The 54,764-nt window shown below is 69.2% G+C and carries 59 protein-coding genes (1 of these 59 running past the window's edge); 41 read left to right on the top strand and 18 right to left on the bottom strand.

Features of this window, described 5'->3' with window-relative positions; genetic code table 11:
• Both Q8S40_RS18680 and Q8S40_RS18675 read left to right on the top strand, forming a co-directional pair.
• Positions 1-1,266, top strand: partial view of an MmgE/PrpD family protein gene (locus Q8S40_RS18680; RefSeq protein ID WP_305671599.1) — the 3' portion only. The gene continues 63 nt to the left of window position 1, outside the view; the window shows 1,266 of its 1,329 coding nt (coding positions 64-1,329); its start codon lies beyond the left edge, outside the window; its stop codon occupies positions 1,264-1,266.
• A complete protein-coding gene (locus tag Q8S40_RS18675; protein ID WP_305671598.1) occupies positions 1,263-2,378 on the top strand; it encodes a M20 family metallopeptidase in 1,116 nt (371 codons plus the stop codon). Before Q8S40_RS18680 ends, Q8S40_RS18675 begins: the two co-directional genes overlap by 4 nt.
• A gap of 216 nt (positions 2,379-2,594) precedes the next feature.
• On the opposite strand, the gene urtE is transcribed toward Q8S40_RS18675, so the two are convergent.
• Genes urtE through urtA form a run of 5 tightly spaced genes read right to left on the bottom strand, consistent with a single transcriptional unit; the run spans position 2,595 to position 7,976 of the window.
• Complete coding sequence (gene urtE / locus Q8S40_RS18670; protein ID WP_305671597.1) at positions 2,595-3,287, bottom strand: urea ABC transporter ATP-binding subunit UrtE; 693 nt, start codon at positions 3,285-3,287, stop codon at positions 2,595-2,597.
• Position 3,288: 1 nt separating this feature from the next.
• Entirely contained in the window at positions 3,289-4,029 is a 741-nt protein-coding gene (gene urtD, locus Q8S40_RS18665) for an urea ABC transporter ATP-binding protein UrtD (protein WP_305671596.1), read from the bottom strand.
• Entirely contained in the window at positions 4,026-5,120 is a 1,095-nt protein-coding gene (gene urtC / locus Q8S40_RS18660; RefSeq protein WP_305671595.1) for an urea ABC transporter permease subunit UrtC, read from the bottom strand. The genes urtD and urtC overlap by 4 nt, the downstream gene beginning before the upstream one ends.
• Positions 5,117-6,685 (bottom strand): urea ABC transporter permease subunit UrtB, encoded by a 1,569-nt coding sequence (gene urtB, locus Q8S40_RS18655; protein WP_305671594.1) that lies wholly within the window; start codon positions 6,683-6,685, stop codon positions 5,117-5,119. The genes urtC and urtB overlap by 4 nt, the downstream gene beginning before the upstream one ends.
• A 46-nt stretch (positions 6,686-6,731) precedes the next feature.
• Positions 6,732-7,976 carry an urea ABC transporter substrate-binding protein gene (gene urtA, locus Q8S40_RS18650; RefSeq protein ID WP_305671593.1) on the bottom strand — a complete coding sequence of 415 codons (1,245 nt, stop codon included), beginning with the start codon at positions 7,974-7,976 and terminating at the stop codon, positions 6,732-6,734.
• A 253-nt stretch (positions 7,977-8,229) separates the two neighbouring features.
• On the opposite strand from urtA, the gene Q8S40_RS18645 reads away from it, so the two are divergent.
• From Q8S40_RS18645 to Q8S40_RS18605, 9 genes are read left to right on the top strand one after another with little or no spacing between them, the layout of a single operon-like run.
• Complete coding sequence (locus Q8S40_RS18645) at positions 8,230-9,057, top strand: urease accessory protein UreD (RefSeq protein ID WP_305671592.1); 828 nt, start codon at positions 8,230-8,232, stop codon at positions 9,055-9,057.
• 40 nt (positions 9,058-9,097) lie between these two features.
• On the top strand, positions 9,098-9,400 hold the full coding sequence (locus tag Q8S40_RS18640) for an urease subunit gamma (RefSeq protein ID WP_305671591.1): 303 nt from the start codon (positions 9,098-9,100) through the stop codon (positions 9,398-9,400).
• The gene (locus Q8S40_RS18635) at positions 9,397-9,702 is read left to right on the top strand and encodes an urease subunit beta (RefSeq protein WP_305671590.1); all 306 of its coding nucleotides are present in this window, start codon (positions 9,397-9,399) and stop codon (positions 9,700-9,702) included. The genes Q8S40_RS18640 and Q8S40_RS18635 overlap by 4 nt, the downstream gene beginning before the upstream one ends.
• Positions 9,702-11,411: an urease subunit alpha gene (gene ureC, locus Q8S40_RS18630; protein ID WP_305671589.1), complete on the top strand. Its 1,710-nt coding sequence runs from the start codon at positions 9,702-9,704 to the stop codon at positions 11,409-11,411. Before Q8S40_RS18635 ends, ureC begins: the two co-directional genes overlap by 1 nt.
• Positions 11,412-11,420: 9 nt before the next feature.
• A complete protein-coding gene (locus Q8S40_RS18625) occupies positions 11,421-11,921 on the top strand; it encodes an urease accessory protein UreE (RefSeq protein WP_305671588.1) in 501 nt (166 codons plus the stop codon).
• Positions 11,905-12,600: an urease accessory protein UreF gene (locus Q8S40_RS18620; protein WP_305671587.1), complete on the top strand. Its 696-nt coding sequence runs from the start codon at positions 11,905-11,907 to the stop codon at positions 12,598-12,600. The genes Q8S40_RS18625 and Q8S40_RS18620 overlap by 17 nt, the downstream gene beginning before the upstream one ends.
• Complete coding sequence (ureG, locus tag Q8S40_RS18615) at positions 12,597-13,205, top strand: urease accessory protein UreG (RefSeq protein ID WP_305671586.1); 609 nt, start codon at positions 12,597-12,599, stop codon at positions 13,203-13,205. Before Q8S40_RS18620 ends, ureG begins: the two co-directional genes overlap by 4 nt.
• Positions 13,205-13,765 carry a HupE/UreJ family protein gene (locus Q8S40_RS18610; RefSeq protein ID WP_305671585.1) on the top strand — a complete coding sequence of 187 codons (561 nt, stop codon included), beginning with the start codon at positions 13,205-13,207 and terminating at the stop codon, positions 13,763-13,765. The genes ureG and Q8S40_RS18610 overlap by 1 nt, the downstream gene beginning before the upstream one ends.
• Entirely contained in the window at positions 13,765-14,226 is a 462-nt protein-coding gene (locus Q8S40_RS18605; protein WP_305671584.1) for a VOC family protein, read from the top strand. The genes Q8S40_RS18610 and Q8S40_RS18605 overlap by 1 nt, the downstream gene beginning before the upstream one ends.
• On the opposite strand, the gene Q8S40_RS18600 is transcribed toward Q8S40_RS18605, so the two are convergent.
• From Q8S40_RS18600 to Q8S40_RS18590, 3 genes are read right to left on the bottom strand one after another with little or no spacing between them, the layout of a single operon-like run.
• On the bottom strand, positions 14,181-15,356 hold the full coding sequence (locus Q8S40_RS18600; RefSeq protein WP_305671583.1) for an NAD(P)/FAD-dependent oxidoreductase: 1,176 nt from the start codon (positions 15,354-15,356) through the stop codon (positions 14,181-14,183). The genes Q8S40_RS18605 and Q8S40_RS18600 overlap by 46 nt on opposite strands.
• Positions 15,353-16,996 (bottom strand): NAD(P)/FAD-dependent oxidoreductase, encoded by a 1,644-nt coding sequence (locus Q8S40_RS18595; protein WP_305671582.1) that lies wholly within the window; start codon positions 16,994-16,996, stop codon positions 15,353-15,355. The genes Q8S40_RS18600 and Q8S40_RS18595 overlap by 4 nt, the downstream gene beginning before the upstream one ends.
• Before the next feature lie 7 nt (positions 16,997-17,003).
• A complete protein-coding gene (locus Q8S40_RS18590; protein WP_305671581.1) occupies positions 17,004-18,116 on the bottom strand; it encodes an S-(hydroxymethyl)glutathione dehydrogenase/class III alcohol dehydrogenase in 1,113 nt (370 codons plus the stop codon).
• 312 nt (positions 18,117-18,428) lie between these two features.
• Here Q8S40_RS18590 and Q8S40_RS18585 point away from each other — a divergent pair, with 312 nt between their 5' ends.
• The 10 genes from Q8S40_RS18585 to Q8S40_RS18540 all read left to right on the top strand — a co-directional run bounded on the left by Q8S40_RS18585 (position 18,429) and on the right by Q8S40_RS18540 (position 27,118).
• The gene (locus Q8S40_RS18585) at positions 18,429-19,280 is read left to right on the top strand and encodes a DUF4189 domain-containing protein (protein WP_305671580.1); all 852 of its coding nucleotides are present in this window, start codon (positions 18,429-18,431) and stop codon (positions 19,278-19,280) included.
• Positions 19,281-19,285: 5 nt separating this feature from the next.
• Positions 19,286-20,341, top strand: coding sequence for a transporter substrate-binding domain-containing protein (locus Q8S40_RS18580; RefSeq protein WP_305671579.1), 1,056 nt, complete (start codon positions 19,286-19,288; stop codon positions 20,339-20,341).
• 26 nt (positions 20,342-20,367) lie between these two features.
• Positions 20,368-21,066, top strand: a complete 699-nt coding sequence (locus Q8S40_RS18575) for a GntR family transcriptional regulator (RefSeq protein WP_305671578.1) — start codon at positions 20,368-20,370, stop codon at positions 21,064-21,066.
• A 132-nt stretch (positions 21,067-21,198) separates the two neighbouring features.
• Complete coding sequence (gene atzF / locus Q8S40_RS18570; protein ID WP_305671577.1) at positions 21,199-22,530, top strand: allophanate hydrolase; 1,332 nt, start codon at positions 21,199-21,201, stop codon at positions 22,528-22,530.
• Entirely contained in the window at positions 22,527-22,916 is a 390-nt protein-coding gene (locus Q8S40_RS18565) for an amidase (protein ID WP_305671576.1), read from the top strand. Before atzF ends, Q8S40_RS18565 begins: the two co-directional genes overlap by 4 nt.
• A 17-nt stretch (positions 22,917-22,933) precedes the next feature.
• On the top strand, positions 22,934-23,884 hold the full coding sequence (locus Q8S40_RS18560; protein WP_305671575.1) for an ABC transporter substrate-binding protein: 951 nt from the start codon (positions 22,934-22,936) through the stop codon (positions 23,882-23,884).
• 17 nt (positions 23,885-23,901) lie between these two features.
• On the top strand, positions 23,902-24,744 hold the full coding sequence (locus Q8S40_RS18555) for an ABC transporter permease (protein WP_305671574.1): 843 nt from the start codon (positions 23,902-23,904) through the stop codon (positions 24,742-24,744).
• Complete coding sequence (locus Q8S40_RS18550) at positions 24,737-25,510, top strand: ABC transporter ATP-binding protein (protein ID WP_304811505.1); 774 nt, start codon at positions 24,737-24,739, stop codon at positions 25,508-25,510. Before Q8S40_RS18555 ends, Q8S40_RS18550 begins: the two co-directional genes overlap by 8 nt.
• A complete protein-coding gene (locus Q8S40_RS18545) occupies positions 25,510-26,385 on the top strand; it encodes a polysaccharide deacetylase family protein (protein WP_305671573.1) in 876 nt (291 codons plus the stop codon). The genes Q8S40_RS18550 and Q8S40_RS18545 overlap by 1 nt, the downstream gene beginning before the upstream one ends.
• A gap of 7 nt (positions 26,386-26,392) precedes the next feature.
• Positions 26,393-27,118, top strand: coding sequence for an aspartate/glutamate racemase family protein (locus Q8S40_RS18540; RefSeq protein ID WP_305671572.1), 726 nt, complete (start codon positions 26,393-26,395; stop codon positions 27,116-27,118).
• Here Q8S40_RS18540 and Q8S40_RS18535 read toward each other — a convergent pair.
• Positions 27,096-28,187 (bottom strand): FAD-dependent oxidoreductase, encoded by a 1,092-nt coding sequence (locus tag Q8S40_RS18535; RefSeq protein WP_305671571.1) that lies wholly within the window; start codon positions 28,185-28,187, stop codon positions 27,096-27,098. The two genes, Q8S40_RS18540 and Q8S40_RS18535, sit on opposite strands and share 23 nt — an antisense overlap.
• Before the next feature lie 28 nt (positions 28,188-28,215).
• Here Q8S40_RS18535 and Q8S40_RS18530 point away from each other — a divergent pair, with 28 nt between their 5' ends.
• From Q8S40_RS18530 to Q8S40_RS18505, 6 genes are all read left to right on the top strand, one after another.
• Positions 28,216-29,766, top strand: coding sequence for an amidohydrolase family protein (locus tag Q8S40_RS18530; protein ID WP_305671570.1), 1,551 nt, complete (start codon positions 28,216-28,218; stop codon positions 29,764-29,766).
• A 30-nt stretch (positions 29,767-29,796) separates the two neighbouring features.
• Positions 29,797-30,180, top strand: a complete 384-nt coding sequence (locus Q8S40_RS18525) for a VOC family protein (RefSeq protein ID WP_305671569.1) — start codon at positions 29,797-29,799, stop codon at positions 30,178-30,180.
• Positions 30,181-30,193: 13 nt separating this feature from the next.
• Entirely contained in the window at positions 30,194-31,339 is a 1,146-nt protein-coding gene (locus Q8S40_RS18520) for an MFS transporter (protein ID WP_305671568.1), read from the top strand.
• Between the two features lie 119 nt (positions 31,340-31,458).
• Positions 31,459-32,280 (top strand): transporter substrate-binding domain-containing protein, encoded by an 822-nt coding sequence (locus Q8S40_RS18515; protein WP_304811493.1) that lies wholly within the window; start codon positions 31,459-31,461, stop codon positions 32,278-32,280.
• Between the two features lie 10 nt (positions 32,281-32,290).
• Complete coding sequence (locus tag Q8S40_RS18510; RefSeq protein ID WP_305671567.1) at positions 32,291-32,959, top strand: amino acid ABC transporter permease; 669 nt, start codon at positions 32,291-32,293, stop codon at positions 32,957-32,959.
• A gap of 130 nt (positions 32,960-33,089) precedes the next feature.
• Entirely contained in the window at positions 33,090-33,794 is a 705-nt protein-coding gene (locus Q8S40_RS18505) for an amino acid ABC transporter permease (RefSeq protein WP_305671566.1), read from the top strand.
• Here the strand turns inward: Q8S40_RS18505 and Q8S40_RS18500 are convergent.
• Genes Q8S40_RS18500 through Q8S40_RS18485 form a run of 4 tightly spaced genes read right to left on the bottom strand, consistent with a single transcriptional unit; the run spans position 33,775 to position 37,479 of the window.
• Positions 33,775-34,698 (bottom strand): dihydrodipicolinate synthase family protein, encoded by a 924-nt coding sequence (locus tag Q8S40_RS18500; RefSeq protein WP_305671565.1) that lies wholly within the window; start codon positions 34,696-34,698, stop codon positions 33,775-33,777. The two genes, Q8S40_RS18505 and Q8S40_RS18500, sit on opposite strands and share 20 nt — an antisense overlap.
• Positions 34,695-35,795, bottom strand: coding sequence for an FAD-binding oxidoreductase (locus Q8S40_RS18495; RefSeq protein WP_305671564.1), 1,101 nt, complete (start codon positions 35,793-35,795; stop codon positions 34,695-34,697). Before Q8S40_RS18495 ends, Q8S40_RS18500 begins: the two co-directional genes overlap by 4 nt.
• Complete coding sequence (locus Q8S40_RS18490; protein WP_305671563.1) at positions 35,795-37,204, bottom strand: NAD(P)/FAD-dependent oxidoreductase; 1,410 nt, start codon at positions 37,202-37,204, stop codon at positions 35,795-35,797. The genes Q8S40_RS18495 and Q8S40_RS18490 overlap by 1 nt, the downstream gene beginning before the upstream one ends.
• The gene (locus tag Q8S40_RS18485) at positions 37,201-37,479 is read right to left on the bottom strand and encodes a 2Fe-2S iron-sulfur cluster-binding protein (protein WP_305671562.1); all 279 of its coding nucleotides are present in this window, start codon (positions 37,477-37,479) and stop codon (positions 37,201-37,203) included. The genes Q8S40_RS18490 and Q8S40_RS18485 overlap by 4 nt, the downstream gene beginning before the upstream one ends.
• Before the next feature lie 100 nt (positions 37,480-37,579).
• Here Q8S40_RS18485 and Q8S40_RS18480 point away from each other — a divergent pair, with 100 nt between their 5' ends.
• Genes Q8S40_RS18480 through Q8S40_RS18460 form a run of 5 tightly spaced genes read left to right on the top strand, consistent with a single transcriptional unit; the run spans position 37,580 to position 41,453 of the window.
• Positions 37,580-38,332 carry an amino acid ABC transporter ATP-binding protein gene (locus tag Q8S40_RS18480; RefSeq protein WP_305671561.1) on the top strand — a complete coding sequence of 251 codons (753 nt, stop codon included), beginning with the start codon at positions 37,580-37,582 and terminating at the stop codon, positions 38,330-38,332.
• 14 nt (positions 38,333-38,346) lie between these two features.
• On the top strand, positions 38,347-39,171 hold the full coding sequence (locus Q8S40_RS18475) for a transporter substrate-binding domain-containing protein (RefSeq protein WP_304811479.1): 825 nt from the start codon (positions 38,347-38,349) through the stop codon (positions 39,169-39,171).
• Between the two features lie 3 nt (positions 39,172-39,174).
• The gene (locus tag Q8S40_RS18470; protein WP_305671560.1) at positions 39,175-39,849 is read left to right on the top strand and encodes an amino acid ABC transporter permease; all 675 of its coding nucleotides are present in this window, start codon (positions 39,175-39,177) and stop codon (positions 39,847-39,849) included.
• Positions 39,850-39,852: 3 nt separating this feature from the next.
• Complete coding sequence (locus Q8S40_RS18465; protein WP_305671559.1) at positions 39,853-40,533, top strand: amino acid ABC transporter permease; 681 nt, start codon at positions 39,853-39,855, stop codon at positions 40,531-40,533.
• An 11-nt stretch (positions 40,534-40,544) separates the two neighbouring features.
• Positions 40,545-41,453 (top strand): DUF6282 family protein, encoded by a 909-nt coding sequence (locus Q8S40_RS18460; RefSeq protein WP_305671558.1) that lies wholly within the window; start codon positions 40,545-40,547, stop codon positions 41,451-41,453.
• Between the two features lie 25 nt (positions 41,454-41,478).
• Here the strand turns inward: Q8S40_RS18460 and Q8S40_RS18455 are convergent, their stop codons facing one another.
• Positions 41,479-42,324 carry a universal stress protein gene (locus Q8S40_RS18455; RefSeq protein ID WP_305671557.1) on the bottom strand — a complete coding sequence of 282 codons (846 nt, stop codon included), beginning with the start codon at positions 42,322-42,324 and terminating at the stop codon, positions 41,479-41,481.
• Positions 42,325-42,484: 160 nt separating this feature from the next.
• Between Q8S40_RS18455 and hpxZ the strand changes: the two genes are divergently transcribed.
• From hpxZ to Q8S40_RS18420, 7 genes are all read left to right on the top strand, one after another.
• A complete protein-coding gene (gene hpxZ, locus Q8S40_RS18450; protein WP_305671556.1) occupies positions 42,485-42,862 on the top strand; it encodes an oxalurate catabolism protein HpxZ in 378 nt (125 codons plus the stop codon).
• 224 nt (positions 42,863-43,086) lie between these two features.
• Positions 43,087-44,547 carry a sensor histidine kinase gene (locus Q8S40_RS18445; RefSeq protein ID WP_305671555.1) on the top strand — a complete coding sequence of 487 codons (1,461 nt, stop codon included), beginning with the start codon at positions 43,087-43,089 and terminating at the stop codon, positions 44,545-44,547.
• The gene (locus Q8S40_RS18440; protein WP_305671554.1) at positions 44,547-44,918 is read left to right on the top strand and encodes a response regulator; all 372 of its coding nucleotides are present in this window, start codon (positions 44,547-44,549) and stop codon (positions 44,916-44,918) included. The genes Q8S40_RS18445 and Q8S40_RS18440 overlap by 1 nt, the downstream gene beginning before the upstream one ends.
• 30 nt (positions 44,919-44,948) lie before the next feature.
• Complete coding sequence (locus Q8S40_RS18435; protein WP_305671553.1) at positions 44,949-45,701, top strand: SDR family NAD(P)-dependent oxidoreductase; 753 nt, start codon at positions 44,949-44,951, stop codon at positions 45,699-45,701.
• A gap of 12 nt (positions 45,702-45,713) precedes the next feature.
• A complete protein-coding gene (locus Q8S40_RS18430) occupies positions 45,714-46,916 on the top strand; it encodes an acyl-CoA dehydrogenase family protein (protein WP_305671552.1) in 1,203 nt (400 codons plus the stop codon).
• Positions 46,909-47,889, top strand: coding sequence for a phosphotransferase family protein (locus Q8S40_RS18425; protein ID WP_305671551.1), 981 nt, complete (start codon positions 46,909-46,911; stop codon positions 47,887-47,889). The genes Q8S40_RS18430 and Q8S40_RS18425 overlap by 8 nt, the downstream gene beginning before the upstream one ends.
• Positions 47,889-48,197: a hypothetical protein gene (locus tag Q8S40_RS18420; RefSeq protein WP_305671550.1), complete on the top strand. Its 309-nt coding sequence runs from the start codon at positions 47,889-47,891 to the stop codon at positions 48,195-48,197. Before Q8S40_RS18425 ends, Q8S40_RS18420 begins: the two co-directional genes overlap by 1 nt.
• On the opposite strand, the gene Q8S40_RS18415 is transcribed toward Q8S40_RS18420, so the two are convergent.
• The 4 genes from Q8S40_RS18415 to hmgA are packed head-to-tail and all read right to left on the bottom strand — an operon-like array spanning position 48,172 to position 52,888.
• Entirely contained in the window at positions 48,172-49,311 is a 1,140-nt protein-coding gene (locus Q8S40_RS18415; protein ID WP_305671549.1) for a CaiB/BaiF CoA-transferase family protein, read from the bottom strand. The genes Q8S40_RS18420 and Q8S40_RS18415 overlap by 26 nt on opposite strands.
• Complete coding sequence (locus Q8S40_RS18410) at positions 49,308-50,279, bottom strand: hydroxymethylglutaryl-CoA lyase (protein ID WP_305671548.1); 972 nt, start codon at positions 50,277-50,279, stop codon at positions 49,308-49,310. The genes Q8S40_RS18415 and Q8S40_RS18410 overlap by 4 nt, the downstream gene beginning before the upstream one ends.
• A 15-nt stretch (positions 50,280-50,294) precedes the next feature.
• Positions 50,295-51,542, bottom strand: a complete 1,248-nt coding sequence (gene fahA / locus Q8S40_RS18405; RefSeq protein WP_305671547.1) for a fumarylacetoacetase — start codon at positions 51,540-51,542, stop codon at positions 50,295-50,297.
• Between the two features lie 5 nt (positions 51,543-51,547).
• Positions 51,548-52,888, bottom strand: coding sequence for a homogentisate 1,2-dioxygenase (gene hmgA / locus Q8S40_RS18400; RefSeq protein ID WP_305671546.1), 1,341 nt, complete (start codon positions 52,886-52,888; stop codon positions 51,548-51,550).
• A gap of 115 nt (positions 52,889-53,003) precedes the next feature.
• Here hmgA and Q8S40_RS18395 point away from each other — a divergent pair, with 115 nt between their 5' ends.
• Both Q8S40_RS18395 and Q8S40_RS18390 read left to right on the top strand, forming a co-directional pair.
• On the top strand, positions 53,004-54,176 hold the full coding sequence (locus Q8S40_RS18395; protein ID WP_305671545.1) for a thiolase domain-containing protein: 1,173 nt from the start codon (positions 53,004-53,006) through the stop codon (positions 54,174-54,176).
• Between the two features lie 5 nt (positions 54,177-54,181).
• Positions 54,182-54,580 (top strand): Zn-ribbon domain-containing OB-fold protein, encoded by a 399-nt coding sequence (locus Q8S40_RS18390; RefSeq protein WP_305671544.1) that lies wholly within the window; start codon positions 54,182-54,184, stop codon positions 54,578-54,580.
• Positions 54,581-54,764: the final 184 nt, after the last annotated feature.

Below are 54,764 nucleotides of genomic sequence, written 5' to 3'. Positions count from 1 at the left end.
GTGGCACCGCTGGCCATGCAGGGGCTGCGCGATGCCATCGGCGTGATGCTGGCCGGATCGGTCGAGGAAACGCCGCGCCGGACCGCAGCCGCCGTGGCGCGCTGGGGTGGTGGCGTGTCGCGCGTGGTCGGCACGGGGCAGGCGCTCGCCGCACCCTGGGCGGCGCTGGTGAATGGCGCGGCGGCGCATGTGCTGGATTATGACGACACCTTCGATCCGCTCGCCGGCCACGCCACCGCCGTGCTGGTGCCCGCCATTCTGGCGCTGGGTGAGGAACGCGGCGCCGATGGCGCGGGGCTGCTGGATGCGCTGGTGGTCGGGCTGGAGGTGATGGCCTGCATTGGCCGCGGCGTTAATCCGCGTCACTACGCGCTCGGTTGGCACGCCACCTCCACCATCGGCGCCATCGGTGCGGCCGCCGCTTGCGCACGCCTGTTGCGGCTGGATGCGGTGCAGGCGCGGGATGCGCTGAGCCTCGCCACCAGCATGGCGAGCGGCAGCCGCATGCAACTCGGCGCCATGGCGAAATCCGTGCATGCTGGCCTGGCGGCGAAAAGCGGTCTGCTGGCGGCGAGCCTGGCGGAACAGGGCGTCGGCGGCACGGATGAGGCGCTGGAGGGTCGCTGGCGTTTCGCCGAGATGTTCGCCGGTGGCGCCACCCCGGAGGGGACGATGGAGCCGCCCGGCGAGACGGCGCCGCTGGCCATCGAAGCCGTGGGCATCAGCTACAAGGCCTATCCTACCTGCGCCGCCACGCATCTCTCGCTGGATGCGCTGCTGGCTTTGCGCATACCGGCGGACCGCATCGCGCGGATCGAGACGGCGCTGCCCGCAGTGCTTGCCGGCAACCTGGTGCATGAGAATCCGCGCAGCGGCATGGAGGCGCGGTTCAGCATGCAATACTGTCTGGCCGCCGCGGCGCTGCAGGGCCAGGTGGCGCTGGCGGATTTCGAGGGTGAGGCAATCCATCGCCCCGACATCCGCGCGCTGATGCCGCGCATCACCATGCTGGCCCTGCCCGATGCGATGCCGCGGCCCGCCACCCGCGTGACCCTGCATCTGACAGATGGCAGCAGCCGTACCGAAATCCGCAGCCTTCGCCGTGGTGCCCCGGGCAACCCGATGAGCGAGGCGGAACATGAACAGAAATTCCGCGACTGCGCGGCGCGCGTGCTGAGCACGCCCGGGACGGATGCCGCCCTGGCCGCCATCGCGCAGGCCGCCGATGCCCCAACCCTTGTCTCCAGACTGGTGCCCTCCGCATGAAATTCACCACCGAAACCCTGCTCGCCGGCATCCGCCCCTGGGTGGAACATGAGACACCGACCGATGCGCCGGAGGCGATTTCCGCGCTGATGGCGAAGGTGGCGGCGGAAGCGGGTGAGGCCGGGGCGCGGACCGAGATCATTCCGGGCCGCGACGGCATGGGCGATCATCTGCTGCTGCGCTCACCCTGGGGTGGCGATGCGCCGGGCATTCTCGTCCTGTCGCATCTGGATACGGTGCACCCGATGGGCATGCTGGCGCGCATGCCCTTCCGGGTGCAGGACCGCATCGCCCATGGTCCCGGCATCTATGACATGAAGGCCGGCGCGCGCCTCGCCTTCGAGGCGTTCCTGACCTTCCTGCGCGCCAACACGCCGACGCCGCTGCCCATTACCTATCTGTTCAATTCGGATGAGGAGGTCGGCAGCCCCACCAGCAAGGATTTGATTCGCGAGCTTGGTGGTCGCGCGAAGTACGTGCTGGTGACGGAGCCGGCGCGGGAGGGCGGCAAGATCGTCACGGCACGCAAGGGCGCCGCGCGGTTCGACCTGATGATGAAGGGCCGCGCCGCGCATTCCGGCAGCCGCCATCAGGATGGGCGTTCCGCCATCGGCGAACTGGCGCATCAGATCATAGCGCTGCACGGCATGACCGATTACGAACGCGGCATCACGGTGAATGTCGGCACGATCACCGGCGGAACGCGGGCGAATGTGGTGGCGGAAGAAGCCCGCGCCGCCATCGACATGCGTCTGCCGACCCCGGCCATTGCGGCGGAGATGCTGGCCAAAGTGCGAGCACTGGCGCCGCACGGCCCCGATGTGACAATGACCATCACCGGTGGCCTCAATCGCCCGCCCTATGAGAAGACGCCGGAGATCGCCGCGCTGTTCGACCATGCGCGGAAGCTGGCAGCGGAAATCGGCTTCGATCTGCAGGACCTGAAGACCGGCGGTGGAAGCGACGGCAATTTCTGCGCTGATCTGGCGCCGGTGCTCGATGGGCTGGGCGCCGACGGCAAGGGTGGGCATACGGATTTCGAACAGATCTACCTGGACAGCCTGGTACCGCGCGCGGAACTGCTTCGCCGGTTGATGGAGACGCTTAGCTGATCTGCCGCGGACGGCGGCGGGTCGATCTCCACCTGCACCATTCCGTAGGCGCGCAGCGAACCATGCCGGCGCGGCAGGCCGCTTGCGAACAGGTTACGCGTGGTGGCGGCCAGGTCGAAGGACATGGTTTCAACCGGCTGCGGACGGGCCGGGATTTCGGCAGTGCCAGCCGGTGCGGTTTCCGTTGTGCCCGTGACTGCAGGGGGCTTCTGGCGCTCAGACGGTGAGCAGCTTCCGCACGGCGCCCTCATCGAGCGTGCCGGCCGCGCCGGCCAGTGCCACCTCGCCGCGCACCATCACCGCAATCGAATCAGCCAGCTCCCGGGCGAAATCGTAGTATTGCTCCACCAGGATCACGGCCATGCCACGATCCTTCGCCAAATGGCGGATGACGCGGGCGATATCCTTGATGACGGAGGGCTGGATCCCCTCCGTCGGCTCATCGAGGATCAGCAGCCGCGGCCGGGCACACAGCGCGCGGCCGATCGCCAGTTGCTGCTGCTGCCCGCCCGAGAGATCGCCGCCGCGCCGGCGCAGGAACTGGCGCAGGATGGGGAACAGGTCGAACACTTCCGAATCCACGCCGGACCCGCGCGGTGCCGCGGCGAGCGCGGTTTCGAGATTCTCCTGCACGGTGAGGAATGGAAAAATCTCGCGCCCCTGCGGCACATAACCGATGCCGGCGCGGGCGCGTTCCGCTGGTGCGAGCCGTGTCACGTCACGGCCTTCCCAGGTGATGGTCCCCACGCGCACCTTCTCCAGCCCCATGATGGCACGCAGCAGCGAGGATTTGCCGACGCCGTTGCGCCCCAGCACCGCTGTGACCTTGCCCGGCGCCGCCTCCAGCGACACGCCGCGCAGGCACAGGCTGGCGCCGGAGGACAGGTCGATCGCGGATACGGTCAGCATCTCATCGCCCCAGATACACTTCGATCACGCGCTGGTCGTTCTGCACATGGTCGATCGAGCCCTCCGACAGCACGCTGCCGTCGCACAGCACGGTGACGCGGCGGCCGAGGGCGCGGACGAATTCCAGGTCGTGCTCCACCACCACCACGCTGCGGCGGCCGGCGATGCGGACCAGTAGGGCAGCGGTGTGCTCGGTTTCCGAATCGGTCATGCCGGCCACGGGTTCATCCACCAGCAGCAGTTCCGGGTCCTGCATCAGCAGCATGCCGATCTCCAGCCATTGCCGTTGGCCGTGGCTGAGGATGCCGGCCAGGTCCTGCGCGCGTTCGGTCAGCCCGATCTCGGCCATGGTGGTCTCGATCCGGGTCCGCGCCTCGCCCGTCAGCTTCCAGCGCAGGCAGGCGATGGGGCCGCGCGGCGCCTTCAGGGCGAGTTCCAGATTCTCGAACACCGTCAGCGCATCGAACATGGTGGGTTTCTGGAACTTGCGGCCGATGCCGAGATTGGCGATGCCGGCCTCATCCATGCGCGTCAGGTCGGTCTCGCCGAACAGCACCTTGCCGCCAGTGGGGCGGGTCTTGCCGGTGATGACGTCCATCATCGTCGTCTTGCCGGCGCCGTTGGGGCCGATGACGGAGCGAAGTTCGCCCGGCTCCACAATCAGCGAAAGATTGTTCAGCGCCCGGAAGCCGTCGAAGACGACCGAGACGCCGTCGAGGTAAAGGCGGCGGCCCTTGCTCATCGGCCGCGACCCTTCATCAGCCCGATCAGTCCCTTCGGCAGGAACAGTGTCACCGCGACGAACAACCCGCCCAGCACGAACAGCCACAGGTCTGGCGCCGCGCTGGTCAGCCAGGTCTTCAGCCCGTTGACAGTGAAGGCGCCAAGCACCGCGCCCACCAGCGTGCCGCGCCCACCCACTGCCACCCAGATCACCGCCTCGATCGAATTGGCCGGGCTGAACTCGCCCGGGTTAATGATGCCGACCTGTGGCACGTACAGCGCGCCGGCCACGCCCGCGAGCATGGCGGAGAGCACGAAGGCGAACAGCTTATGGCTGGTGGTGTCATAGCCCAGGAAACGCACGCGGCTTTCGGCATCGCGGATCGCCGTCAGCACGCGCCCGTACTTGCTGCGTGTCAGCCGTTGGCAGATCAGGAACGACAGCACCAGCGCGATCAGCGAAGCATAGAACAGCCCGGCCCGGGCGCCGGAAGTATTCAGCGAGAAGCCCAGCAGCTCCTTGAAGTCGGTGAAGCCGTTATTGCCGCCGAGGCCCATATCATTGCGGAAGAAGGCCAGCATCAGCGCGAAGGTCATCGCCTGCGTCAGGATGGAAAGGTACACGCCGGTGATGCGGCTGCGGAAGGACAGGAAACCCACCACCAGCGCCAGCAGCCCCGGCACCAGCAGCACCATCAGCATGGCGAAGGGGAAACTGTCGAAGCCCAGCCAGTACCAGGGCAGTTCCTGGTAGCCGAGGAACACCATGAAATCCGGCAGCACCGGATGGCCATAGACACCGCGCGGCCCGATCAGCCGCATCAGATGCATGCCCATGGCATAGCCGCCCAGCGCGAAGAAGGCGCCATGGCCAAGCGAGAGAATGCCCGCATAGCCCCAGGCCAGGTCCAGCGACAGCGCCAGGATGGCGTAGCAGATCCATTTGCCGGTGATGGAGACGAGGAAGTCGGAAACATGCAGCGGGTGGCTGACCGGCAGCAGGTTCAGCAGCGGCATGATGCCGAGCAGCAGCACAAAGATCACCAGCCCCGCCCGCAGCCCAAGCCGCAGCCGCGTGGGCGAGGAGGGGGTGGATACCGCCAGGCTCATGCCTCCGCCGCCCTTCCCTTCTGCGCGAACAGGCCGCGCGGCTTGCGCTGGATGAACAGCATCACCGCCACCAGCACGAACACCTTGGCCAGCACGGCACCGGCCCAGGGCTCAAGCACCTTGTTGATGATGCCGAGCCCGAAGGCCCCCACCAGCGTGCCCGCCAACGACCCCACGCCGCCAAAGACCACAACGAGAAAGCTGTCGATGATGTAGCCGGTGCCGAGATTGGGGGAGACATTGTCGATCTGGCTCAGCGCCACGCCTGCGATGCCGGCGATGCCCGAGCCGAAGGCGAAGGTCAGCGCATCCACCCGCCCGGTGCGAATGCCCATGGACGCCGCGATGGCGCGCTTCTGGGTTACCGCGCGCATCTCCAGCCCGAAGCGGGTGAAACGAATGGCGGCAACCGTCAGGGCGAGCACGACCAGCGAGAAGGCCAGGATCCACAGCCGGTTCTGCGTCACCGCGATATCCCCCGGCAGCATCAGCGTGCCCTGCATCCAGGACGGGCTGATGATCTCGCGGTTCTGCGCGCCGAAGGCCAGGCGCACCGCCTGCTGGATCATCATGCCGACGCCGAAGGTCATCAGCAGCGTCTCCAGCGGCCGACCGTAGAGGTGGCGGATCAGCCCGCGTTCCATCGCCGCGCCGCAGGCCGCGGTGATCAGGAAGGCGGCCGGCACCGCCAGCGGCAGCGACCAGGGTTGCAGGGCGGGGATGTCGCGCAGCGCCTCCTGCACGACGAAGGTGGTGTAGGCGCCGAGCATGACGAACTCACCATGCGCCATGTTGATCACGCCCATCACGCCAAAGGTCACCGCGAGGCCGAGTGCTGCCAGCAGCAGCACGGAGCCGAGCGACAGCCCCTGGAACAGCGTCTCCGCCGCACGGCGCAGCGCCAGGCGCTGGTCGATCGCCACGACGGCCTCATCGATCTGCGGGGCGATATCCGGATTGGCGCTGCGGAATTCCAGCAGCACCGCGCGCGCCTCCGGCGACGCCGTGGCGCCGAGCGCGGTGACGCCGAGCAGCTTGTCCGCCGCATCGCTCGCCATCAGCCGCGACGCGGCCAGCGCCAGCGCCATGCGCGCGCGAATGGCCGGCACCGTCTCGCGCGCCAACGCGGCCTCCAGCAGCGGCACATTCTCGGCCGATCGGCTGCGGAACACGGCCTCTGCCGCCGCCTGGCGCTCGGCCTGGTCGGGCGAGAGCAGTTGCAACCGTCCCAAGGCGCCCCGCAGCGCGACGCGTACGCGGTTGTTCAGCCGCACCGGCTCCGCGCCGCCAGCCTCCGCCCTGGCGCCGCTCATGGCATCGATGGCGCCGGCCCCGTCACGGATCAACAGCGCGCCATCCGCCTGGCGCAGCAGCCTTCCATCGGCCAGCGCGCGGAGCAGGGGCAGGGCGCGCGGGTCGCCACTGGCGCCGAGCCGGTCCACCGCTTCCGCAGTCTGGTTGAAGCTGGTACCGAGCCCGGTGAGGCCGGCGGTGAAGGCGTCCTGCGCGCGCGCCGGCAGCGCCAGGGCAAGCACCATCAGGAAGATGAGGACGGAATGCTTCATGCGCGATGTGGACAGGGGCGGCACAAAGCCGCCCCGTCCCGCTCCCTCAGCCGCGGCGCCGGTTGGCGTTCTCCGGGATGAAGGGTGACCAGTTCTCGGCCGGGATTGCGTTCGGCGTCTTCCAGACGATGTTGAACTGCCCGTTCGCCTCGATCTCACCGATCATCACCGGCTTCGACAGATGGTGGTTGGCGTGCATTTCCAGCGTGTAGCCGCAGGGCGCGTCCACCTTCTGGCCGATGATCGCCGTGCGCACCGGATCCACCGCGGTGGTGCCGGCCTTGGCGACGGCCTGCGCCCACATCTTGAAGCCGACGAAGGTGGCCTCCATCGGGTCATTGGTGACGCGGCGCGGGTTCTTGATGTAGCTCTGCCACATCGCCTTGAACTGCGTGTTGGCCGGGCTGTCGACGGACATGAAGTAGTTCCACGCCGCCAGATGGCCGACGAGCGGTCGCGCATCGATGCCGGCGAGCTCCTCCTCACCGACGCTGAAGGCGACGGAGGGAATGTCTTCCGCCTTGATGCCCTGGTTGCCCAGTTCACGGTAGAACGGCACGTTGGCGTCGCCATTGATGGTGGAGACGATGGCGGTGCGCTTGCCCTCGCCGGCGAAGCGCTTCACGCGGCTGACGATGCCCTGCCAGTCGCTGTGTCCGAAAGGGGTATATTCCTCCATGATGTCGGCATCGGCGATGCCCTTGCTGTTCAGGAAGGCGCGCAGGATGCGGTTGGTGGTACGCGGATACACATAATCCGTGCCGAGCAGCGCGATGCGCTTGGCCTCGCCGCCATCGGCGCTCATCAGGTATTCGACGGCCGGGATCGCCTGCTGGTTCGGCGCGGCGCCAGTGTAGAAGATGTTTTTGCTCTCTTCCTCACCCTCATATTGCACGGGATAGAACAGCAGGCCGTTCAGCTCCTCGAACACCGGCAGCACGGATTTGCGGGACACGCTGGTCCAGCAGCCGAAGGTGACATCGACGCGGGAGACGGCGAGCAGTTCCCGCGCCTTCTCCGCAAACAGCGGCCAGTTGGAGGCCGGGTCCACCACCACGGCCTCAAGCCGGCGGCCGAGGATGCCGCCTGCGGCGTTCTGCGCTTCCACCATCATCAGCACGGTGTCGCGCAGCGCGGTTTCGCTGATCGCCATGGTGCCGGACAGCGAGTGCAGCACGCCGACGCGAATCGGGGCGGCCTGCGCGAAGGATGGGCGGATGGCGGGCGCGGCAAGCACGCTGCCGAGGCCGGCGAGCGCGGCGCGCCGCGTGATGGGCATGCGATGGATCATGTTTTGAAGCCTCCACGGGATTCAGCGCCTCGGCGACAGCGCCGCCGTCGCCTCCCGAAGCCCTGGCTTTGCGAGATGCGTGCCACAGCCATCGCATACGATCCTGCCGCGCCCATCTGTCACTTCCGAGTAACGAATTCCGCGCCGATGCCGCCGAAATGGGCGATCACTGCATTCGTGGCGCGTACGACGCTTGCGAATTGGGCAGCTGCGCCGTCTCTGGTCGTTCTGTGTTCACCATGGCATGCTCGGCATGATGTGCAGCGAAGCGGCGCCCGCGCCCCACCACCAGCGCGCCCATGGGCGTGCCGAACTCGGCCTGGTTGCCGCGCCAGGTGGCGCGCGAATCGCGCATCTCTTCCAATCCGCGCCGCTGCGCGTGCTGTTCCCGGACGCTGACCCGGATGAGCCGAAGCAGGCGGCGCTGGTCAATGTCGCGGGTGGGCTGGCGGGCGGCGATGCGCTGCAATCCGTCATCACACTCGGCGCCGCGGCGCGCTTCGCCGCAACTACGCCGGCCGCCGAGAAGATCTATCGCAGCCTGGGGCCGGAGACGGAAATCTCCGCGCATATCACGCTTGGCGCGAATTCCACCTGCGAGTGGCTGCCGCAGGAGACGATCCTGTTCGATGGCGCGAGGCTGCGCCGGCGCCTGGATATCGCGCTGGCGCCGGATGCGCGGCTACTGGCGGCGGAGATGCTGGTATTCGGCCGCGCCGCGCGGGGCGAGGTCTTCGCCCATGGCGCGCTGCAGGACCGCTGGCGCATCACCCGCGACGGCCGCCTGCGGTGGGTGGATGCGCTACGGCTGGACCCGGACGCCCTAAACCACCGCTTCACGCTGGATGGCGCAGGCGCCATGGCCACGCTGGTGCTCGCCCTGCCGGAGGCCGCCGCGCATCGCGACCTGGCGCGGGAGTTGGCGCAGGGCGGGGCCGGGCTGGTCGCGCCGGGGCTTCTGCTGGCACGCTGGCTGGGGGAGGCCGGGGCGGTGCGCGCCGGGCTCGGCGCGGCCATCATGGCGTTGCGCGAGGCCGCGCTGGGCCTGCCGCCGAAGCTGCCGCGGCTCTGGCGCGGATGAGGTGGCATGCGCCATGCTTGGCTCGATCCGGAGGTGACGCATGAACCTGATGCCGCGTGAGAAGGACAAGCTGCTGGTCGCCATGGCGGCCATCGTCGCCCGCCGGCGGCTGGAGCGTGGTGTGAAGCTGAACCATCCGGAGGCGGTGGCCCTGATCACCGATTACGTGGTGGAAGGTGCCCGCGACGGCCGCAGCGTGGCGGAGCTGATGCGCGACGGCGCCACGGTGGTCACCCGCGAGCAGGTGATGGAGGGCATTGCCGAGATGATCCACGAGATCCAGGTCGAAGCGACCTTCCCGGACGGCACCAAGCTCGTCACCGTGCATGAGCCGATCCGATGATCCCGGGCGAGCTGTTTCCCGCCGCGGGTGAGATCGAGTTGAATGTCGGCCGCCCGGTGACGGAGATCGAGGTGGCGAATACCGGCGACCGGCCGATCCAGGTCGGCAGCCACTACCATTTCGCCGAGACCAATCCGGCGCTGCGCTTCGACCGTGCGGCCGCGCATGGCCAGCGCCTGGATATCCCCGCCGGCACCGCCGTGCGGTTCGAGCCGGGGCAGGCGCGCAGCGTGCGGCTGGTGCCCTATGCCGGCGCCCGCATCGTGCACGGTTTCCGCGGCGAGACGGAGGGGAAGCTCTGATGCCCGCAAAACTCTCCCGCCGCGCCTATGCGGGCATGTACGGCCCGACCACCGGCGACCGCCTGCGCCTGGCGGATACCGACCTGATCATCGAGGTCGAGCGCGACCTGACCATCTATGGCGAGGAGGTGAAGTTCGGCGGCGGCAAGGTGATCCGTGACGGCATGGGTCAGTCGCAGGTCACGCGCGCCAATGGCGCGGTGGATACCGTCATCACCAATGCGCTGATCGTGGATCACAGCGGCATCTACAAGGCGGATGTCGGCCTGAAGGACGGGCTGATCCACAGCATCGGCAAGGCCGGCAATCCGGATACGCAGCCGGGTGTCACCATCATCATCGGCCCGGGCACCGAAGTGCTGGCCGGCGAGGGGCGCATCCTGACGGCGGGCGGCATCGATCCGCATATCCATTTCATCTGCCCGCAGCAGATCGAGGAAGCGCTGGTCTCAGGCATCACAACCATGTTCGGCGGCGGCACCGGCCCCGCGCATGGCACGCTGGCCACCACCGCCACGCCAGGCCCCTGGCACCTGGCGCGGATGCTGCAGGCGGCGGAAGCCTTTCCGATGAATCTCGGCTTCCTCGGCAAGGGCAATGCCGCGCTGCCGGCGGCGCTGGAGGAACAGATTCGCGCCGGTGCCTGTGGCCTCAAGCTGCATGAGGATTGGGGCACCACGCCGAAGGCGATCGATACCTGCCTGAAGGTGGCGGACGCGTTCGACATCCAGGTGGCGATCCACTCGGATACGCTGAATGAAAGCGGCTTCGTCGAGGACACGATCCGCGCCATCGGCGGCCGCGCAATCCAGGCCTTCCACACGGAAGGCGCAGGTGGCGGTCATGCGCCGGATATTCTGCGCGTGATCGGCGAGCCGAACTTCCTGCCGTCTTCCACCAACCCCACCATGCCCTATACGCGCAACACGGTGGATGAGCATCTCGACATGCTCATGGTGTGCCATCACCTCGACCCGCGCATTCCGGAAGACGTCGCCTTCGCCGAATCCCGCATCCGCAAGGAGACGATCGCGGCAGAGGATATCCTGCACGATCTCGGCGCCATCTCCATGATGTCCTCCGACAGCCAGGCGATGGGTAGGGTGGGGGAGGTGATTCTCCGCACCTGGCAGACCGCGCATAAGATGAAACAGCAGCGCGGAAGGCTGCCGGGCGAGACGGGCGACAACGACAATCTGCGCGTGCGACGCTACATCGCGAAATACACCATCAACCCGGCCATCTCGCAGGGTATCGCCACGCATGTCGGCAGCGTCGCGGTGGGGCAATTGGCGGATCTGGTGCTGTGGTCGCCGGCCTTCTTCGGCGTGAAGCCGGACTACGTGCTGAAATGCGGCAGCATCGCCATGGCACCGATGGGTGATCCGAACGCCTCCATCCCCACGCCGCAGCCCATCCATTACCGGCCGATGTTCGGCGCCTATGGTCGCGCCAATACGCTCTCCTCCGTCACCTTCACCAGCCAGGCGGCGCTTGAGGGCGGCATCGCCGAACGCCTCGGCCTGCAACGCCCGATGCTGGCGGTGGCGAATACGCGCAACATCGGCAAGCGCGACATGGTGCTGAACGACGCCTTGCCGAAGATCGAGGTGAATGCCGAGACCTACGAAGTCCGCGCCGATGGCGAGCTTCTGATCTGCGAACCTGCCACCGTGCTGCCGATGGCGCAGCGCTATTTCCTGTTCTGAGAGAGCCCAATGCCACAAGCCCGCGCCATCGCCGTCCACCCCGCCGGAAGCTGGCCGGAGGATGCGGCCAAGGACATCGTGACGGTCGATTTCGACGACCGCTTCCGCCGCCGCAAGGTCTACCTGACCGATGGCGGCGGCAGCTTCCTGCTCGATCTGCCGGAAGCCACGGTGATGCGGGATGGCGATGGGCTGGAGCTGGAAGCCGGCGGCTTCATCCGCCTGCGCGCGGCGGCGGAGGATCTGGTCTCCGTCACCGCGGACAGCCCGGCGAAGTTGCTGCGGCTCGCCTGGCATCTCGGCAATCGTCACCTGCCCACGGAACTCGATGGCGACCGAATCCTGATCCGGCACGACCACGTCATCATCCGCATGCTGGAGGGCCTCGGCGCCACGCTCGCCAAGGTGCGCGCGCCCTTCAATCCGGAGGGTGGGGCCTATGGCGAGCACAACCGCCTGCCGGGGCACCCACATGGGCATCCGCACCACGACCATGACCACCAGCATTGATCTGGCCGACCTCGCCCGGCTGCTGGCCTGGCTTTCCCCCGCCTATCCGACCGGCGCCTTCAGCTACAGCCATGGGCTGGAGATGGCGGTGGAGGAGGGCGCGGTGACGAATCGCGCCGGCCTGGTCGCCTATGCCGAGGCAGCGCTCGCGCATGGCGCGGGTGCGGTGGATGGCGGGCTGCTGGCGCTGTCCTGGCGCGCGGCCACGGCGCGTGACCATGCCGCGCTGGACGGGCTGGTGGAATTGGCGGCCGCCATGCGCGGCACGGCGGAACTGGCGCTGGAGGCCATCCAGCCCGGCGGCGCCTTCGCGCTGGCGACCAACGCCGCCTGGCCGCAGCCAGAATTCGCTGGCTTCACCGCGCGCCATCCCGGGCGGCTGACCCATGCCGTGGCCTTCGGTGCGGCTGCGGGCTTCCACGCCATGCAGCTGCGGGAATCCTGCTTCGCCTGGCTCGCCGCCTTCGCCGCCAATCTGGTCTCTGCCGGCGTGCGCGTGGTGCCGCTCGGCCAGACCGATGGCCAGATCGCCACCGCCGCCCTGCTGCCCGCCATCCAGCAAGCGACGGATGCCGCGCTAGCGATTCGCGATGCGGATGAGATCGGTGGCGCCGCGCCGATCATCGACCTGTTCTCCCTGCGCCACGAGACGCAATACACGAGGCTTTTCCGCTCATGAGTAACGGCCCCTTCCGCGTCGGCATCGGCGGCCCCGTCGGTTCCGGCAAGACCGCGCTGGTCGACCGGTTGTGCAAGGCGATGCGCGATACGCACGACATCGCCGCCATCACCAACGACATCTACACGCGCGAGGATGCCGAATTCCTCACCCGCAGCGGCGCCCTGGCCGCGGAGCGCATCATGGGGGTGGAGACCGGCGGCTGCCCGCACACGGCGATCCGGGAGGATGCCTCGATCAATCTCGCCGCCGTGGCGGAAATGTCCGCGCGCTTTCCGGCGCTGGAAATCCTGTTCATCGAATCCGGTGGCGACAATCTGGCCGCGACCTTCAGCCCGGAACTGGCCGATCTGACGATCTACGTCATCGATGTCTCGGCCGGGGACAAGATTCCGCGCAAGGGTGGGCCTGGCATCACGCGGTCCGACCTGCTGGTCATCAACAAGACCGATCTGGCACCGCTGGTCGGTGCCGATCTGTCCGTCATGGATCGCGACGCGAAGAAGATGCGCGGTGCGCGGCCTTTCATCTTCACCAATCTCAAGGAAGACAAGGGCGTTTCCGAAATCGCGTCCTTCATTCTGAAATCCGGAGGTATTGCCTGATGCGCCGTCTTCTCACCCTGGCCGCACTGCTCGCGCCGATGCCTGCCCTCGCGCATGAGGGCGGCGCGCATGTGCATGGCTTCCTGACCGGCTTCCTGCACCCGATCGGCGGGCTGGACCATGTGCTGGCGATGGTCGCCGTCGGCCTCTGGGCCGGGCTGCTGGCAGGGCGTGCCAGCTGGGCGCTGGCGGCGGGCTTTCTCGGCGCCATGGTGCTGGGCTTCGGCCTCGGCGCGGGCGGCGTCGGGCTGCCGATGGTGGAGGCCGGCATCCTGGCATCCGTCATCATCCTCGGCGCACTGGTTGCCGCCGCGGCGCGCTTCCCGCTGGCTGTCGCGGTACCGCTGGTGGCGGTCTTCGGGCTGCTGCACGGGCACGCGCATGGCACGGAAATGGCCGGGGCAGGTGCGCTCGGCTACGTGGCGGGCTTCATCCTTGCCACTGCGGCGCTGCATGCGGCGGGGCTGTTCGGTGCGCGTGCCATCGCCAGCCAGATGGTCGTCCGGGTCGCCGGTGGCGCCATGGCGGCGCTGATGCTGGTGGTCGCGGCCATCGCCTGATGCACCGGGCCATCCTGGTTCCGGAGCTGCTGGTCGCCGAACTGGCGGCCAGCCTGCGCTTCTGGTGCGATCTCTGCGGTTTCCGCATCGCCTATGACCGCCCGGAGGATCGCTTCGCCTATCTCGACCGCGACGGCGCCCAGGTGATGCTGGAGGAAGCCGCCGGCCCCGGCCGCCGCTGGATCACCGGCAAGCTGGAACGCCCCTTCGGCCGAGGCATGAATTTGCAGATTTCCGTGGCGGATTGCGCGCCGATCCTGGCGAGGCTGGAGGCGGCAGGTTGGCCGCTATATCTGGACGTCGAGGAGAAATGGTACCGCGTGGCCGAGGGCGAGACCGGCGTGCGGCAATTCATCGTGCAGGACCCGGATGGCTACCTGTTGCGTTTCTCCCAGGCGCTTCAGACCCCGGCGCTTCAGGCGGATTCGCCCGCGACCCAGCCGCTCGACCAGGCCCATTGAAAATTATAGCCGCCGAGCCAGCCGGTCACGTCCACCGCCTCCCCCACGACGTACAGGCCGGGCACGTCCTTCGCCATCATGGTCTGCGATGACAGTCCGGCGGTGTCGATGCCGCCCAGCGTCACCTCCGCCTTCGCATAGCCCTCGCTGCCCGAGGGCTCCAGCCGCCAGGCCTTGAGCAGAGCGCCGAGCGCCTTCAGCGGCGCATCGCCCACTTCGCCGATCACGCGCGGCGGCAGATGCAGTGCCGCCATGGCCTGCGCCAGGCGGGACGGCAGGAATTCGCCGAGGATCGTCTTGGGTTCCGCCTTCGGCCGCGCCCGCTTGCCGGCCAGCAGCAGGGCGGTGGCGTCGCGTTCCGGCAGCAGATCCAGCGTGATCGCCTGGCCCTCCTGCCAGTAGGAGGAGGCCTGGAGGATGGCGGGGCCGGACAGGCCGCGATGGGTGAACAGCAGCGCCTCCCGAAACGCCGCCTTGCCAGCCTTGGCGATGGCCTCCAGCGCGACGCCGGACAGCGGCTGCATCAGCGCCAGCAGGTCACCGCCGAAGGTCAGCGGCACCAGGCCGGGGCGTGGCACCACCAGCTTCAGCCCGAAGCGGCGCGCCACATCATGCGCGAAGCCGGTGGCGCCCATCTTCGGGATGGACAGGCCGCCGGTGGCCAGCACCAGGCTGTCCGCCGTGAAGCCGCCGCGGTCGGTCGCGATGCGGAAGCGGTCGTCGCGGGTGAGTTCGGTGATGCGGTGCGACAGGCGAAGATCCACGCTCGCCGCGGAACACTCCGCCAGCAGCATCGCGACAATGGCGCGCGCGGAGCCATCGCAGAACAACTGCCCCAGTGTCTTCTCGTGGAAGGGGATGCCGTGCTTGCGAACCAGCGCGATGAAATCGTGTTGCGTGTAGCGCGCCAGCGCCGAACGCGCGAAATGCGGATTGGCCGAGAGGAAGCGATCCGGCATGCAGCCCGTATTGGTGAAATTGCAGCGCCCGCCGCCGGAGATGAGAATCTTCTTCCCCGCCGCCTCCGCATGGTCCAGCAGCAGCACGCGCCGCCCGCGCTGCCCGGCGCGCATTGCGGCGAACAGCCCGGCCGCCCCGGCACCCAGCACCACCACATCGAAATGGGTCACGCCGCTTGCGCCAGCCCGGCCATATCGCGCCCCACTGCCTCCGCCACGCGGATGCCATCCACGCCGGCGGAAAAGATGCCACCCGCATAGCCCGCGCCTTCGCCCGCCGGGTACAGGCCGAGCGTGTTCACGCTGCGGAAGCTGGCATCGCGGCGGATGCGGATGGGGGAGGAGGTGCGCGTCTCGACCCCCGTCATCAACGCCTCCGCCATGTCGAAGCCACGGATCTGCTTGCCGAAGGCGGGCAGGGCTTCGCGCATCGCGGCGACGGCGAAATCCGGCAGGCAGGTGGCGAGGTCGGTCGGCGTCACGCCCGGCTTGTAGCTGGGCACCACCGCGCCGAGCCCGGTGGAGGCGCGGCCCGCCAGGAAGTCGCCGACAAGCTGCGCGGGTGCGCAGTAATTGCTGCCGCCGGCGACGAAGGCGCGTTCCTCCCAATGCCGTTGCAGGGCGATGCCGGCCAGCGGGTCGCCGGGGTAGTCCACCTCTGGCGTGATGCCAACGACGATGCCGGCATTGGCGTTGCGCTCGGCCCGCGAATACTGGCTCATCCCATTGGTCACCAGCCGCCCCGGCTCGCTCGCCGCCGCCACCACGGTGCCGCCCGGGCACATGCAGAATGAATAGACGGAGCGGCCATTGGCGCAGTGATGCACCAGCTTGTAGTCCGCCGCGCCGAGGATCGGGTTGCCCGCGAAGCCGCCAAAGCGGGCACGGTCGATGATGGATTGCGGATGTTCGATCCGCACGCCGATGGAGAAGGGCTTGGCCTCCACAAAAACGCCGGCCGCCTGCAACTGGAAAAACGTGTCGCGCGCGGAGTGGCCGATGGCGAGCACCACATGGTTCGTCTCGATCGTCTCGCCCGCTTCCGTCACCACGCCGCACATGCGGCGCTGGCCGTCGCGCCCGGTCTCCACGAGGAAGTCCACCACCTTGGTGCCGAAGCGGTATTCGCCACCCAGCGCTTCGATCTTGGCGCGCAGGCTTTCCACCATCGTCACCAGCCGGAAGGTGCCGATGTGGGGCTTGGCAACGTAGAGGATTTCCTCCGGCGCGCCGGCGGCCACGAATTCGGTCAGCACCTTGCGGCCCAGATGCTGGGGATCCTTGATGCCGGACCAGAGCTTGCCATCCGAAAAAGTGCCGGCGCCGCCCTCGCCGAACTGCACATTGCTCTCCGGCACCAGCTGGTTGCGGCGCCACAGGCCCCAGGTGTCCTTGGTGCGTTCCCGCACCACCTTGCCGCGGTCCAGGATGATCGGCCGGAAGCCCATCTCGGCCAGGATCAGCGCGGCGAAGATGCCGCACGGCCCGGTGCCGATGACCACGGGGCGGGCCGGCAGGAGGGCAGGGGCCTGGGCCACCGGGCGGTAGCTGGTATCCGGCGTGCGGATCAGCGTGCGGGCCAGCACCTTGTCCGCCGCCGCGCGCTGCAGCAGTGCCGCTTCGTCGTCCACGGTAAAATCGACCGAATAGACCAGCAGGATGGCCGACCGCTTGCGCGCATCCCAGGCGCGGCGGGCGATGGTGATGTCGCGCACCGCCTCCGCCCGCAGCCCGAGTGCTGCGCAAAGTGCCTGCTGCACCGCCCCTTCCGGGTGGTCCAGCGGCAGCTTCAATTCGGTCAGCCGCAGCATGGTGCCCTCAGTAGACGACGACGGAGCGGATGGATTCACCGCGCTCCATCAGCTCGAAGCCATGGTTGATCTCATCGAGTGGCATCACATGGGTGATCAGGCTGTCGATGTCGATCTTCCCCTGCATGTACCAGTCGACGATTTTCGGCACATCGGTCCGCCCGCGGGCGCCACCGAAGGCCGTGCCGCGCCAGGACCGGCCGGTGACCAGCTGGAACGGCCGCGTGCTGATCTCCTGCCCTGCGCCGGCCACGCCGATGATGATGGACTCGCCCCAGCCGCGATGCGTGCATTCCAGCGCCTGGCGCATCACCTTCACATTGCCGATGCATTCGAAGGAGAAGTCGGCGCCACCGCCGGTCAGGTCCATGATGGCCTGCACCACATGGTCGTGGCCGACCTTGTTCGGGTTGATGAAGTCCGTCATGCCGAACTTCCGGGCCATCTCCTCCCGCCCGTCATTCAGGTCGATGCCGATGATCCTGTCGGCACCCACCATGCGGGCGCCCTGGATCACGTTCAGCCCGATGCCGCCCAGCCCGAACACCGCCACATTGGCGCCGGGCCAGACCTTGGCGGTGTTGATGACGGCGCCGATGCCGGTGGTCACGCCGCAGCCGATGTAGCAGATCTTCTCGAAGGGTGCGTCTTGCCGCACCTTCGCCACGGCGATCTCGGGCAGGATGGTGTAGTTCGCGAAGGTGGAGCAGCCCATGTAGTGCATCACCGGCGCGCCCTCGCAGGAGAAGCGGCTGGTGCCGTCCGGCATCACGCCTTTGCCCTGGGTGCCGCGGCTGGCGGTGCAAAGGTTGGATCGCTGGCTGAGGCAGGTTTTGCACTGTCGGCATTCCGGCGTGTAGAGCGGAATCACATGGTCGCCCGGCTTCACGCTGGTCACGCCGGCGCCGACCTCCCGCACGATGCCAGCCCCCTCATGGCCCAGGATGGCGGGGAACAGCCCCTCGGGGTCCGCGCCGGACAGTGTGTAGAGGTCGGTATGGCACAGGCCGGTGGCCTTGACCTCCATCAGGACCTCCCCGGCCTTGGGGCCGCCGATTTCCACTTCCGTCACCGAAAGGGGCTTGCCAGCCGCCCAGGCCACTGCCGCGCGCGTCTTCATGCCATCCGCTCCGTCTGCATCACCCGCTGCCTATAGCATCCCGCGCCCGCGCCGGGACAGGCGGCGAGCCCGCGCGGCGGGCGTGTCACGGGCGGGGGCGGCACAACCGGGCGGGCCGGGTGCGGCGTCTCACGCGCCGCAAATTCACGACCGTGCCTCACCGAGTGCCGCAGCCGAGACATCCGGCGCAGGAGACCGCATTCCGTTCGATTTTCGGGACTTGCGCTAGGCGTAACGAAGGGCGAAAGCTTCCCGCGTGTGTGGGTTGCGAAACGGTTGGGGGTCGTTGCAATGCGATGGGCTGTGCTGGCAATGGCGGGTCTGTTCGCGCTGCTCGCGCCCCTGGTGGCATCGCCCGCCAGGGCGCAGACCGGCAACCCGAACCATGATTCCCTGATGGCGCAGAATGCGGCCGGGCAGCGGGAGGCGTTGCGCAGCCTGCTGCGGACGAACGGCCTGGCTTGCGCGGAGGTCACCAATATCTATGCCGCCGGCCTCGGCCGGGACCGCACCGCCTTCTGGGACCTGCAATGCCGGGATGGCGGGCCATGGCGTATCGCCCTGCCATCGCAGCGCTGGGGCAGCCCGCGGCTCTTCGCCTGCGGGCTGAGTTCCGGCCCCTCCGCCGGGGCGTGCTTCCAGCCGCTCGGCACCGGCGTGGCCGCGCCGGCGCGGGTCGCGGCGCGGCCGGCCAGCATTCCGGCATCCTGCCAGCGGGCCTGTGCCACACAGCCGCGCGGCCTGGTGAATGCCTGCCAGCAGCGCTGCGCCCAGGGTGGCACCATCCAGGCAGCCTCACCCATCCCGGGTGGCACCGCGGCTGCCATCCGCGGCCGCTTCGGCTTCATCTACACGGCGGAACCACCCTCCACCGCCTTCGGCTTCACCAGCGGCCAGACGGACCGGCTCGCGGCCAGCATGGCGGCGATCCGCGCCTGTGAGGCCGTGGTGGGGCGCAACCAGTGCCGGATCACGCTCGATTTCCCCAATGCCTGTGGTGCGCTGGCCCAGGCGGTCAGCGGCGCGCCGCAGCAATTGCGCCGCACCGCCGCCGGCGCCGGCCAGACCCGCGAACAGGCGGAGGCGCAGGCGCTGCAGATCTGCCGGGTGGCGGAGCGGCCTGGCTCCGGCATCGTCTGCCGCATCGCAGCCTCCGGATGCTGAAACCCATGCCGCGCCCCTTCCTGGATCGGAACACCGCCATGCGCCGCTGCCTTCTCGGTCTTCTCACGCTGGTCGTCATGGCCGGCGCGGCCGCCGCGCAGACGCGCGAGGCGGTGCAGCAGCGCGGCGCCCTGCGCTGCGGCGTGTTTGGCCAATTGCCCGGCTTTTCGGCACCCGATGCCAGTGGCGCGATGCGCGGGCTGGATGCGGATTTCTGCCGCGCCATTGCCGCCGCGGTGCTGGGCGATGCGGAAAAGGTGGAATTCGTCACCGCCGATTCCGTCGCGGCCGGCTTTGCCGGGCTGGAAGCCGGTGGGGTGGAGGTGCTGTCCAGCAACCTGACGGCCACCGCCATGCGTGATGCCGGCCGCAATGCGGTCCCCACCGGCGTGCTGCTGTATGATGGCCAGGCGGTGCTGGTGCGCGCCGATGCCGGCATCGCCAATTTCGCGCAGCTCAACGGCAAGCGCATCTGCGTCGCCGCGCCGGCGGTCGATGGCAGCCAGGCCATCCTTCGCAACGCCGCCGCCCGGGCTGGCATCACGCTGGTGCCGGTGGTGGTGGCACAAGGCGGCCCGGCGCTGCTGGAGGGTTTCAAGGCAGGCATTTGCGATGCGGTCACCGCCGATGCCGCCGCGCTGGCCACGCTGCGCGCCACCGACCTGCCCGACCCGGCCGAGACCCTGCTGCTGCCCGAGCGCCTGAGTCGCGAGCCGCTGACCCCCTTCGTCCGTGCTGGCGATGAGCGCTGGCGCGAGATCGTCGCCTGGACCCTGCATGCCCTGGTGGCGGCGGAGGAGCTGGAGGTCAGCAGCGCAACGCTGGATGCGGCGCTGGCCTCGGATGATGCGGAAACCCGCTTCCTGATCGGCCTGGACCCGGGCCTCGGCGCGGCGCTCGGCCTGCGGGATACCTGGGCGGCGGAAGCGATCCGCCAGGTGGGGAATTACGGCGAGATCTTCGACCGGAACCTGGGCGAAGGCTCCCCCATCGGCCTCGATCGCGGCCTGTCCGATCTGTGGCGACGTGGCGGGCTGATGTATCCCTTCCCCTTCCGGTAACGCCCGCCGCGCGGCACAACCGCGCCATGCCCCGCTCGCGCGCCAGCCCGACCCCGAAGCCCCGCCCGACCCGGGCGGAAGCGATTGCCGCCAAGCTGGCGGAGGATATCGTCGCCGGCCGCTTGAAGCCCGGTACGCCGCTGGACGAGGCCGGCCTGGCCCGCACCCATGGCACCAGCCGCACCCCGGTGCGGGAGGCGCTGCGCCAATTGGCGCCCACCGGGCTGGTCCAGGTTTCGCCCCGCCGCGGCGCGGTGGTCGCCATTCCCGATACGACGCAGCTGGCGGAAATGTTCCTGGTGATGGCGGAGCTGGAGGCGATGGCCGCCGCGCTGGCCGCCTTGGCGATGACGCCGGAGGAACGGCGCGGGCTGGAGCGCCAGCACGCCGCCATGGCCGTGATGGTGCGCGAGGCGGATGTCGCCGCCTATCGCGCCGCCAATGTGGCCTTTCACCATCTGCTCTATCTGGGCGCGCATAATGGCTATCTGGGCGAGCTCGCCACCGCCACGCGCCGCCGCCTGGCCCCCTTCCGCGCCGCGCAGCTGGAGGCGCCGGATCGGCTCGGGCGGTCGCATGCCGAGCATGCGGCGATCGTCACCGCCATCCAGCGCGGCGATGCGGCGGCGGCGGCGGCGATGATCCGCACGCATATCGGGCTGACGGGGCAGACCTGGGCGGCGATGGCGGAGGCGTTGCGCCGCCCAGGTTTGCCCGAAAAATAGGCTGAATTATGCCATTCAGGCATAATTGCATACACCGATGCGCCGCGCTTCCCCTGGATTGCTGAACCGCGACAGGGCTGGCGGCGGCACGCGCCTTGCTTAGGCCGGTGCGATGTCGCACCCGATTCAGCCATGACCGCGCCGAGCCTGCCCACCGGCATCGCCGCGCTGCACGCCGCCTATGCTGCCGGGCTGACGCCCTCCGCGCTGCTACAGGCCCTTTCCGCACGGCATGATGCGCTGGCCGATCCGGGCATCTTCCTGCACCGGCCGGCGCCTGCCGATCTGGACGCCGCGGTGGCCGCCCTGCCGGAATTCGACCCGGCGCGTTACCCGCTCTGGGGCGTGCCGGTGGCGGTGAAGGACAATATCGACGTCGCCGGCATGCCGACCACCGCCGCCTGCCCGGATTTCGCCCATCTGCCGGCCGGGAGCGCGCCGGCGGTGGCGCGGCTGGTGGCGGCGGGGGCGTTGGTCATCGGCAAGACCAATCTCGATCAATTCGCCACCGGCCTGGTCGGCACCCGCACGCCGCACCCCATACCGCGCAATGCCTGCGCGCCGGATCGCGTGCCGGGCGGGTCCTCCTCCGGCTCCGCCGTCGCGGTGGCGCAGGGCTTGGCGCTGCTGGCGCTGGGGACCGATACGGCCGGGTCGGGCCGGGTGCCGGCGGCGCTGAATGGGCTGGTCGGGCTGAAGCCCTCGGTGGGTGCCATCCCCTCCCGTGGCGTGGTGCCGGCCTGCCCGAGTCTGGATTGCATCTCCGTCTTCGCCAACAGCGTGGCGGATGCGTGGGCCGGCTTCGCGGTGATGGCGGGCGCCGATGATCGCGACCCCTGGTCGCGCCCCATCACCCTCGGCACGCCGGGCGCGCCGCTGACGCGCCTCGGCATCCCGCGCGCCGCCGACCTGCACCTGGATGGCGCTGAGCAGCGCGCGGCGTGGGATGCCAGCCTCGCCCGCATCGCCCCGCATGTGACGATCGACGAGATCGACCTCACCCCGTTCCTGGAAACCGCGCGGCTGCTCTATGAGGGTGCCTTCGTGGCGGAACGCGATGCCGCCTTCGGCCATCTGGTGCCGCGGGATGCGATGCACCCCGTCACGCAGCGCATCCTGGCCGGCGCCGCGCGCTTCACGGCAACGGATGCCTTCGCCGGCCTGCACCGCCTGGCCGCGCTGCGCCTGGCGACATTGCCCGCCTGGGCGCGGATGGAGGCGCTGCTGGTGCCCACCGCGCCCAATTTCCCGACGCTTGCGGAACTGGAGGCCGACCCGATCGGCCCCAATGCCCGCCTCGGCACCTATACGAATTTCGTCAATCTGCAGGACCTCGCCGCGCTAGCGGTGCCGGCGATGCGGCGGCCGGATGGGCTGCCCTTCGGCATCACGCTGATCGGCCCGCGCGGCCGCGACGCGGCGCTGGCGGCAACCGGCACGCAGTTGATGCAGGTGATGGCATGATCGAGATCTGCGTCGTCGGCGCGCATCTGTCCGGCATGGCGCTGAATCGCGAATTGCTGCGCGAGGGCGGCGAACTGCGCCGCGCCGTGGCCACCGAGCCCTTCTACCGCCTGTTCGCACTGGCCGGCGGCCCGCCGCGCCGCCCCGGCCTGCTGCGTGTGGCACAGGGCGAAGCCATTGCGACGGAGGTCTGGGCACTGCCGGAGGATGGCTTCGGCCGCTTCGTCGCCGGCATCCCGGCCCCGCTCTGCATCGGCACGCTGCGCCTGGCCGATGGCACCACGCCCAAGGGCTTCCTCGTGGAGCCGGAAGGCCTGCACGGAGCCGAGGACATCACGCGCTTCGGCGGCTGGCGCGCCTTCATCGCCAGCCTCGCCACCACATGAAACAGGGAAAGAACATCATGATCCGTCGTCGCCATCTGCTCGCCGCCTCCGCTGCCGTATTGGCCGCGCCCCACATCGCCAACGCGCAGGCCGCGCGCACGGTGAAGATGGGCTCGCTGCGGCTGATCCACTCGATGACGCCGCATTTCTACCAGCGCTTCGCGCCGGCCGGCCTGACCATCGAGATCTTCACTTTCGACAGCCCGACCGATGGCAAGAACGCCGTGGTCACCGGCTCCGTCGCCTGCGGCGGCTTCGGCATCGCCGCCGCCACGCTGGGCGCCGCGGCGGGTGAGCCCGTGGTTGTCGTCGGTGCTTTCTGCAACAAGGGCATGGGCGTGATCAGCAAGGCGGGCAGCGATGTGCGCGCCATCACGGACCTGCGTGGCAAGCGCGTCGGCATCTGGCCCGGCTCGACGCAGGAGGTGTTCATCCTGGAGCGCCTGCGTGAATCCGGCATGTCCGTGCGCGACATCACCCCGGTGCGCGTGCCCTTCGGCGAGATGCACGCCATGCTCTCCCGCGGCGATATTGATGCCTATGTGGGCGCGGAGCCTGGGCCGGGCCTGTCCATTTCGTCTGGCGTCGGGCAGTTGGTGGAATACCCCTACGGCACCGCGATGGGCGGGCTGAACATGATCTTCGGCACCAGCGAGGATCTCATCAAATCCGACCCTGCGCTGGTCCGCACCATGCTGAACATCCACCGTCAGGCCAGCGAATACATGAAGGCGAATCCGCGGGAGGTGGCGGAGGCCACGGTGCGGATTCTCGGCGCGCCGCGCGCCGCGGTGGAGCAGGCGCTGGGGGCGGACAATGTCGAATACATCTGGAAGCTGGATGAGACGGTGCTGCGCCAGTCCCGCACCTATGCCGAGCAGATGCTGCAGCTGCGCCAGATCCGCCGTCTGCCGAATTTCGACACTTTCCTGAACCCGTCCTTCTCCAACGCCATCGCCACGGCCTGATCGGGAGGCGCAGCACCATGTCGGACGTGACCCTCAACCAGGCGACCGTGGCGCCGCCCCTGCCGGCGCTGCGGCTCTGGCGGCGCGTCCGGCCGGTGCTGCTGTCCCTGATCGTGCCGCTGCTGCTGCTGTTCGGCTGGCATTGGGCGGTGGCCGCGGGGATGACGCGGCTGATCCCGTCGCCGGCCGATGTTGCAGAATACATGGTGGATTTCGCGTTCGGCGGCATCTGGGATGATGCGTTTTCCGCCACGCTGCATATCCACCTTTTGGCCTCCGCCAGCCGCGTCTATGGCGGCTTCGTGCTGGCGGCGCTGGTGGCGATTCCGCTCGGCCTGCTGATTGGCCGCAACGCCCTGGTGCGGCAGTTGCTCGACCCATTCCTGCAATTGATGCGGCCGATCCCGGTCACCGCCTGGCTGCCGCTGTCGATGATCCTGTTCGGCCTCGGCGCGCGCTCCGCTTTCTTCCTGGTCTTCCTCGGCGCCTTCTACCCGATTCTGCTCAACACCATCTTCGGCGTGAAGAATGTCGAGCCGCGGCTGTTCGAGGCCGCTTCGATGCTCGGCTGCCGCGGCAATGCGCAGTTCTTCAAGGTGGTGCTGCCCGCTGCGCTGCCCTCCATCTTCACCGGCCTGCGCCTGGGCCTCGGTCTCGCCTGGTTCGTCATCGTGGTGGGGGAAATGACGGGCGTGCCGCAGGGCCTCGGCGCCGTCATCATGGATGGCCGCACCCTGTCGCGCACCGAACTCGTCATCTGCGGCATGATCGTCATCGGCATCGCCGGCTTCCTCTCCGACCGCGTGGTGGTGATGCTGATGAACCGGCTGCTGCGCTGGAGCCCGTCCCACCATGGCTGAAATTCCGATCCTCGACATCCAGGGCGTGGGCAAGACCTACATCCTGAACGATAGCCGCATCGAGGCGCTGCGCGATGCGAACCTCACCGTGAAGAAGGGCGAGTTCGTCTGCCTGATTGGCGCCTCCGGCTGCGGCAAATCCACCCTGCTGCGGATCGTCGCGGGCTTCGAGGCGCCGAGCGCGGGCCAGGCCCTGATGTGGGGCAAGCCGATCGCCGGCCCCGCGCCGGATCGTGGCATGGTGTTCCAGGATTACGGGCTGTTCCCCTGGCTGTCCGTGCGCGAAAATATCGGCTTCGGCCCCGCCAGCCGCGGCCGGCCGAAGGCCGAGGTGCGCGAGACGGTCGAGCGTTTCATCAGCCTGATCGGCCTGACCCGCTTCGCCGATGCCTATCCGCATCAGCTTTCCGGCGGCATGAAGCAGCGCGTCGCGATCGCCCGCGTCCTGGCCAACGATGCCGAGGTGGTGCTGATGGACGAACCCTTCGGCGCGCTGGATGCGATGACGCGTGAACGCCTGCAGGACGAGCTGCTTGAACTGTGGCAGCGCACCGGCCTGACCGTGCTGTTCGTGACCCATTCCATTGAGGAAGCGATCTTCCTGTCCGACCGCGTCGTGGTGATGGAGCCTGGCCCCGGCCGCATTGCCAGCGCGCATCAGGTGGAACTGGCGCGGCCACGCGACGTCGCCTCCCCGGAATTCAACGAGGTGCGGCGCGAGCTCGGTGCCCGGCTGCATTCCCACCATGCGAAGAAGGCGGCGTGATGCGTCCCGAACAACGCCTGCGCTACCTCACGCCGTCGGATCGTCCGCCCTCGGCACTGCCGGGCGGCGCCAAGGTCGCCGTCTGGCCGGTTGTGAATGTCGAGAACTGGCTGATCGATAATCCGATGCCGCGCCAGGTTCTGGTGGCCCCCACGGGTGCGGCGCTGCTGCCGGACATCGCCAATTGGGGCTGGCATGAATACGGCATGCGCGTCGGCTTCTGGCGGTTTCTCGATGCCTTCGCCAAGCGCGGCATCCGACCGACGCTCTCCGTCAACGGCTCCGTCTGCACCGCCTATCCGCGCGTGGCGCAGGCGGCGCATGAGGCGGGATGGGACTTCATGGGGCACGGCCATGTGCAGGTGCCGACCCATAAGGTGGCGGACCAGCGCGCGATGATCCGCCAGACCATCCAGGCGATCCAGGATTGCACCGGCGCCCCGCCGCTCGGCTGGCTTGCCCCGGGCCTGACGGAGACATTGGAAACCGCCGACCTGCTGGCCGAGGCCCGGCTGCGCTACTGCGCCGATTGGGTGGTGGATGACCTGCCCTGCCGGCTGGAGACGGCGCATGGCCCGCTGTTCACCATGCCCTACAGCGTCGAGCTGAACGACATTCCCGTCGTCATGATCCAGCACCATGACGAGCAGGAACTGCCCCGCCGCGCCCGCCTGCACGCCGCGCGGCTGCTGGCGGAGGCCACCACCACACCGCGCATCATGTGCATTGCGATCCATCCCTACATCACCGGCGTGCCACACCGCATCGCGGCGCTGGAGCAGATGCTGGACGACCTCGCGGCAATGCCCGGCATTGCCTTCATGCAGGCGCACGAAATCCTGGCGTGGTATGAGGGCTGCGGCGACCCGAACTGAGGCCCGCATGAAGCTGCTGCTGATCAACGCGAACACCACCGAGGCCATCACCGACCGCCTGGTCGCCATCGCCCGCGACCTGGCGCCGCCGGGGGTGACCATCCGGGGCGCGACGGGCCGCTTCGGCGCCCGTTACATCGCCAGCCGCGCCAGTTCCGCCGTCGCCGCCCATGCCGCGATCGATGCCTATGCCGAGCATGGCGCGGAGGCGGATGCCGTGCTGATCGGCTGCTTCGGCGATCCGGGTCTTGATGCGTTGCGCGAATTGGCGCCGGTGCCGGTGCTCGGCCTGGCGGATGCCAGCGCCGCGGCCGCGCAGGGCCGTCGCTTCGGCGTGGTGACCGGCGGCGCCGCCTGGAAGCCGATGCTGGAGGAATTCTTCGCCGGCCGGGGGCATGCCGGCCAGCTCGCCGGCATCCGCACCGTGGCACCCACGGGCGGCGAGATCGCCCGCGACCCGGATGGCGCCCTGGCGCTGCTGGCGGAGAGCTGCCGCGCCTGCGTCGAACAGGATGGGGCGGAGGTGGTGATCCTGGGCGGCGCCGGCCTCGCCGGCCTCGCCACGCGGCTTTCCGTGGGCGTGCCGGTGCTGTGCTCGGTGGAGGTGGGGGTGCGCGCCGCGCTTGCCGCCCTCGGCCAGGGTGGCGCCGGGCTGATGCCGCATGGCGCGGTGGAAACCATAGGCCTGTCGCCCGCGCTGGCGGCGCGGCTCAGTGCTGATAGCGGGCCATGAAGCGCCGGTCGATGCGGTCCTTCAGCCACCACACCCAACGCCCGCCGAACACCAGCCCGTTGCGCGTGCCGAGCGCCCGTCCATCCGCAAGGGACAGCAGCCGCAGATAATCCCGCTGCGGAACATAAGGTTGCGGCGTCTCGCCCATCGCCACCGCCCGCAGATTGGCCGCGAGCACCGGCCCCTGCCGCACGGCGAAGACGCCCGCCTTGGGCAGCGGCTCCGGCAGGCTGGCCACGTCGCCAGCGGCGAATATGGTGCTGTGCCCCTCGGCCCGCAGGCAGGAATCGACGCGCAGGAAGCCGCGCGGATCACGCGCCAGCCCGGTCTCCGCCAGCCAGGGCGCGGCGGCCGCGCCGGTGGCCCAGATGATCGCCGATGCCGGCAACATGGGCCCGCCTTCCAGATGCGCCTCGCCAGGCGCGATGCGCGCCACGTTCCGCCCTTCCGAAAGCGCCACGCCATGTCCTGCCAAGGCCCGCGCCGCGCGGCGCCGCAGCCGCGCGGGAAAGCCTGCCAGAAGGCCGGAGGCACCGGCCACCAGCGTGACCGAGGCCGGCAGCCGCACCGCCAGCGCGCAGGCCACCTCGAACCCCGCAGCGCCGCCACCCACCACCACGATGTGCTGCCCCGGCCGCGCCGCCGCGGTGATGCTCTCCATCCGTGGCAGCAGCGCATCGATCGGCTTCAGCGGCAGCGCGTGTTCCGCGGCGCCCGGCGTGCGGCTGGTATCGGGGGTCGCCCCCGTGTCGATCGACAGCAGGTCCCACGCCACCGCCGCCCCGCCTGCCCGCCGCACCAGCCGCGCCTGCGCGTCGATGCCGGTGCAGCGATCCAGCAGCAGTTCCACGCCGCAGCGCGCGGTCAGCGCCGGCATGTCGATCAGCGCTTGCGCCGGCTGGTACAGGCCGGCGATGACCCCCGGCAGCATGCCGGAATAGGGTGACATCTCCTCCCGCGTCAGCAGGCTCACGCGCCAGCCGGGCAGGGGCCGTTGCCCGAACTGCCGCAGCACCTCCACATGGGCATGGCCACCGCCGAGCAGCAGCAAGTGGCGGCGGTCTGGCATGGGCGGAATCCTGAAGCGTCGCCCCATCATGCCCCGGATGGCGATGCGGCGGGAGGGCTTTCGCCCACCACCGCCCGGCGGCATCCTGGCGAGCGAACCGAAGGGTGCCCCGACCATGGCCTTCCGCTGCGACCTCATCCTGCGCGACGCCACGCTGGTGGACGGCACCGGTGCGCCGCGCCGCCGCGGCGATGTCGCGGTGCGCAGCGACCGTATCGCCGCGATCGGCGACCTCTCCGGCCTGGCCGCAGACCGGGAGGTGATGGCCGGGGGCCGCGTCGTGGCGCCGGGCTTCATCGATGCCCATTCGCATGATGACCAGGCGGTGCTCTGCGGCCCGGCCTGCATGCTGTGCAAGACCAGCCAGGGCGTCACCACGGTGGTGGTCGGCAATTGCGGCATCAGCCTGTCCCCCGTGCCGATGGCCGAACGCCCACCCGCACCGATGGACGGCATCTGCGCCCCCGAATGGTGGATTTTCGACAGTTTCGCCGCCTATGTCGAACGCCTGCGCGCCAGCCCCTCCGCCGTGAACACCCTGGCGCTGATCGGCCACATGTCCCTCCGCATCGGCGCCATGGGCCGCGACACCGGCCGCCCGGCGACGGACAAGGAAGCCGAGCGGATGCGCAAGCAGCTCGCCCAGGCGCTGTCCGAGGGTGCCGCCGGCTTCTCCACCGGCCTGTTCTACCCGCCCAGCAAGGCGGCACCGACGGAGGAGGTGATCGCGGTGGCGGAAGCGCTGCGCGAACACCGGGGCCTCTACGTCACCCATATGCGTGACGAGGCCGATCAGGTGCTGGACAGCATCGAGGAAACGCTCCGCATCGGCCGCGCGGTCGGCGCCCCCGTCATCATCAGCCACCACAAATGCGCGCAGCCGGAAAACCACGGTCGCTCCGCCGAGAGCCTGGCGCTGATCGAACGCCACGCGGCGGGCTACCCGGTGGCCTTCGATGTCTATCCCTACACCGCCTCCTCCACCTCCCTCGCCGCACGGCCGCCGCGGGCGGATGTGCCCGTCACGGTCACCTATTCCGTCCCGCATCCCGAGATGGCGGGCCGCGCACTGGAGGGCATCGCCGCCGAATGGGGCCTGGACCTGGCGGAGGCGGCGCGGCGCCTCGCCCCCGGCGGCGGCGTCTTCCACAACATGGCGGAGGCCGATGTGCGCCGCATCCTGGCGCATCCGCTCTCCATGGTCGGCAGCGATGGCGGGCCGCTCGCGCCGCACCCGCATCCGCGGCTGTGGGGCACCTTTCCGCGCGTGCTCGGCCATTACAGCCGGGAGCTTGGATTGTTCGACCTGGAAACGGCCGTGCACAAGATGACCGGCCGGACCGCCGCGATCTTCGGCATTCCGGATCGCGGCGTGCTGCGCGAAGGGGCCTTTGCCGATCTGGTGCTGTTCGATGCCGCCACGGTGCGCGACCGCGCCAGCTTCGCCGAACCGCGCCAGGTGGCCGAGGGCATCCTGGAGACCTGGGTGAACGGCCAATCCGTCTACACCCAGGAAAGCGGCGCCAGCGAAACCCCCGCCGGCCGCCTGCTGCACCGCGAGGCGCCAGAGACCCTTTGAGAACCACCCCGGAATAGGCGAGAAAGCCCCATGAGCACCTATCGATTCGACCACATCCACCTTCGCAGCCCGAATCCGGAGGCGACTGCCGCCTTCTACGTCTCGGCCTTCGGCGCCGAGATCAGGCAGCGCGTCACGCCCGGCGGAAAGCTGCGGATCATTCTCGACCTCGCCGCCGTGCCGCTATTCGTGGAGGAGGTGCCGGCCGGCACCGCCGCCCCGCCGCCGCCGCCCTTTCTGGGGCTGGAGCATGTGGGCCTCGGCGTCGATGACCTGGATGCGGCGCTGGCCGATCTCAAGGCCAAGGGCGTGCCGCTGATCTCCGGCCCGACCGAGGCCCGCCCGGGCGTCCGCATCGCCTTCCTCCAGGCGCCGGATGGCGTTCGTGTCGAGTTGATCGAACGTCGCGGCTGAACCTGCCGCGCCGATGACCCGCTGGGCCCCCGTCGCCGCCATGCTGGCCGGCGGCGTGCTGGGCGCGGCGCAGATCGGCAAGGTGCCGGCGGCGATGACCACCATCGGCGCCGAATTCAACATGGGCCTGGCCGGCGCGGCGCTGCTGGTTTCGCTGTTCGCGCTGATGGCGGCGCTGGGCGGCCTGGGCATTGGCCTTGCCGTGGCGCGGATCGGCCCGCGCCGGGCGCTGCTGGCGGGGCTTTGGCTCGGCGCCGTGGCGGCGGTGGCGGCGGCGCTGGCGCCCAATGCGGCGTTGCTGCTGGCCGCCCGCGTGGCCGAAGGCGCCGGCTTCCTGCTGCTGGTGGTCGCCGCGCCCGGGCTGATTTCCGCCTGCGTCGCGGCGCGCGACCGCGGCCTCGCCATGGGGCTGTGGGGCACCTACATGCCGGCCGGCATCGCGCTCGGCCTGGTCAGCGCGCCGCTGGTGGAGGCGCAGGGCTGGCGCTTCGCCTGGATGGTGCTGGCACTGGCGCTCGGTCTGGCCGCGCTGCTGTGCTGGCGCCTGGTGCCGCCGGGGGCGACGGCCGAGGTGCCACCCGCCGTCCCCATTCCGGCGCAGCTGCGCGCCCTGGTTGCCGCGCGCCGCCCGCTGCGAATCGCGAGCGCCTTCGCCACCTACAACATCCTGTATTTCGGTATCGCAGCCTTCCTGCCGGCGCGTCTGGAATCGCTCGGCGCCGGCACCGGCGGGGCAGGGGCCGCGGCGGCGCTGGCGGCGGTGGCCAATGCCGCCGGCAACCTCGCGGCCGGCCTGCTGATGCGCCGCGGCGTGGCGGCGGAGCGGTTGGTGGTGGCGGGCGCACTCGGCATGGCGGTGCTGGGAAGCGGCGTTTATCTGGTGCCGGACCCGACCTTGGTGGTGGGGCTGGCGGTGCTGGCCTGCGGCATCGGCGGGCTGTTGCCGGCAGCGTGTTTCGCGCTGCTGCCGCGCGCCGTGCCGAACCCGGCGCTGGTCGCACCCGCGGTCGGGCTGGTGATCCAGGGCAACAATCTGGCGCAGCTTCTGGCGCCACCCCTGATCGGCGCGCTGGCCACGCAATCCTGGGCGCTGGCCTCCCTGCCACTGCTTGTGGCGGGACTGCTCGCGACTTTGGCAGGTCGGTCCCTCGCGCGGTGATTTCGCGCCCGCCGCGGCCTTGTGGCGATGCGTTTCGGAAGCCAAGCTGCATCCCACGCGGACCGCAAGCGCCGCATCCAGGGACTGCCCACGCCGACCGATTCGAAGGGAGCGTATACATGCCAGGCCATCTCGATCGCCGTCACCTGCTCGGCCTCGCCGCCGCCGCGCTGCCGCTGCTGGGCAGCACCGCCCAGGCGCGGCCGCTGGACCAGGTGCTCTCCACCCGCCGCCTGCGCGCCGGCATCAACCCGACGCTGCCGCCGATGGGCCTGTTCAACGAGCGCAACCAGATCGACGGCTTCGATGCCGAGATCGCGCGCGAGATCGCCCGGCGGATGAATGTCGAGCTGGAGATCGTGCAGGTCGGCAGCCCCGACCGCATTCCCTTCCTGCAGGCGGACCGCATCGACATCGTGCTGGGTGCCATCACCCGCACGGTGGAGCGCGCGCTGGTGATCGACTACACCGTGCCGCTGCACACGCAATCCATGGTGGTGCTGACCAAGGCGAGCGGCACCGCGGTGCCGATCAACACGCCGGCCGACCTCAACAACCGCGCCGTGCGGCTGGTGCAGGTGCGCGGCACCGTGGGCGTGCCCTGGATCCAGGCCAATGCCGCACAGGCGCAGGTGACGCTGCTGGACAACTACCCGGATTGCTTCCGCGCGCTGGCCCAGGGCCGTGCCGATGCGATGGTGGATGTGGCGGAATCCGTCGTCATCCCGATGCGGAACTTCCCCGTGCAGTGGAAGATCCTGGACGAGGTGCTGGCCAGCTTCTGGGTCGGCATTGGCGTGCAGAAGGGCAACACCACGCTGAAGGACGTGCTGAACGTCATCCTGTTCGAGATGCATCGCAGCGGCTTCGTCAACACGACCTGGCAGAAGTATTTCGGCGTGCCGATGACCACGCCGATCCCCTTCAACCCGATGTTCTGAAGCGACCCGCGTGCAGCTTCAATACGGGCAGGTCTGGCAATACCTGCCCGACTTTCTGCTGGGTGCGGCGACCGCGCTGTGGATCGCCGGCGTGGCCTTCGCCGGCGGGCTGCTGATCGGCCTGGCCGGCGCGGCGGCGCTGACCTACGCCACCTGGCCGCTGCGCGCGCTGGTCACCGGCTATGTACGCTTCTTCACCTACACGCCGCAACTCGTGCAGATCTTCTTCCTGTTCTTCGCGCTGCCCGAGCTCGGCATCATGCTGTCGCCCGTCACCGCCGTGCTGATCGGCATGACGCTGAATGCCGGCGCCTATTTGACCGAGATCGAGCGGGCCGGCTTCACCAGCGTGCCGCGCGCGGAGCTGGAGGCGGCGGAGACGCTGGGCTTCGGCCGTGTGCAGACGGTGTGGTACGTGATCGCGCCGCATGTGATCCGCGCGCTTTATCCAGCGCTGTCCAGCCACTACATCATCATGACACTCGGCACCTCCATGGCCGCGATCTTCGGGGTCGAGGAACTCACCGGTCGGGCGCTGAACGCCAATGCCATCTCGTTCCGCTCCGTCGAGATCTTCTCCATCGTCGCGGTGATCTACATCGCGCTGACGGTGGTGGCGTCGGCGCTGCTGTGGCTGGTCGGGCGCTGGCTGTTCCGGGTGAAGGCCAAGGTGTTCTGATGAGGGCACCCAGGGGTCTCCACCTGCGGCCGGCATCTTCGGCCGGCCGAGCGGCCGAATGGCCGCCGCGGCCCATGACGCGAAGCCAAGGGCCGCGGATGCGGCCTGCCCGGCGTCTGAGGTTGCCGGCATGAATGCCTGGGACATGCTGCTGGCCGAGGCGCCGCGCTTCTACACCTGGTGGAACCTGCGCTTCCTGGCGATCGCGGTCGGCAATACGCTGATCGCCGCGGTCGCCGGCTGCAGCATCGGCTATGCCATCGGCTTCCTGCTGGCGGTGCTGCGGCTGCCGCAGATCAACCCTGTCGCGCCGCTGCGCGCCTTCTGCATCCTGTGGGTCGAGATCTTCCGGCGCATCCCCTTCCTGGTGCTGCTGCTGCTGGTGTTCTTCCTGTCGCAATTCGCGCGGCTGGAGGCGCCGCTCTGGTCCATCGCCGTCACCGCCGTGGCGCTGCGCATGTCCGCGCTGGCGGCGGAGAATGTGCGCGCGGGGTTCGAGACGGTGCGCCGCACCCAGTGGGAAGCCGCGCAGACCATGAACCTGCCGGGCCTGACCACGCTGCGCCGCGTGGTGCTGCCGCAAAGCTGGCGCGTGATCCTGCCGCCATCCATCGTGCATGTGCTGTCGATGGTGAAGGAGACCTCGCTGGTCAGCCAGATCGGCTTCATCGAGATCACCTTCGCGGCGAAGATGCTGACGCAACGCGGGTTTTCCGCGCTGATCACCTATGGCACCGCGCTGGTGCTGTATTTCATCATCAGCTGGGCGCTGGCCAATCTCGGCCGCTGGGCGGAACGGCGGCTGACGGTGCGGCCTACAGCCCCGACGCCCTGAGCGCCGCGCGCAGCATCGCCGCTTCCGCCGCATCCACCGGCGGTTGCGGCAGGCGCACCGTGGCATCGGGGATCACGCCCATTTCGCGCAGGCAGAATTTCAAACGCGCGGTCGCACGCCCGCCGGGCGGCGCGCCGTAGATCGCCTCCGCCAGCGGTTCCAGCTTTTCGTGCAGCGCGCGGGCGGCGGGCAGGTCATTGGCGCGCACCGCGGCATCCAGCGCGACAATCTCATCCGGCAGGATATCCGCCAGCGACACCAGGCTGCCATCCGAGCCATGCACGTAGCAGGCGAACAGATGCTCGTCGCCGGAGGCACAAACGGCGACATCCGGCCGCTTCGCGCGCACGCGGCGGCGGACATCGTCGTAGCTGTCCACCTCCCACCCACCTTCCTTGATGCCGACCACTTCGGGGATGTCCAGCAGCGCATCCAGCGTCTCCGCCGTGAAGGCCATGCGGCCCGCGGCGTGATGTGCCTGGAACAGGAACATCGGCAGGCCCGGCACGGCGTCTGCCACCGCGCGATGGTGCAGCACGGACATCGCCGTGGTGTGGGCGAGGGCAAAGCTGTTGGGCAGGAACACCATCACCGCATCGGCGCCCGCCGCCTTCGCCTCCCGCGCTTCCTGCGCTGCCTCCAGGCTGCTTTCGGCATTGACGCCCGCCACAACCAGCCGCGATGAACCGACGGTGGCCACCGTCATTTCGACGGCGCGTCGCTTCTCCTCGCGTGACATGCAGAAATTCTCGCCGGCATGGCCGTTGATCAGCACGCCCGCCATGCCGTCCCGCAGCACGCAATGCGCCGTGTGGCGGGCGTAGCTCTCCCAGTCCACGCTGTAGTCCGCGCGCATCGGCAACACGGTGGAGGGATAGATGCCTTGGAATGTCTGGGGCTTCACGCCGCCTTCTCCTGCGCCAGCAAACGGTCGATGGGAAACAGCGGCAGTTCCGGCGCCTCGCCGCAGATGGCCTGCGCCAGTAGCTTCCCGAGATACGGGCCGCTGGTATAGCCGGAATGCACGCTGCCGATGATCCAGGCGTCGTCGATGCCGGGGATCGGGCCGATGGCCGGCAGCGCATCCGCCGTCTCCGCCTCCAGCCCCAGCCAGGCGCGCACCACCCGCGCATCGCGCAGCGCCGGCACGGTGTGAGCGGCCAGCCGTACATTGCCGAGAAAGCTCTCCGGCTTCACCGCCAGCCCGCCGCGCGCACGGTCGCCGATGCCCTGCCAGCCGCCGCCGATCAGCACGGACCCATTCGCATACTGCTTCAGCGACAGCAGGCCGGAGGCGACGCCGAGCACGGTCCGCATCACCTGCGGCATGCGTTCCGTCACCACAAGCTGGTTGACCAGCACCTTGATCGGCAGCGTCACGCCGAGCCAGGCCGCCATGTCCTGCAACCAGACGCCGCCCGCCAGCACGATGCGCTTCGCCTGCACCACACCCGCCGCCGTCTCCACCGCAAAGCCCGGCTTAATGCCGTGCACGCCGCAATTCTCGCGCAGCTCGACGCCGGCATTCAGCAGCGCCGGCCGGAAGGCGCGGCCGGTGAGGTAGGCACTGGTGAATCCGTCGATCGGGCAATGTCCGGCCGCGATCACGCGGTCCGACAGGCCCGGCTCGATCTCCCGCGCCCGTGCCGGCGTCACCAATTCAATCGGCGCGCCGGCCTGCCGCCGGAAATGCGCGCGTTCCTCCAGCATCGCCGCCTCATGCTCGGTGAAGGCGACGGAAAGCCCCGGGCAGCCGGTCGCGAGCACATGGCCGCCGTCGCACCATTCCGGCATGCGCAGCCACATCTCATGCGCCCGCAGCGCATAGGGGATCAGCGCCGCGCGGGTCATCTGCATGGTCAGCGTGCCGGCATTGACGCCCGAGGCCTCGCGGCAGATCGCGCCACGATCCAGCAGCACCACCTTCATGCCCGCGCGCGCCAGGAACAGCGCCGTGGAGCAGCCCATCACGCCCGCACCAATCACCGCGACGTCAAACATCAGATCGGCGCCGCGTTGGGCACGGGAATGTCGGCGTAGTCGAAATCGCCGAGCAGCGCGTCCATTGCCACCGGCCGCAAGGGCAGGCGCCCGGTGGCGAAGCCGGCGCGCTCGCGGCCGCCGCAATGCATGGCCACCAACTCCGCCGCCGTCTCGCCGCAGAGGCGTCCCTGGCAGGGGCCCATGCCGCAGCGGGTGAATTGCTTCATCTGGTTCATGTCGGCCGCGCCATCGGCGCAGGCCGCCTCGATCTCAGCGCGCGTCACGCCCTCGCAGCGGCAGACGATGGTCTCCGGCGGGATCGCCTGCACGAGTGCCGGTCGCAACGCCATCATGCGCGCCATCGCGCCGCCCGCCTTGGCGGCACGCGCGAAATCCCGCGCGGGTGCGGCGCGTGCCCCCGCGTGGTCCGGCAGCATGCCAAGATCGTGCAGAGCCGCCAGCACCGCCAGGCGGCCGGAGGCCGGCGCCGCCGCCGCGCCACGGACGCCCGCGCCGTCACCGGCCGCGTAGAGGAAGGGCACGGAACAGCGCTGGTCCCCATCCAGCACCGGCACCCAGCCGCCGGCTTCCGCCGCGTAGCGATGCGCGGCGCGGAAGGCGCGGGTGGCTTCCGTTGCCGGCACCAGGCCATGGCCGATGCACAGCGCGTCGCAATCGATCCAGGTATCGCCGACCAGAACGCGTTCCAGCGCCTCCCCTCCCGCCGCCGCGGCGATCCGCGCGCCCGAGACGACGCGCACGCCGCGGGCCAGCATCTGTGCCCGCCACAGCAGGCCGCGCGCGAGCAGGTCCGGTCGCACCGCGAGGGCGGGTAGCGCGCGCGCCCATTCGCGGCTGTGCGCCAGGTCCACCACAGCCGGCACCTCGGCCCCCGCCTTCAGCAGCTTGGCCGCCACGGCGTAGAGTAGCGGCCCGGCGCCCGCCACCACCACGCGCCGCCCCGGCAGCATGCCATGCGCCTTCAGCAGGATGGTGGCTGCCGCCAGGCCGAGCACGCCGGGTAGCGTCCAGCCCGGGAAGGCGATGATGCGTTCATGCGTGCCGGCGCACAGCACCAATGCGCGTGCCTGCACGGCGAAGCTCTGGCCGTCCGGCGCCAGCGCATCCAGGCGGAAGGGCGCTGCCTGCGTGTCCATCGGCACCAGCGGCCCGCCGCCGACGCCCCAGACGCGGCAACCGGTTCGCACCTCCGCGCCGGATTGCCGCAGGGTGGCGCGCAGCGCATCGCCGGCGCGGCTGTCGGCATCGGGCGGTACGGTGAAGCCAGCGGGCGGCGCGCGATACACCTGGCCGCCAGGGGCGGCGCTTTCCTCCAGCAGCACCACGCGCGCGCCACGCTGCGCGGCTTCCGCAGCCGCGGCCATGCCGGCCGGCCCGCCGCCCAGCACCGCGATGTCGTAGATCATGCCGCCGTCACCACCATGCCGGCGTAGATGGGGGTGAGGCAGGCCTGCGCCAGCCTGCCATCCACGCGCAGCAGGCATTGCTGGCACACGCCCATCATGCACAGCGCCGCGCGCGGCCGCGCCGCATCCTGCCCTTCGCCGAGGCGCCGTATACCGGCGGCGATCAAGGCCGCAGCAAGATTCTCGCCTTCCGGCGCCAGTAACGACCGGCCCTCGAAGCTGAAGGCCACGTCGGCCGGGCGCGAAATGCCCGCGATTCGGATGGGGTGTGCCACATCTTTCATCCTATCCGGCTTTGCGATCACGTCCATGCCCGCAAAGCCGCTTGACGCCGTGGCGTTAACGCAAAGACACTTGCGTGCAACAGACATGGAAGTGAGTCCAGGCTTGGCCTTCCTCGCGCTTGAAGGGCTGTCCGCCAGCTATGGTGGCGCCAAGGACGTGCTCAGCGACGTGACGCTGAACTTCGCAAAGGGCGAGGTGGTGGGGCTTATCGGTCCCTCGGGATCCGGCAAATCCTCGTTGCTGCGCGCCTTGGTCGGGCTTTTGAAGCCGCATGCGGGGCGCGTGACGCTGGGTGGCAAGCCCGTGGATTACGGCAACCGCGAATCCCTGCGCCTGGCGCGGGACCGCTTCGCCATCGTCTTCCAGCAATACAACCTTTTCCAGAACATGACCGCGCTCCGCAACGTCGCCATCGCGCCGACCCTGGTGAAGAAGCGCAAATCCGCGGAGGTCGAGGCCGAGGCGCGGAGCCTGCTGGCGAAGGTCGGCCTGGGCGAGAAGTTCAACGCCTATCCGGATGAACTCTCCGGCGGCCAGCAACAGCGCGTCGCCATCGCCCGCGCTTTGGCGCTGCACCCGGACATCCTGCTGCTGGACGAGGTGACCAGCGCGCTGGACCCGGAACTGGTGGGAGAGGTGCTGGACACCATCCGCGCGCTGCACGCCGATGGCATGACCATGCTGATCGTCAGCCACGAGATGGCCTTCATCCGCGAAGTCGCGACCACCGTCGTCTTCATGGACCAGGGCCGCGTGGTCGAGGTCGGCCCGCCCGCCCAGATCTTCGACGCACCGCAAAGCCCGCGCCTGCGCGACTTCACCGCCCGCATCCTGCGGCATTAGGGAGAGCCATCGACATGACCGACCGCCGCTCGCTTTTCGTCGGGGGCGCCGCCGCGGCCGCCGCCGGTGCCGCGTTGTTCACGCCGGGCCAGGCCTCGGCGCGGCCGCTGGAGGATGTGCTGCGCGCGAATGAACTGCGCGTCGGCGTCAACCCGACGCTGCCGCCGCGCGCGTTGTACAACGACCGCAACCAGATCGACGGGTTCGAGCCGGAGGTGGCGGCCGCGATCGCGCGCAAGCTCGGCGTGGCACTGGCGCTTCAGCCGGTCGGCTCGCCGGACCGCATCCCGATGGTTGCCTCCGGCCGCATCGATTTCGTGATGGGCGCGATGTCCCGCACCAGCGAGCGCGCCAAAGTCATCGACTACACCGTGCCGGTGCATTCCGAGAATTACGGCATCGTCGCCGTCGCCGGCCGTGGCCACACGACGCTGGAGGCACTGAACAAGCCGGATGTCACCCTGGCCCAGGTGCGCGGCACCACGGCCATCCCCTATATCGCGCGCGTCATTCCCAACGCGCAGGTGCTGCTGCTGGACAACTACCCGGACCGCAACCGCGCCATCGCCCAGGGCCGCGCCCAGGCCAGCTTCGACGGCATCGATGCGGTGCGCTTCGCGCTGCGTCCCTTCCGCCAGGTGCAGTGGGAGGTGACGGCGGTGCCCGAATTCGGCGTCACCTATTCCGGCCTCGGCGTGGCCAAGAACAACCACTCGCTGCGCAACTGGCTCAACATCGCGCTGTATGAACTGCATGTGGACGGCACGATCGAGCGGGCGTGGGAGAAGTGGTTCGACGGGCCGATGTTCACTAAGGTTCCGCACAGCCCCTTCTTCTGAAGCATGAGCTACACGGTCATCTATTCGCAGGTCACCGGCCATATTCCCTATCTGCTGGCCGGGGCCTGGCTGACGCTGCAACTGGCCTGCATCTCCTTCTTCATCGGCTGGGGCATCGGGCTGGTGAACGCGGCGGTGCTGGCCTATGGGCCGCGCCCGGCACGCATGGCCGTGCGGGCCTATGTGACCTTCTTCATCAACACGCCCTTGCTGGTGCAGATCTTCTTCATCTTCTTCGTGCTGCCCGATATGGGCATCCTGCTTTCGCCCTATGCCGCGGTCGCCATCGGCATGTCGCTGAACGCGGGCGCCTACCTCACGGAAATCCAGCGCGCCGGCTTCAGCAGCCTGCGGCGGGCGGAGATGGATGCGGCGGCCGCGATGGGCTTCAGCCTGGTGCAGACCATCTGGTACGTGGTGCTGCCGCATATCGCGAAGGCGCTGTACCCGCCGCTGGCCAACCAGTTCATCATCCAGGTGATGACCACCTCCATCGCCGCCATCTTCGCGGTCGAGGAGCTGACCGGGCGCGCCTACAACGTGAATGCGCTCACCTTCCGTGCGCTGGAGGTCTTTTCCATCACGGCGGTCATCTACATCGTGCTGACCATTGTCTGCAGCCTGGCGCTGGCGCTGCTCGGACGCTGGCTGTTCCGCGTCAACGCGAAGGTGTTTTGAGCGATGTGGGAACAGGTGGTGGAGGAAGCGCCGCGCTTCTTCGGATACTACAACCTGCTCTTCATCGGGGAAGCGCTGGTCAATACGCTGCTGCTGTCCTGGATCGGCGCCACGGTCGGCTTCGGCTTTGGCTTCCTCTTCGCCATCTGCCGCCATCCCCGGCTGTTCGGCGTGCTGCCGCTGCGGATCGTCGCCACGCTGTATGTCGAGCTGTTCCGCCGCATCCCCTTCCTGGTGAAGCTGATGTGCGTGTTCTTCGCCTTCCAGCTTTCCGGCGCGCAGGCTTCCCTGTTCACGGTGGCACTCGTCACCGTGGTGCTTTCGGCGGCCGCCTTCGCGGCGGAGATTGCCCGCGCCGGCCTCGAATCGATTCCCGCCCCGCAATGGGATGCGGCGGAGGCGATGAATTTCGGTCGCTGGCGCACGCTTTGGCGCGTCGTGGCGCCGCAGAGCTTCCGCATCGTGCTGCCGCCGCTGTTCGGCTACACGGTCGGCTTCATCAAGAGCACCTCCATCGCCAGCCAGATCGGCGTGATGGAACTGACCTATGCGGCGAAAATCCTGAACACCCGCGGCTTCTCCGCCTTGCTGTGCTTCGGCACCATCCTGCTGCTGTATTTCCTGATCTGCTGGCCCACCAAACATTTCGGCGAACGGCTTGAACGCCGCCTCGCCCGACGCTGAGGAAGCCCACCATGCCCTACATCATGCCCGGCGCGCATCTGCTGCAGGGCGCCATCGACCCGCATGTGCATTGCGCGCCGCATCTGAACGGCCGTTCGGTGAATGTGTTCGAGGCGGTGCGCCAGGCCGCCGCCGCGGGCATGCGCGCCATCGGCATCATGTGCAATTTCCAGAACACCTCCGGCTTCGCCGCCCTGGCCAATGATGAACTCGGCCATCTCGGCTGCAAGGCCTTCGGCGGCGTCATCATGCAGCCCACCGCCGGCGGCGTGACGCTGGAAGTGGCGAAGGCCGCGATCGGCTATGGCTACGGCCCGGGCACCGGCGCGCGCTTCGTCTCCCTGCCCACGCACCACACGCGCTACATTGCCGAACGTGAGGGCCGCAGCCCCGCCTTCCTGGAGACGACCTTCCAGGTGCCGGACTCCGGCAAGGTGCCGGAGGTGGTCTGCGCCATCATGGATCTCTGCGCGGAGAAGGACGTGGTGTTCGATTGCGGCCACGTCTCCGGCCGCGAAGCCGTGGCGCTGGCCGAGGAATGCAAGCGCCGCGGCGTGACGCGCATCCGCACCCATGGCTCGCGCTACGCGATCGACCAGATCCAGGCCATCACCGCGCTCGGCGGCTATGTGGAGCTGTCCTTCTTCATCCTGACACATGCGACGCAGGTCGGGCTGACGCATGTGGATGAGGAGAAGCACAAGATCGCCTCCGCCAGCACCATCCAGGATTTCACGCCGCGCATCCGCGCCGCCGGCGACCACTGTATCCTGTCCTCCGACGGAGGCGTCTTTCTGCTGCCGCCGCCGGTGGAGTGCTTCCGCGAATACATGCTGCTGGTGCAGAGCGAGGGCTTCTCGGATGATGAGATCCGCCGGATGACCTCGACCAATCCGGCGGCCCTGTTCGGCCTCGACTGATCCGCGCCTTACCGCGCCATCAGCATCAGTGCGCCATCAGAACCGGCACCGTCATGCGCGCCAGGATGCCGCGCGTGACGCCGCCCAGGATCAGCTGGCGCAGCCGGGAATGACCATAGGCACCCATGACGATCAGGCCGGCGCCGGAATCGGCCGCCTCGTTCAGCAGCAGGTCGGCTGCCGGCACCTCATCCGTCACCAGATGCTCGGCGGTCGCCTGCACCCCGTGGCGCGCCAGATGCAGGGCGATGTCCACGGCCGGCACGTCGCCCTCACCGCCGATGCCGTGGCGCGGGTTGATGGCCAGCACTTTCACCTCCCGCGCCGCCCGCAGCAGCGGCAGCGCATCGTGCACCGCACGTGCCGCTTCGCGCCCGGCCTTCCAGGCCACCAGTACACGCTCCGGCGCCTTCCGGAAGTGACCGGCGTAGGGCACCATCAGTACGGGGCGGCCGGACTGGAACAGCGCCTGCTCCAGGATTGTCTCATCCAGCCGCACATCCGGGCCAGCCGGATCCGGCTGGCCGAGTACGGTCATGTCGGCATAGCGCGCGTGCAGGACCACCATCTCCGCCGGCAGCGTGTCCGTCTCCCGCCATTCGCCGCGCAGGCCGTCCCGGCGCAGCTTTTCCTCGAAGGCGTTGCGGGACCGGGTGGCGGATACCGCCGCTTCCGCCCGCACGCGCTCCGCCAATTCGCCAAGCGTCGCACTGGCCAGGTTGCCGGTCAGGCCGATGGGCAGGGAGGCCTCCACCGCATGCAGCCCGATCAGATGCGCGTCATGCCGCGCGGCCAGGGCCGCTGCGAAGTCCAGCCGCTTTGCTGCGGCCTCGGTGCCATCCAGATGTACCAGCAGATCCTGCAAGGCCATGGCTTTGTTCTCCCGCCTGATTTGTCCTCGGCGCAGAATGCACCCCGCGGCCGGCGCCCGCCTTGATCCGCATCATGCCTCCCGCCCGGTGGTCTGGCCCGCTTTGGCCAACCCCGGTTAAGCTGAACCGCAGATTGCTTCCCCGCAAGGATCCCGCCTGATGCAGACCGACATCCCCGAGGTCGTCGCCGAGGTTACTGCCGCCTTTGCCCGCTACGAGCAGGCGCTGGTGGCGAATGACGTGGCGGTGCTGGCTGAGCTGTTCTGGGACGATCCGCGCACCATCCGCTACGGCGCGACCGAGATCCTGCATGGCTATGCGGAGATCATGGCGTTCCGCGCCAGCCGGCCCTCCGTCGGGCTGGAGCGGACCCTGCTGCGGACCGTCATCACCACCCATGGTCAGGATTTCGCCACCGCCAACACCACCTTCGACCGGAACAGCCGCATCGGGCGGCAGAGCCAGACCTGGGTGCGCCGGCCGGAAGGTTGGCGGGTGGTGGCCGCGCATGTCAGTTTCATGGCGCCGGGTGGCTGATCTGGGCCGGAAGGCCTTCAAGGACGCGTGAGTCCAGGGTTTGCGCCGTGGTGTGGGGCGACGCTGACCCACATGCGCTGATACACCAAGAGAAAGCATTTTAGCCTCCGCGCGGCGAATTCATGGCATTTGATCCACTCCTTCTTCCCGCGCCGCGTCTCCTCCCCCCGGGGTTGTGCACGCTTGTCGATCCGGACCTGGTTTGGTTGCATCTGATTTCGGATGTGGCCACGGGCCTAGCCTACCTTTCGATTCCCGCGGCGCTCGTGGTGTTCGCGATGCGGCGGCGGGACCTGGCCTACCCCTGGGTCTTCGTGCTGTTCGCTGCCTTCATCATCGCCTGCGGCGCGACACACCTCATGCATGCCTACACCATGTTCACCCCGGCCTATGAGGCGGAGGGGCTGGTCAAGGCGATAACCGCCGCCGTCTCCGTCACCACTGCCATCGTCCTGTGGCCGTTGCTGCCCCGCCTTCTCGCCCTGCCCAGCCCGGAGGCGATGGCGCGGGAGGTGGAGGACCGCCGCGCGGCGGAAGCCCGGGCCCTGGCCAGTGAGGCGCGCAGCGCCGCCTTCATCGCGCATCTGGCGGAGGCGCTGTTCGTGATCCGCGTGCGGCCGGATGGCGGCTTCCAGGCGGAAACGGTGAACCCGGCCTTCGAACGCCTGTTCGGGATCACGGAACAGGCAATCCGCCGGCAGCCGCTCGAGCAGGCGGTGCCGGAGGCCATGCTGGCCGCCGCGCTGCCGCACTGGCATCAGGCGGTGGCCCAGCGCCAGCCGGTCGATTATGTGATGGAGGCCGAAACCCCCGCCGGCTGGCGTGTCTGGCAGACCGTGCTGGTGCCGATGGTGAGCGCGGAGGGGCCGGTGGAACGGCTGCTCGGCTCGGCGCGGGACATCACCATGACCCGTCGCCTGCAGGCGGATCTGCTGCAAAGCGCGCGGCTGGCCACGGTCGGCACCATGTGCGCGGGCCTCGCGCATGAAGCCAGCCAGCCGCTCAACGCCGCGATGCTCTGGCTCCGCAGCGCCCGCGCCGCGGCAGAGGGTCTGCAGCCCGAGGCGCGACTGACCCGGCTGCACACCGCCTTCGGCGTGGTCGAAGGCCAGTTGCGCCGGGCCGGTGATCTGGTGGCGCGCATTCGCGCCCTGCCGGATGACGAGGCGGGTGCCACGCAGGTCTTCGATGTGGGCCGCACCGCGGCGGATGCGGTGGCCACCGCCTCCGGCCAGTATGCGCCGGAGGGAATCGAGGTGATCTTGCACAACCTCCCCGGCCCATTGCCGGTGCGGGGCGCGCCAGCGCGGCTCGAACAGGCGCTGCTGCAATTGCTGGCCAATGCGCGCGATGCGGTGCAGGACCGGCAGGCTGGCGAGCCGGGCAGCGAGGGCCGGATCACCGTGACCCTGCTGGAGGAAGCCGGGGAGGCGGTGGTGGAGGTGCAGGATACCGGCGCTGGCGTGCCGGATGCGCTGCGCGATTCCATCTTCGACCCTTTTTTCACCACGCGCGACCCCGGCCGCGGCAGCGGGCTCGGTCTGCCTCTCGCAGCCGCCGTGGCGCGCGGCATGGGCGGGCGGATCGACCAGCACAATGCGCCGGAGGGCGGTGCGGTCTTCACCATGCGGCTCGCCCTCGCGCCGCTTGCGTGCCTGCAGCCGGCAGAGGAGGCAAGGATCTGATGGCCTGGCGTATCCTGGTTGCCGAAGATGAAGGCCTCGCCGCGATGGCGATCGAGGATGAGTTGGTCCGGGAGGGCTATGAGGTCGTGCTGGCACCTGACGGCCAGGCCGCGCTGGAAGCCGCGGCGCGGGAGCCGCCGGACCTGCTGCTGACCGATCTGCGGATGCCGCGGCTGGACGGCGCCGGCCTGATCCGGGCGCTGCGGGCCGCAATGCCCGCTCTGCCCGTGGTGGTGATGACCGGCTACGCCCCGTCCGGCGGCGTGGGCGCCTTCGCCAGTCCCGGGGAGGGGCCGGTCGCGCTGTTCGCCAAGCCGCTGGATATGGACGCGGTTCTGCTGGAGCTTCGCAAGCTGCTGCCGGGGCCATAAGCTGCCACGGGGCGGCGGACGGGACGGCACATGATATTCTCCCTCACCGGGCAGGTGGCGCTGGTGACCGGCGCATCGGGTGCACTCGGCCGGCATTTCGCCCGCGTGCTGCACGGCGCCGGGGCGCGGGTGGTGCTGGCGGCGCGGCGGCCCGATTCGGTGGCGGCGCTGGCGGCGGAACTCGGCGCGGGCGCCATGGCCGTGGCGCTGGATGTGACGGATGAGGCCAGCATCGCCGCGGCGCTGGAGGCGGTGCAGGCTAGCTTCGGCGCCCCCACCATCCTGGTGAACAATGCCGGCATCGCCGCGACGCGCCCCTTCCTCGACCATACCGGGGCGGATTGGGACCAGGTGATGGCGGTGGATCTGCGCGGCGCCTTCCAGGTCGCTCAGGCCGTGGCGCGGGCGATGGTGGCGGCGGGGCAGGGGGGTGCCATCGTCAATGTGGCTTCCATCCTCGGCACACGAGTCATTCCCGGGGTTGCCGGCTATTCCGCGGCCAAGGCGGGGCTGATCCAACTGACGCGCCAGATGGCGGTGGAACTCGCCCGTCACCGCATCCGGGTGAACGCCCTGGCGCCGGGCTACATCGCCACCGAGATCAATGCCGAATTCTTCGCCAGCGATCCCGGCCAGGCGCTGGTGAAGCGTATTCCGCAGCGCCGGCTTGGTCAGGCGGAGGACCTCACCGGCCCGCTGCTGCTACTGGCTTCCGCCGCTGGCGCGCATATGACGGGCAGCGTGCTGACCGTCGATGGCGGCCATTCCGTCAACAGCCTGTAGGACACGCCCCGCATGGATTTCGCCCTGCCGCCCGAGATCGACGCCATCCGCCTGCGCGTGCGGGATTTCGTGGACACGAAGCTGATCCCGCTGGAAGCCGACCGTGCCAATTACGACGAGCATGAGAACATCCACCCCGATGTCCTGAAGCGTCTGCGGGCGGAGGCGAAGGCGGAGGGTCTCTGGGCCTTGCAGATGCCGAAGGCCCGCGGCGGCGGCGGTCTGCCGGTGGTGGGCATGGCGGCCTGCTATGAGGAGATGAACCGCGCCATCTTCGGCCCGGTGGTCTTCAACAGCGCCGCGCCCGACGATGGCAACATGATCGTGCTGGAGAAGGTGGCGACGGAGGCGCAGAAGGCGCGCTGGCTGCAGCCGATCATCGATGGCGATGTGCAATCCAGCTTCGCGATGACGGAGCCCGATGGCTGCGGCAGCGATCCGTCGCTGACCTACACCCGGGCCGAGAAGGTGCAGGGCGGCTGGCGCATCACCGGCCGCAAGCACTATATCACGGGCGCCGGGGAATCGAAGCACTTCCTGCTGATTGCCCGCACCAGCGAGGATGACCGCAAGGGCCTCACCTGCTTCCTGTTCCACGCCGACCAGCCCGGCTGGCGCATCATCCGCCGCATTCCGATCATGGGGCCGGAGGAGCATGGCGGGCATTGCGAGATCGCATTCGATGGTCTCGAAATCCCCGACGAGAATGTGCTGATGGGCGTCGGCGACGGGCTGAAGCTGACGCAGATCCGCCTCGGCACCGCACGCCTCACGCATTGCATGCGCTGGCTCGGCATGGGTCGCCGCGCGCTGGAAATTGCCATGGCGCGCATCGCGGAACGGCAGAGTTTCGGCCAGAAGCTGATCGACCGCGAATCCGTGCAGGGGCTGGTCGGCCAGGCGGCGATGGAGCTTGAGATCGGCCGGCTGCTGACCATGAAGGCGGCCTGGGTGCTGGACCAGGGTGGCTTTGCGCGGAAGGAGGTCTCGATGGCGAAGATCGTCGTCGCCGACGCGCTGCACAAATCCGTGGACACGGCGCTGCAATTGCTCGGCGCGCGTGGCTATTCGAAGGACACGCCGGTGGAGTGGATGTACCGCTACGCCCGCCAGGCGCGCCTGGTGGATGGCGCGAGCGAAGTGCACCGCATGGTGCTGGCGAATTTCCTGCGCCGCGAGGGCCGCGACTTCTTCCAGTGGGGCACACATGGATGAGGCGGCGCTGCGCTTCTGGCTTGCGCAGGCCAGCGGCGATGCGGGTCTTCGAATCACCGCGCTGACACGACTGTCCGGCGGCGCCATCCAGCAGAACTGGGCGCTGGACGTGGAGGTTCTGGGCACACCGCAGCGCTGGGTGCTGCGGACGGATGCGCCGGCCGTGCTCGCCGTCAGCCACACCCGGCCCCAGGAATTCGCGCTGCTGCGCGCGGCGCGGGAGGCCGGGGTGACGGTGCCGGAACCGCTGTATCTCTGCGAGGATGCGGCGGTGCTTGGCCGTCCCTTCTTCGTCATGGCCCGCATCGAGGGCATCGCCGCGCCGCATCGCGTGGTGAAGGACGCGACGCTGGGCGGCGGGCGGGAGGCCTGTGTCGCGGCGCTGGGGCGCGAACTGGCCCGCATTCATGCGATCCGCCCACCGCGCGCGGATCTCGCCTTCCTGGGTGACCCGCCGGCGGATGCGGCGCTGGCCGCCATCGCATCGCTGCGTGGCAGGCTGGATGCCGCCGGCACGCCGCGGCCGGTGCTGGAGTGGGGGCTGCGCGCGCTGGAGCGCAAGGCGCCCGCGCCGGTGCCGCCCGTGCTGTGTCACAATGATTTTCGCACCGGCAACATCATGCTCAATGCGCAGGGCGTGGCGGCGGTGCTGGATTGGGAATTCGCGGGCTGGGGCGACCCGCATGCCGATCTCGGCTGGTTCTGCGCGAAGTGCTGGCGCTTTGGCCAGGTGGCGCAGGAGGCCGGCGGCATTGGTTCGCGCGCGGCCTTCCTCGCCGGCTACGGCCTGCCCGTGGACTCTGCGCGGCTGCCCTGGTGGGAATTGCTGGCCACCATCCGCTGGGCCGTCATCGCCGCGGACCAGGCGGCGCGCCACCTCTCCGGCCAGGAGCGCAGCCTGGAACTGGCGCTGACCGGGCATATGGTGCCGGAACTGGAGTGGGATGTGCTGGCGATGGCGGAGGCGCTGTGATGCAGGAAAAACCCGACGCCGCCGATCTGCTCGCCACGGCGCGCGAGGTGGTGCTGGCCGAGTTGCTGCCCGCCCTGCCGCCGGAGAAGGCGGTGGCCGCCCGCATGGTCGCCGCCGCCATCGCGCTCGCGCTGCGCCAGTCGGCCGCGCCGCCGATGACGGATGCGCGTGACCTCGCCATGCTGGCCGGGGAAATCCGTACCGGGCTGCACGACCCCGGCACGGAAAGCCACGCGGAGGTCGCGGGCTTCCTGCGTGACCATGCCCGCGCGCGCGCCGCCGTCAGCGCGCCGAAGGCGTTGGGCTGAACCCGGCGCCGGCGTGCTCATCCAGCCGCGGCGCACCGCGCGGCGGCAGCGGGCGGACGCCATCGAAGCTGATGGGCGTGGCGACCACGGAGAAATCCTCGCCGGGCGGCGTTGCCAGCATCTGCATCGCCGCCGCCTGCGGCTCCGCCAGCATTTCTTCAACCGTGTTGATCGGCGCGCAGGGGACGCCCGCCTCCACCAGCAGGCCGAGCCATTCCACGCGGCGGCGGCCGCGCATGATCTCCCGGATCATCGGCAGCAGGGCGTCCTGATGCGCGATCCGATCGCGGTTGGTGACGAAGCGGGGGTCCGCGATCCACGCCGCATGGCCGAGGACTCGGGCGAACTTGCCGAAAAGCCGGTCATTGCCGCAGCAGACCAGCAACGGCGAATCCGATGCATCGAAGGCCTCGTAAGGCACGAAGCCCGGATGGCCGGAGGCATGCCGCACCGGTTGCTCGCCCTGGTTCACAAATGCGGAAACCTTCTGGTTGGCCCAGGCAAAGGCGGTCTCGAACAGGGATGTGTTGATGACGCAGCCGCGCCCCGTCGCCTCCCGCTGCCGCAGCGCCGCGAGCGCGCCGATCACCGTCCACATGCCGGTGCCCTGGTCCACCACGCTGGCGCCCATCCGCACCGGCTTGCCACCTGGCTCCCCGGTGATGGAGGACAGCCCGCCAAAGGCCTGCAGCAGCGGCTCATAGCCCGGATGGTCGCGCATCGGGCCGCGATGGCCGAAGGCGCCCATCTCGCAATAGATCAGCCGCGCATGCCGCGCGGTGGTTTCCGCCCCGCCAAGGCCGAGCGATTCCGGCACGCCGGGGCGCATATTGTGCAGCAGGATATCGGCCTGCTCCAGCAGCGCATGCAGCGCCGCCATGCCCTCGGCGGATTTCAGGTCCAGCGCCACGCTGCGCTTGCCGCGGTTGAACTCATGGAAGACCAGCGCATCGCCGCGGCGGAATTCCCGGCCCATCTGCCGCGCATCATCGCCGCCCTGCGGCTTCTCCACCTTGATCACATCGGCGCCGAGATCGGCCAGAATCGCGCCCGCATAGGGACCCGCAAAAACCTGGCCGATCTCCACCACCTTCACGCCATCCAGAGGCTTCACGCCGCGATGCCCTGCTTCGCCCGGTACTTTGCCAGCGTCCCCGCATGCATCACGCGGCCGTTCAAGCGGCGCCCGATCAGGCGCTCCGCCATGCGGGCACATTCCACCAGCGCCTCCAGGTCGATGCCGGTCTCGATGCCGAGTTCGTGGCACAGGAACACCAGGTCTTCCGTGCAGACATTCCCCGCCGCCCCGGCATCGCCATGCGCCGCGAAGGGACAGCCGCCGAGGCCCGCGACGCTGCTGTCGAACAGATCAACCCCCATCTCCAGCGCCGCCAGCACATTCGCCGTGCCGAGGCCGCGTGTGTCGTGCAGATGCAGCCCGATCCGCACCTCCGGCAGCGCATCCCGCACCATGCCCACCAGGCGGCGCGTCTGCTCCGGATTGCCCCAGCCCATCGTATCCGCCAGGAAAATCTGCGGGAGTTTGTCGCCACGCTCGGCGCAGATGGCGTGGGCGTAGCGCGCCAGCGCCACCACGCGCTCGGGCGGAATGTCGCCTTCGTAGTTGCAGCCGAAGGCGGCCATGATGATCGCATATTCCGGCTTCACGCCCGCTTCCGCATAGCGGTCGAGCCAGCCCTTCTGCCGCTCCGCCATCTCATCCGCCGAGCAGCGGTTGTTGCGCTGCGCGAAGGCGTCCGAGGCATAGAGCGAGATCTTGCCCGACAGATCGACATGCCCCGTGGCGCGGGCGCGTTCGAAGCCCTGCTCGTTCAGCCAGAGGCCGGCGTACTGCACGCCCGGCTTCTTGCGGATGGCGGCGAAGAATTCGGCGCTGTCGGCCATTTGCGGCACGTGCTTCGGGCTGACGAAGCTGGCGACCTGGATGTGGTGCAGCCCGGTTTCCGCCAGCTCCTCCACCAGCTTCACACGCTCCGCCAGCGGGAAGATCTGCTGTTCAATTTGAAAACCCTCGCGCGGGCCTTCCTCGCGGAACTCGACCCGTTTTGGCCGGTCGGACATGTTCGTTTCCTTCCCTCAGGGCGCCGCGAGAATGGTGCCCGTGCAGTCGCCAAAGCCGATACCGGCAAAGCCTTCGCGACGTCCGCGAGCGCGCAGCGTGATGCTGTCGCCGTCTTGCAGGAAGCGGCGCGAGGCACCGGATGGCAAGGTCAGCGGCTTGCGCCCGCCCTGCGTGATTTCCAGCAGTGAGCCATAGCCCGTCTCGGTGGAGATGGTGCCCGTGCCGAAGAGATCGCCCGGTTGCAGATTGCACCCGCCGCAGGTGTGGTGCGCCACCATCTGCGCCGGCGTCCAGTACAGGCCGCGCGCATCGCTGGTGGAAAGCTGGCAGGGCGCCTCGCCCGGCACGGTCAGCCAGACTTCCAGCTCCAGCGCCAGCGCGCCCGCTTGCTGGTCCGCCTCATCCCACAGATAGTCCATCGGCCGCGGCTCCCGCGCCGGCTGCGCCACCCGGAACGGCGCCAGGGCCTCCGGCGTCACCACCCAGGGGCTGATCGTCGAGCCGAAATTCTTCGCCAGGAAGGGGCCGAGCGGCTGGTATTCCCAACCCTGAATGTCGCGTGCCGACCAGTCATTCAGCAGGCAGAAACCCGCGATATGCCCTGCCGCCTGTCCGATCGAAATCGGCTCCCCCAGCGCATTGCCCGGCCCGATCCAGATGCCGAGCTCCAGCTCGTAATCCAGGTTGCGGCTCGGCCCGAAGCTCGGCGTGGTGTCGCTGGCCGGCTTGCGCTGCCCATTCGGCCGCCGCAGCGCGGTGCCGGAGGGGACGATGGAGCTGGCGCGGCCGTGATAGCCGATCGGCACATGCTTGTAGTTCGGCATCAGCGGCTGGTCCGGGCGGAACAGCGCGCCGACATTGGTGGCGTGCTGGATGCCCGCGTAGAAATCCGTGTAGTCGCCGATGCGCGCCGGCAGATGCAGCGTGCAGTCTTTCGCGTCGTGCAGCACCAGCGGCGCGGTGCTGCCTTCCACCAGCAGCGCCGAAAGCTGCGCGCGCAGCGCCTGGCGCGGTGCGGCACCCATGGCGAAGAAGCCGTTCAGCGTGCCATCGGCCATGGCCGCGACCGCCTCGGCCGCCACACCTGTCAGCGGTGCGCTGGCCAGTTCCAGAATGCTGTCGCCGATCGCGACCCCCGCCCGCTTCGTTCCACCGGGTGGCGAAAACACACCGAGCGGCAGGTTCTGGATTGGGAAATCCGCATGGCCATTGGCGGAGGCGACGCGGCTGCGCCGGGCCGCGTCGTGTGTCGCATCAAGCATCCAGGTCACCGCCTCGTCGGGTCGAATTTCTTCACCAGGCCGGACCAGCAAGCCTCGTAATCCGGCTGCCGCTGCGCCACGCCGGCGGCATAGGCCGTCACGCGTTGTGGCAGCCGCGTTTCCAGCATGAAGGCCATGGTGTTCGCCAGCTTGTGCGGTGCCAGTTCCACGGTGGAGGCCTTCTCGAAAGCCTCCGCATCCGGCCCATGCGGCAGCATGCAGTTGTGCAGCGAGAAGCCGCCCGGCACGAAGCCCTGCGGCTTCGCGTCGTACTGGCCGAGGATCAGGCCCATGAACTCGCTCATCAGGTTCATGTGGTACCAGGGCGGCCGGAAGGTGTTTTCCGCCACCATCCAGCGCTCCGGAAACAATACGAAGTCGATATTGGCGGTGCTGGGCGTTTCCGATGGCGCGGTCATCACGGTGAAGATCGACGGGTCCGCATGGTCGAACAGCAGCGGCCCAACCGGGGAGAAGCGGGACAGGTCGTATTTGTACGGCGCGTAATTGCCGTGCCAGGCCACCACATCCAGCGGCGAATGCCCGATCTCCGCCTGCCAGAGCTCTCCGCCCCACTTCACCACGACCAGCTGCGACCGCTCCACATCCTCATAGGCGGCGATGGGGGAAAGGAAGTCGCGCTGGTTCGCCAAGCAATTGGCGCCGATCGGGCCGCGCTCCGGCAAAGTGAAGGCGCCGCCGTAATTCTCGCAGACATAGGCCCGGGCCGGCTCCTCGTTGAACAGCTCCACCCGGAACTTCACGCCCCGCGGCAGCACCGCGACCTCGCCCGGCGCCACATCGATCACGCCGAATTCGGTGCGGAAGCGCATCCGGCCCTGCTGCGGGATCACCAGCATCTCGGCGTCCGAGTTCCAGAAGGTCTCGTCGACCATGCTGCGCGTCACCAGCGCGATGCTGGCCGCCATGCCGGTCTGCGCCGTCACGTCGCCGCAGGTGGTGATGGTGCGCATTCCGGTCAGAAAGGTCTCGCCCGAATCCGGGATCGGCAGCGGGTCCCAGCGCAGCGGCTGGATCGGCAGGCCGGAGTCCTCCGTGCAGGGGGCGCTGCGCCATAGCCCGGCATCACGCGGCGCGAAGCGCCCGATATGCGCGACGGTCGGGCGGATGCGGTACAGCCAGGACCGCGCATTGCTGGCCCGAGGTGCGGTGAAGGGCGAACCGGAGAGCTGCTCGGCATACAGCCCATAGGCGCAACGCTGCGGCGAATTGCGGCCGACCGGCAGGGCCCCGGGCAGCGCCTCCGTCTCGAAGCCATTGCCGAAGCCGGACATGTAGCCGGCATTGGCGGCCGTGATGATGGTCTGTTGCGGCGTGATATCCATGCTCGCCTCCCTCCGATCTTCCCAGCATAGCGCATCCGTGGCCGCTGGGGATGCTGGACGCGCGCGGCCGGTGGCGGCAGGTTGGCCGCCGAACAACGCCAGGAACGCCCCTCAGATGAGCCTTCGCGGCCGCGCCTGCATCGTCGGCGCCTATGAACACCCCACCCGCAAGGCGCCGGACAAATCCGTGGCGCAGCTGCATGCGGAGGTCGCCTTCGGCGCGCTGGAAGATGCCGGGCTGACCAGGGCCGATGTCGATGGCTATTTCTGCGCCGGGGATGCGCCCGGCATGGGCCCGCTGGCCATGGCGGATTATCTCGGCCTGGACCGGCTGAGCCATGTCGATTCCACCGATATCGGCGGCAGCTCCTACCTGGCCCATGTGGCGCATGCCGCGGCGGCCATTGCGCTTGGCCGCTGCAACATCGCGCTGATCACGCTCGCCGGCCGGCCGCGCAGCGAGGGCATGGCGACGGGTACCGGCGCCCGCACGCAGAACGCCACCGTGCCGGATGATCCCTTCGAGATCCCGATGGGCCGCACCGTCGCCGGCAGCTACGCGCTGTGCGCCATGCGCCACATGTACGAATTCGGCACCACCAGCGAGGATCTGGCCTGGATCAAGGTCGCCGCCAGCGAGCATGCCCAGCACAACCCGCACGCGATGCTGAAGAAGCCGGTGACGGTGGAGGAGGTGGTAAACTCGCCCATGGTGGCGGACCCGCTGCACCGCCTGGATTGCTGCGTGATTTCCGATGGCGGCGGCGCGCTGGTGGTCACCCGGCCAGAGATTGCGCGGACCCTGAAGCGCCCGGTCGTCACCGTCCGCGGCACGGGGGAAGCGGTGAAGGGCCAGTTCGGCGGCTACCCGGACCTCACCTTCTCCGGCGCCCGCTTCTCCGGCGCCCGGGCCTTCGAGGAGGCGGGCGTGACGCCGGCCGATATCCGCTACGCCAGCATCTATGACAGCTTCACCATAACGGTGCTGATCCAGCTGGAGGATCTCGGCTTCTGCAAGAAGGGGGAGGGCGGGCGCTTCGTGCGGGATGGGAACCTGATCAGCGGCGTCGGCAAGCTGCCCTTCAACACCGATGGCGGCGGGCTCTGCAACAACCACCCGGCCAATCGCGGTGGCATGACCAAGGTGATCGAGGCGGTGCGGCAGCTACGCGGGGAAGCGCACCCCGCCGTGCAGGTGAAGGATTGCGGCCTGGCGCTGGCGCATGGCACCGGCGGGCTGCTCGGCCACCGGCACGGCAGTGCCACGCTGATCATGGAACGGGAGTGAACCGGATGTCTGAACGAATCATCGCCGCCCCGGTCATCGATCCCTCCACCCAGCCGGTCTGGGACGCGGCGGCGGAGGGGCGCCTGCTGATCGGCCTGTGCCGCGACACGGGCAGGCATTTCTACTACCCGCGCGGCGCCTCGCCCTTCACGCTTTCGGCGAATGTGGAGCTGGTCCAGGCCAGCGGCCGCGGCAGCATCTACAGCTACACCGTGATGCGCGTCGCCCAGCCCTATGCCTGCGCCTATGTGGAGCTGGAGGAAGGCCCGCGCATCTTCACCAACATCGTCGATTGCGATTTCGCCGAGATCCGCATCGGCATGAAGGTGCGCGTGGTGTTCAAGCCGAGCCAGGATGCGGAGGGTACGGCGGGCGCGCCGGTGCCGATGTTCGCGCCGGCCTGAAGCCCAGAGCAGCCCGTCCCGGAGCGGGCGGGCTGCGGCAGCTTCTTCCCAGCGCCGCGGCTGCGGCTGTTGGCTTAGCGCCGCGGCTGCGGCCCTCGGGCTCAGCGCCGCGGCTGCGGCGGGGCGATCGCGGTGCGCGGGGCGATGGCGCTGCGCGTGGCAACCGGGCTGCGCGCTGCGTTGC

The sequence above is a fragment of the Falsiroseomonas sp. genome (genome assembly GCF_030695085.1).
GTDB lineage: Bacteria > Pseudomonadota > Alphaproteobacteria > Acetobacterales > Acetobacteraceae > Falsiroseomonas.
The sequence above is the reverse complement of the archived record's forward strand: the minus strand, read 5'-3'. Positions and strand labels throughout refer to the sequence as shown.

Coding starts and splice junctions, on each gene's coding strand:
- Q8S40_RS18675 (WP_305671598.1), top strand. CDS start 1,263: ATGAAATTCACCACCGAAACCCTGCTCGCCGGCATCCGCCCCTGGGTG.
- urtE (WP_305671597.1), bottom strand. CDS start 3,287: ATGCTGACCGTATCCGCGATCGACCTGTCCTCCGGCGCCAGCCTGTGC.
- urtD (WP_305671596.1), bottom strand. CDS start 4,029: ATGAGCAAGGGCCGCCGCCTTTACCTCGACGGCGTCTCGGTCGTCTTC.
- urtC (WP_305671595.1), bottom strand. CDS start 5,120: ATGAGCCTGGCGGTATCCACCCCCTCCTCGCCCACGCGGCTGCGGCTT.
- urtB (WP_305671594.1), bottom strand. CDS start 6,685: ATGAAGCATTCCGTCCTCATCTTCCTGATGGTGCTTGCCCTGGCGCTG.
- urtA (WP_305671593.1), bottom strand. CDS start 7,976: ATGATCCATCGCATGCCCATCACGCGGCGCGCCGCGCTCGCCGGCCTC.
- Q8S40_RS18645 (WP_305671592.1), top strand. CDS start 8,230: ATGATGTGCAGCGAAGCGGCGCCCGCGCCCCACCACCAGCGCGCCCAT.
- Q8S40_RS18640 (WP_305671591.1), top strand. CDS start 9,098: ATGAACCTGATGCCGCGTGAGAAGGACAAGCTGCTGGTCGCCATGGCG.
- Q8S40_RS18635 (WP_305671590.1), top strand. CDS start 9,397: ATGATCCCGGGCGAGCTGTTTCCCGCCGCGGGTGAGATCGAGTTGAAT.
- ureC (WP_305671589.1), top strand. CDS start 9,702: ATGCCCGCAAAACTCTCCCGCCGCGCCTATGCGGGCATGTACGGCCCG.
- Q8S40_RS18625 (WP_305671588.1), top strand. CDS start 11,421: ATGCCACAAGCCCGCGCCATCGCCGTCCACCCCGCCGGAAGCTGGCCG.
- Q8S40_RS18620 (WP_305671587.1), top strand. CDS start 11,905: ATGACCACCAGCATTGATCTGGCCGACCTCGCCCGGCTGCTGGCCTGG.
- ureG (WP_305671586.1), top strand. CDS start 12,597: ATGAGTAACGGCCCCTTCCGCGTCGGCATCGGCGGCCCCGTCGGTTCC.
- Q8S40_RS18610 (WP_305671585.1), top strand. CDS start 13,205: ATGCGCCGTCTTCTCACCCTGGCCGCACTGCTCGCGCCGATGCCTGCC.
- Q8S40_RS18605 (WP_305671584.1), top strand. CDS start 13,765: ATGCACCGGGCCATCCTGGTTCCGGAGCTGCTGGTCGCCGAACTGGCG.
- Q8S40_RS18595 (WP_305671582.1), bottom strand. CDS start 16,996: ATGCTGCGGCTGACCGAATTGAAGCTGCCGCTGGACCACCCGGAAGGG.
- Q8S40_RS18590 (WP_305671581.1), bottom strand. CDS start 18,116: ATGAAGACGCGCGCGGCAGTGGCCTGGGCGGCTGGCAAGCCCCTTTCG.
- Q8S40_RS18585 (WP_305671580.1), top strand. CDS start 18,429: ATGGCGGGTCTGTTCGCGCTGCTCGCGCCCCTGGTGGCATCGCCCGCC.
- Q8S40_RS18580 (WP_305671579.1), top strand. CDS start 19,286: ATGCCGCGCCCCTTCCTGGATCGGAACACCGCCATGCGCCGCTGCCTT.
- Q8S40_RS18575 (WP_305671578.1), top strand. CDS start 20,368: ATGCCCCGCTCGCGCGCCAGCCCGACCCCGAAGCCCCGCCCGACCCGG.
- atzF (WP_305671577.1), top strand. CDS start 21,199: ATGACCGCGCCGAGCCTGCCCACCGGCATCGCCGCGCTGCACGCCGCC.
- Q8S40_RS18565 (WP_305671576.1), top strand. CDS start 22,527: ATGATCGAGATCTGCGTCGTCGGCGCGCATCTGTCCGGCATGGCGCTG.
- Q8S40_RS18560 (WP_305671575.1), top strand. CDS start 22,934: ATGATCCGTCGTCGCCATCTGCTCGCCGCCTCCGCTGCCGTATTGGCC.
- Q8S40_RS18555 (WP_305671574.1), top strand. CDS start 23,902: ATGTCGGACGTGACCCTCAACCAGGCGACCGTGGCGCCGCCCCTGCCG.
- Q8S40_RS18550 (WP_304811505.1), top strand. CDS start 24,737: ATGGCTGAAATTCCGATCCTCGACATCCAGGGCGTGGGCAAGACCTAC.
- Q8S40_RS18545 (WP_305671573.1), top strand. CDS start 25,510: ATGCGTCCCGAACAACGCCTGCGCTACCTCACGCCGTCGGATCGTCCG.
- Q8S40_RS18540 (WP_305671572.1), top strand. CDS start 26,393: ATGAAGCTGCTGCTGATCAACGCGAACACCACCGAGGCCATCACCGAC.
- Q8S40_RS18535 (WP_305671571.1), bottom strand. CDS start 28,187: ATGCCAGACCGCCGCCACTTGCTGCTGCTCGGCGGTGGCCATGCCCAT.
- Q8S40_RS18530 (WP_305671570.1), top strand. CDS start 28,216: ATGCCCCGGATGGCGATGCGGCGGGAGGGCTTTCGCCCACCACCGCCC.
- Q8S40_RS18525 (WP_305671569.1), top strand. CDS start 29,797: ATGAGCACCTATCGATTCGACCACATCCACCTTCGCAGCCCGAATCCG.
- Q8S40_RS18520 (WP_305671568.1), top strand. CDS start 30,194: ATGACCCGCTGGGCCCCCGTCGCCGCCATGCTGGCCGGCGGCGTGCTG.
- Q8S40_RS18515 (WP_304811493.1), top strand. CDS start 31,459: ATGCCAGGCCATCTCGATCGCCGTCACCTGCTCGGCCTCGCCGCCGCC.
- Q8S40_RS18505 (WP_305671566.1), top strand. CDS start 33,090: ATGAATGCCTGGGACATGCTGCTGGCCGAGGCGCCGCGCTTCTACACC.
- Q8S40_RS18495 (WP_305671564.1), bottom strand. CDS start 35,795: ATGTTTGACGTCGCGGTGATTGGTGCGGGCGTGATGGGCTGCTCCACG.
- Q8S40_RS18490 (WP_305671563.1), bottom strand. CDS start 37,204: ATGATCTACGACATCGCGGTGCTGGGCGGCGGGCCGGCCGGCATGGCC.
- Q8S40_RS18475 (WP_304811479.1), top strand. CDS start 38,347: ATGACCGACCGCCGCTCGCTTTTCGTCGGGGGCGCCGCCGCGGCCGCC.
- Q8S40_RS18470 (WP_305671560.1), top strand. CDS start 39,175: ATGAGCTACACGGTCATCTATTCGCAGGTCACCGGCCATATTCCCTAT.
- Q8S40_RS18465 (WP_305671559.1), top strand. CDS start 39,853: ATGTGGGAACAGGTGGTGGAGGAAGCGCCGCGCTTCTTCGGATACTAC.
- Q8S40_RS18460 (WP_305671558.1), top strand. CDS start 40,545: ATGCCCTACATCATGCCCGGCGCGCATCTGCTGCAGGGCGCCATCGAC.
- Q8S40_RS18455 (WP_305671557.1), bottom strand. CDS start 42,324: ATGGCCTTGCAGGATCTGCTGGTACATCTGGATGGCACCGAGGCCGCA.
- hpxZ (WP_305671556.1), top strand. CDS start 42,485: ATGCAGACCGACATCCCCGAGGTCGTCGCCGAGGTTACTGCCGCCTTT.
- Q8S40_RS18440 (WP_305671554.1), top strand. CDS start 44,547: ATGGCCTGGCGTATCCTGGTTGCCGAAGATGAAGGCCTCGCCGCGATG.
- Q8S40_RS18435 (WP_305671553.1), top strand. CDS start 44,949: ATGATATTCTCCCTCACCGGGCAGGTGGCGCTGGTGACCGGCGCATCG.
- Q8S40_RS18430 (WP_305671552.1), top strand. CDS start 45,714: ATGGATTTCGCCCTGCCGCCCGAGATCGACGCCATCCGCCTGCGCGTG.
- Q8S40_RS18425 (WP_305671551.1), top strand. CDS start 46,909: ATGGATGAGGCGGCGCTGCGCTTCTGGCTTGCGCAGGCCAGCGGCGAT.
- Q8S40_RS18420 (WP_305671550.1), top strand. CDS start 47,889: ATGCAGGAAAAACCCGACGCCGCCGATCTGCTCGCCACGGCGCGCGAG.
- Q8S40_RS18410 (WP_305671548.1), bottom strand. CDS start 50,279: ATGTCCGACCGGCCAAAACGGGTCGAGTTCCGCGAGGAAGGCCCGCGC.
- fahA (WP_305671547.1), bottom strand. CDS start 51,542: ATGCTTGATGCGACACACGACGCGGCCCGGCGCAGCCGCGTCGCCTCC.
- hmgA (WP_305671546.1), bottom strand. CDS start 52,888: ATGGATATCACGCCGCAACAGACCATCATCACGGCCGCCAATGCCGGC.
- Q8S40_RS18395 (WP_305671545.1), top strand. CDS start 53,004: ATGAGCCTTCGCGGCCGCGCCTGCATCGTCGGCGCCTATGAACACCCC.
- Q8S40_RS18390 (WP_305671544.1), top strand. CDS start 54,182: ATGTCTGAACGAATCATCGCCGCCCCGGTCATCGATCCCTCCACCCAG.